Below are 57,671 nucleotides of genomic sequence, written 5' to 3'. Positions count from 1 at the left end.
CAGTTTGAAAAATTTTGGCTAAAAACGACCGAATTACCGCAAACTTGTGCCGATATTGAAGCTTATTGGCGTGATCAGGGTGGTAAAACAGCGGATAAAATTCGCTTAAAAGCAGTTGAATTATTTAAACAAAATTCACCCAAAGGTTTGGAAATTTTGGGGTTAAATAATCAAGATTCAGAACTTGCTTTATGGCTTAGCGAAGTAAGTAAATTGCAGAATAACGTAAACTATTTACAAAATTTTATCGAAAATCAACCGCTTACCGAATACAATAAAGCATTAGTTATGCTTACTTTTCCTAAGTTGTTGAAATCATTAGCCGAAGATATGCCGTCTCCAAATTTTGCACCTTATCAAACTTGGGCGGAAAAATGGCAACTCACAGCGGCTGAGTTACAAGAGTGGAAAACAGCGTTTATCAGCCGCTTTTTTGATAACCAGTCGGCTGACTGGCAACTTTGGCGTGATAATGAGATTCAAACGTTAAAAGCCGATAATCTGACCGAGCGTCGCCTACGTATGGCGTTGTGGAAAAAAGAGCAACTGGAAGTATGGCTTGCGTTATTATCAGATGAGGCTAAACAAAAAGCGGAATGGCGTTACTGGCTAGCAAAAACTGAAAAAGATCCACAAAAACGTGCACAACAATTTACAGACCTTGCAAAAGAACGTGGTTTTTATCCGATGCTAGCCGCTCAACAATTAGCTAAAGTTTATCAGTTTGAACAACCGGCAGTAAAACCGCTAACGGCAGAGCAAATCGCACAATTTACCCCGCAATTTATGCGTATAAAAGAATGGCGTGCGCTTAATCGCTTCGAATCCGCTAAAGGGCTATTGGTTGAATGGTTGAAAGGATTATCATTTGAGGAACAACTTGGATTAAGCGAATATGCCAAACAGCAAGACTGGTATGATTTAGCCGTTGAAGCAACGATTCAGGCAAAGGCATGGGATTATATTGATTTACGCCTGCCGAATGCTTATACGCAATGGTTTGATTTGAATCTTACGGAAAATGGGGTGGCTAAAACTTTTGCAATGGCAATCGCTCGTCAAGAAAGCGCTTGGAGTAGTCAAGCTAAGTCACACGCTAACGCAATGGGGCTAATGCAGATGTTACCGAGTACGGCGGCATTAACAGCGAAAAATATCGGATTGCCGTTTGAGAACGATAAAGATTTGTTTGATCCGCTTAGAAATATTATGTTGGGTACGGCACACTTAAATGAGTTAAATGTGAAGTATCCGAATAACCGTATTTTAATTGCAGCGGCTTATAATGCCGGTGCAAGTCGGGTAGAGAAGTGGTTGGCTCGCAGTAACGGTACGCTGGCGATGGATGAATTTATCGCCTCAATTCCGTTTTATGAAACGAGAGGTTATGTGCAAAACGTGCTGACTTACGACTATTATTATCAAATGTTGCAAGGCACACAAACCAAACAGATGTTTTATAAAGAGGAATGGCAAAAACAGTACTAATAAGCCGGTTATTTTTTGATACCAATAAAACAAGCGGTTAAATCCTTCGGATTTTTTACAAAATCTTCTGAAAATTTAACCGCTTGTTTATATATAAATCAGCGATTAGTTTAATGAAAACTCTTTGCTGGTCGATTCGTATTTAATCCCTGAATGAGACCCTTCCGCACCGTTAAAATAAACGTTTTTAGATTGCGAACAAGCACTGATTGCTAAAATGCTTGCCACTAACAAAATCACTTTTTTCATATTACCTCGAATATTGTAAAAAAGCGGTCATTTCTGACCGCTATCATAAAAAATTAAGCCGTAAAGCCTTCTTTTAAACTTACGGTTAAGTTGAACACTAGATTTTCAGCCGAACCGTCTTTACTGTCTAAACAGTAATAACCTTCACGTTCGAATTGGTATCCTTGTTCCGCTTTCGCATTAACGAGGCTCGGCTCAACGAAACCGTGTTTGATAACCAATGATTCCGGGTTTAATACTGCGTTAATATCGTCTTCCGCTCCCGGATTCGCTACCGTGAATAAGCGGTTGTAAATACGGAATTCTGCCGGTTTGTTATCCTCTGCGGATACCCAGTGAATTACCCCTTTCACTTTGCGACCGTCAGACGGATTTTTACCTAACGTTTCCGGATCGTAACTACAGAAAATGGTAGTGATTTTACCGTTTTCATCTTTTTCTACACGCTCTGCTTTAATCACATAAGCATTACGTAAGCGCACTTCTTTGCCTAATACTAAACGTTTGTACTGTTTATTCGCTTCTTCACGGAAGTCCGCTTCATCGATATAAAGTTCACGAGTAAAGGGTAAATCACGCTCGCCTAATTCCGGACGATTCGGATGATTTGGTGCTTTTAAGATTTCTTTGTCGCCAAAGTTTTCAATCACAACACGAACTGGGTTGATTACCGCCATTGCACGTGGTGCGTTTTCGTTTAAATCTTCACGAATACAGGCTTCAAGTGCAGAGTATTCCACCACATTATCTTGTTTGGTCACACCGATACGGCGGCAGAATTCACGTAATGAAGCAGGGGTATAACCACGACGACGTAAGCCTGAAATAGTCGGCATACGTGGGTCATTCCAACCGTCCACCGTACCGTCTGTCACCAATTTTAATAATTTACGTTTAGACGTGAGAGTGCCTTCTAAATTTAAACGAGAAAATTCGTATTGGTGCGGTAATGGACGCTCAATAGAAATATTTTCAAGTACCCAATCGTATAAACGGCGGTTATCTTGGAATTCAAGCGTACATAACGAGTGAGTAATGCGCTCAATCGCATCCGAAATACAGTGAGTAAAGTCGTACATCGGATAGATGCACCATTTATCACCGGTTTGGTGATGGTGAGCAAATTTGACACGGTAGATTACCGGGTCACGCATTACGATAAATGGCGATGTCATATCAATTTTGGCACGTAAACATGCTTTGCCTTCTTCAAACTCACCATTTTTCATTTTTTCAAATAACGCTAAGTTTTCTTCCACACTACGATCACGGTACGGGCTGTTTTTACCCGGTTCGGTTAATGTGCCACGGTATTCACGCATTTCCTCCGGCGAGAGTTCATCAACATAAGCTAAACCTTTGTTGATTAACTCAATTGCGTAGCCGTAAAGTTGGTCAAAATAGTCGGATGCATAACGTGGTTCACCTTCCCATTTAAAACCTAACCATTCCACGTCTTGTTTGATTGAATCAACGTATTCGACATCTTCTTTTACCGGGTTGGTATCATCAAAACGTAAATTACATTTACCTTGATATTCTTGGGCAATACCAAAGTTTAAACAGATAGATTTTGCGTGACCGATATGTAAATAGCCGTTCGGCTCAGGTGGGAAACGAGTGTAAACGTTATTGTGTTTACCGCTTTTTAAATCTTCATCAATAATATGGGTAATAAAATTCGCACGGGTTTCCGGCGCATTTTCTAAAATTTCTTCTGTCATAATTGTTCTCTGTTGCCTTTAAATAAAAATAACAGAGTATTCTACACCGTATTGCGAATTTCATAAAGCGACAAACGGCGAGAAATAAAAAAGCGGTCGAATTGTTTGCAAAATTTGCAAGAAATTCAGTCTTCTTTAAGATATAATCCTTGATCTATATTTCTTATCGGAGATACTCTATGCCAACCAACCAACCAACCAACCAACCAACCAACCAACCAACCAACCAACCAACCAACCAACCAACCAACCAACCAACCAACCAACAACCTCTATAATATTAACACAAACCGTCTTTCTTAATTATTTAGAACAAGTAAAATCGCTTACGCAGCAAGTTGATCTTGCTGATAATGGACTTTTAGCTTTAACTGACAATATTCAGAAAACAGAACTTATCGTACCTGTTGTTGGTGGATTTAGCGCAGGCAAAAGTACGCTTATTAATTCATTTCTTGGAGAAGATATTCTCCCAACCGCAATTACGCCTGAAACGGCATTAGCCACAGAGCTTCGTTACAACCTAACTAATTATATTGAAGCAATTACATCAAATGATGAAATTGTTACCTACCAAATTTCACAACTCCAAGAGATTAAAGATAACGCTCAACAGTTTAAATTTTTACGTTTATTTCTTAACAATCAAAATTTAGCTGAAATTCAACCGCTTGTATTAGTTGATATGCCAGGGTTTGATGCGCCGATTGCAAATCATCGTAATGCAATTTTGGAATACCTTAACCGAGGCTCGTATTTTATTTTCTTAACTAGTGTAGAAGACGGAACGATTACCCGCACAATGCACCAAGAAATTAAGAATTTACGTCTATTTGGTAAAGGTTTTTCTTTTTGTTTAAGTAAAACTAATTTACGAGCGCTTTCTGATGTACAAAAAGTACAACAGACAATCCAAACGGAGTTAAAAAATTATTATCACTTTGAGCAAGATGTCGTCTTGCTTAATGATAATGGTGGAGAAAATCTTAAGCAGATTCTTACTGCTATTCAGCCTGAAGCACTATTTAAATCGATTTTTATTGATGCACTAAAAGACAACTATTTTAGCAATGACGAAAGTTTACAACTTATCATTTCTGCATTGAAATCAAGTAAAGAAGAGGGCAATGAGGCTATTCAAACATTACAAAACAGTATCCAAAAACTATTAACTAAAAAAGAAAAAGCAATTAAGGAAATTGAAGATCGTTATTCGCAATACGGTATTGATACGATAGCAGATAGAGTAGGGCAATCTGTATTAAATCAACGAGAGCATTTAATTTCTTTAGCGTTAAATAATTCGTCTGAATTTCAACGAGTCCTCAATGATACTGTACAAAATAACTTATTAGCGGAAGTAAAAGGACGAATTCAAGAAGTAAGCAGTGATCTACTCAGTGATTTTCGCTTTGAGCTACAAAGCAATTTCGCAACCGCTTCAATATCAGGTTTTCAATTCGATGAGAGTTTTGTGAATCGTATATCAGGAGGTATAGAAAAACTCCTACAAAATGCCCACTCTGGAACATTCGTGTTATCAGAAAGACCTGATTTTCTAAATGGATTGGGCAATATTTCTAAAGTTCTTACTTCTATTGTGGGGCTTACCACGACGATTGTAGCACCAGTGGCGAAAATTGCTTTAGCATTTTTGCCCGACATTATTGGCTTTTTTACGCAAAGTTCCAAAGAAGAACAGTTATATCGCCAGCAACAAGAGCAACGTTCAGCCGTAGAGAAGCAAATTTTGCTAGATATTGTGCCACAAATTAAAAGCAGAATTCGTCAAGAACTACCACTATTATTTAAACAGAGTATGGCGCAATTAATTCAACAAATTGCTACACAATTTGAAGATCAATTAGCACAAAAACAAACAGAAGTTAAGCAAGCGATCGCAAAAAAAGAAGCAAAAACAGCAGAAATTAATGATCGAATTGCACAACTTAATGAAGTTAAAACTGAATTATCTCATTTAGCAAAATCAGTGTTTTTTGCTTAATGAGCAAATTTTACAGGCGGTCTAATTTTATCATTTTTTTACTAAAATAAGGATTGTAATATGAATCAAAATATTTCCCAACAACTCGTAGAATTTAATAATAAACTTTTAACATTTTTAACTGCGAAAAACCTCAATGAGGTTGTTGAAATTCAAAATAAGAAATCTGAATGCCACATTACAGAAAGTAAAGAGTTACAAGCAAGTTTAGATGAAGTAAATAATATTGATCGCTTATTACGTATCGGGATTATTGGGCGAGTAAAAGCAGGAAAAAGTTCGTTACTTAATGCTCTCGTATTTAATGGCAGAGATGTCTTGCCTAAAGCTGCCACACCAATGACAGCCGCATTAACTCGTATGGAATATAGTGAAAATGTGCGTGCAGAAATCGAATTTTATGATCAGGCAGATTTAGATTTATTAGCTGAAAAGAGTCATAACTACGAAGAAGAGTTTAATAAGATCAAAACAAAACATTTATTAGAATTAAAGCAAGAAAATACAGGCCTAAAAAAATTAAGTCACCTATTAGAAGCTCGTTCACTAAAAGAAATGGAACAATTAGCAAAGAATTTTGCTCGTACTGAAATGGAAAAATCTATTGAATTATCATCTGCATACGATCAGTATCAGCGCATTAAGTCTTCTCAAACTTCATTAGCAGAACTCACACAAAACGAAATTACAGCATCTTCTACGGAAGATTTAATGGGCAAATTACACCAATATGTCGGCTCAGACGGCAAATATATGCCTTTTACTAAATCCGTAAAACTCTATATTCCAGAAGAAGGATTAAAAGGGTTAGAAATTGTCGATACACCTGGGGTAAATGACCCTGTGCAATCACGTGAACAGCGTACAAATGAATTTTTAGCACAATGTGATGTAGTATTAGTTATTTCACCAGCAGGTCAGTTTTTAAGTAGTGAAGATATGGAATTAATGGGGCGTGTAACCGCTAAAAATGGTATCCAAGAAGCTTATATTATTGCTAGTCAAATAGATAGCCAATTATTTGGTAGTGCTAAAGGGAATAATATTAGCCCTAGATCTACTTTAGAGCATATAACACAAATTTTAAATCTGCATACGGAGGGTGTATTCTCTAAGATTAATGCTCCAGAAATGCAAAATATGGTTGAGTTATATCGAAAAAATAGTGTTATTTGTACTTCCAGTGTGGCATTTACAATGTTGCAAACATTCAATAAACAAACTGAATGGGATAATAATACGCAAAAGGTTTGGGAGAACCTGAACCAACATTATCCTGATTTCTTTAGTGATAAAGACACCGCTAAAATTATGTTGGAAGAGTTAAGTAATATTGAAAAAATCAAACAAATTTTAGTAGATGTGCAAAATCGTAAAGAAGAAATACAGATAAAAAAGCAAAAAGATTTAGTAACAGCAACGATTAAAAATTATCAAGAATTTACTACTGCAATTTCTGATTATATTGCAGATAGAATTGATGAAATTAATTTTAGTAATATAGAAAATAAACGCCAAGAATTACATAGTTTTAAAGAGCAGAAAGAAGAATATCATTTTTCTCTTGATGAAAATTATCGACGTGCAATTTTACATTTCGAAGAGTGTGAAGGCTTTTTGGCTGAGACTCTTGATAGAGAAATAAAAGGATTCTCAGAAACTAATAAAATTCGTACGGAAAGTAGTTATGAAACTCGTTATAGAGAAAATAATGGCTTGACAAATTTATGGGGGCTATTTGGGGATAGATATACAAGTTATGAGGTACAGGTAGAAAAAGATGTGATTAATGCCAGTGCTGTTAGAGATTATATTCAAAACCTTCGTAGTAATATTTCAAATAAATTAAAGAAAGCTGCAAGAAACCATAGAACAGAATGGGAAGATACTGTTGTATCTAATATTTTCAGTGGAATTAGAGATGTGAATAGGAACTATCCTAATTGTGAGCGTTTAAAACGTACACAAGTTAATAATACAGTTCAAGCTATATTTCGACAAATTAAAGTAGCTACGTTTACTATAAATGATTCTTTGCCAGAAAGTTTAAATAAATCAGGAACACTAAAAGATAATGATGCAAGACAGTTTAACGAAGATGCATCTTCCTATATGTATAAGAATTTTATACCTTTGATTAATTCTGATATTGAGCAATATACCAGTTCGAATATTGAAAATTTAAAAAATTTCGATTTATCTAATGGTATTTTAAATTCATTAGAAAAACAAATTTCTCAGCTTATCTATGAAATCGAAAATAAAGAGGAATTTATTGAACGTTATAAAAGAATGAATAAAGATTTATCAAATTTAAAAGTGGAGATCCCAAATGCGTAATGAGTTACAAACCATTATAGAACAACTAGAGCAAACTTCTCGTGTTGGTTTTTTATTTGGCAAAGGGAAAGTCGTTCAACAAACCACTTCCCAATTAGCTCAAGTAGATGCATTTATTTCTGCATTAGAAACAGATAAAGAAAGTTTATCCTCTAACCTTTCTAATACAAAAGAGCAATTATCTCAATCGGAATCTAATTTAGAGCAAACACAAGTTAATCTAAAGATAACTGAAAACAAATTTTTAGAGCAAAGTGATACTTTAGAAAGTGTTAGACGTTCATTAAAGAGAAAGGAGAAAGAATTTGATGAACTTGATGATGAGTTATTCGATACACAAGGAGAATTGAATACTACGAAAAAAGACCTAAAAGAAACCCAAAATAAATTTGAATTTCTTCAAGAAGAACATAATGTGTTATCGGAAGAACACGAATATTTGAAAAGCGACTTTAAAAAGTATCGTGAAAATACAATATTACGAGAGCAATTAGTAGGGACACTAATTTCAGCAAAAAATGAAAGTCCTCATTTATTAGCATTTAAGAACATTCTACAAAATGATTTCTTAGCATTTGCAGCAAAGGAATCCTCATTGGAAGATGAAGCAGGGGCTTTGCTCAAATTACAACAGATTGCAAATGAATTAGAAATTGTGAGTGCATTCCCTGAATTTCACTCAGCAAGAACTATTGCAGTTGGTGGTGGTTTTAGTGCGGGTAAATCTGAATTTATCAGCAGTTTTTTCAGTGATAAATTGATGAAATTACCTAGTTCCATTGAACCTACTACAGCAATTCCAACTTATGTAGTGAATAGCAAAGGTAAGAAAAATCAACTTATTGGGGTAAATAAAACTGGAGGAACAGTCAATTTAACAGAAATTGATCCTAATTTATCACATAAACTTAACCACCAATTTATTCAGTCTTTTAAGTTTAAGTTGAAGGATATTATGCCTTATATGTTTTTAACAACTAAATTGGCGTATAAAAATATTTGTTTTGTTGATACACCTGGATATAACCCAAATTCATCAAAAGGTTCACATACTGAAGATGATAGTGTGATTGCAAAGGAATATGTTAAAGATGCTGAAGCACTCATTTGGTTAGTTGGTGCTGATGCTAATGGAACAATTCCTCGTACAGACATTAACTTCTTAAAAGAAGTATTAGGTACTAACAAAAAGCCTGTTTATTTTGTGTTGAATAAAGCGGATTTAAGAGCCGAAAGTGATGTTAAGAAGATTCAGGAAGAATTTGTAAGGGTATTAAAAGATGCCAATATCCGATATGACGGTATTTCGGCTTACAATTCTATTGAAGGCAAAGAATTAACTTTTTATCAAAAGGGGAAAAAATTGGGTGACTTTCTAACTTCATTAGATCGTTCTTCTAATAAGCAAACAGAAATTCTACGTAAATTATATGAAGTGGAAACAAGTTATCAATTTGCGATTAAAAAGGAAATCAAAGAACGAAAAGCACTGGCTGAAGCATTAGATGATATTTCGTTTAATTTAAATATGGCAAACTTTAAGAGAGGAAATCATAAAATCTATGATCAACTTGATGAAATTTCTAGCCGTTTTACTACTAATCTATTAGAAGATCATCTAAATCAGCTCAGTAAACTAATGGATGAGTTTACATTAGTGATTAACAATCTTTTTGGTAAACGTTCTTCAGTAAAACGTCCGAATATTGATATGGATAAAATTGAAATTGAAGCATTTGATTTTGAGTTGGAAGCAGTAGAGGATGAATCAGAAGAAAATAAATCAGAAGAAAATGAATTAAGTGCTGGAGAAAGTGAATTAAATAAAAAAGTAGATCCGCTTTCATCTTTATACAGCAATATTTGGCATTTATTCGGTGGGGTAAAATCATAAAAAAGCGGTCGAATTGTTTGCAAAATTTGCAAGAAATTCGACCGCTTAGATTTTTATAAAATCAGATTATTTTACACGTGAAACGTATTCGCCTGAACGAGTATCAACACGGATTACTTCGCCGATTTGTACGAATAACGGTACGCGAACAACCGCACCGGTGCTTAATGTAGCCGGTTTACCACCGGTACCTGCCGTGTCACCTTTTAAACCCGGATCGGTTTCAACCACTTCTAATTCAACGAAGTTTGGTGGAGTTACAGAAATTGCAGAACCGTTCCATAATGTGATGATACATTCGGCTTGATCAACTAACCATTTGTCGTTGTCGCCTAATGCTTTTTCATCTACAGAGATTTGTTCGAATGTTTCCGGGTGCATAAAGTACCAGAAATCTTCGTCTTTATATGAATAAGTGTAGTTATAATCAACAACATCCGCCGCTTCAACAGAAGTACCTGATTTGAAGTTAATCTCTAATACTTTACCAGAGATTAATTTACGGATTTTAGTACGGGTAAATGCTTGACCTTTACCCGGTTTAACGAATTCGTTTTCAACGATTACACAAGGTTCGCCATCTTGGATGAATTTTAAACCCGGTTTGAAGTCATTAGTGCTGTAGCTAGCCATTGTTTCCTCAATAATTAACAAGAAATTAACAAAATTTAAAAATCCGCTATTGGATTTGTCAAAAAGACCCATATAATACAGCAATTAGCGAAAGATCTCTAAAAGTTTTTACGCTATACTTCAAAAATCTTATTGATAAGGGAAATTCAATGAAAAAAGTTATTACTCTTTCTGCAATCATCGCATTATCTATCGCAACCGTTGCGGAAGCAAAGCGCGGCGGCTCATCTCGTTCGGTAACGGGTAAACCGATTGCGGCACAAAAAACGCAATCTATTCAATCAAATACGCAAAAAGATGCAACATTTGATAACACACAAAATCGTGCGATTCCAAATCAACAGCCGCAAGCAAATGGTGGAAACCGTTTAGCGAGTTTCGCAACCGGTGCGGCGGCAGGTTATGTGCTAAGTGAAATGCTTGCTCCGACAGCAGCTCAAGCACAAACTCAAACACAACAGGCGGCGGCGACTGCTCAGCCGCAAGCGGTTGAAAATGCACAAAATGCTGCAAATACCGTACTGGCTGCAGTAGCGACATTTAAGAGCATTGGTGGTCAAGTTGATCCGTTCTTAGTTGAAAAAACAGACGGCTATCGCCGTTATTGTATTTCCGGCGTGCAGTATTTAATTGCAGCACAAGGTAGTCCGTCTGCACCGGTTGTAATGGTTAATCCGAACGGTTCACCGCTTGCGTGTAAATTAGTACAATAATTTCTTATTTTGCGGAGGGGCGTAGCATTACGCCCTTTTTTGTTTTTCTATTAATTTCAGGGCGTATGCAGTACGCCTCTACGAATTATGCAACCAATCCTAATTGAATCTTCCAAACCCCAATGGCTTATTGAATTGTCACAGGCTTTCAATGATCCTATCACTTTGTTAGAACATCTTGAGCTTAATCCGAAAGAGTTTGAAACGGCAATAACAGCACGTAAATTGTTCGCATTACGTGTGCCTCGTCCGTTTGTGGAAAGAATGCAAAAGGGCGATAAAAATGACCCGCTTTTTTTACAGGCAATGTCTGCGGCGGAAGAGTTTGTACAGGTAGAAGGCTTTGTGAAAGATCCATTGGAAGAGCAGCACAGCCCTGCACCGAATATTTTGCATAAGTATCATAACCGTCTGTTATTTATGATTAAAAATAGCTGTGCAATTAATTGCCGTTACTGCTTCCGTCGTCATTTTCCTTATGATGAAGTAAAAAGCGGTAAGGCGGTTTGGCAACAAGGACTGGACTACATCGCTGCACATACGGAATTAGAAGAGGTGATTTTCTCCGGTGGCGATCCGTTAATGGCAAAAGACAGCGAATTAGATTGGTTGATTTCCGCTTTAGAACAGCTTCCGCATATTAAAACCTTACGCATTCATACCCGTTTACCGGTGGTCATTCCAAGTCGTATCACCGAGCAATTATGTGACCGATTATCAAAATCTCGTTTAAAAGTGGTAATGGTGACTCATATCAATCACCCTAACGAAGTGGATGAGGTTTTAGTCGAAAGGTTGAATAAGTTACGCCAAGCAAATGTTGTGTTACTCAATCAATCCGTTTTACTCAAAGGAGTAAACGATAATGCGCAAACATTGAAAGCATTAAGCGATAAATTATTTGATAGCGGTGTATTGCCGTATTATTTACATTTGTTGGATAGAGTGGAGGGCGCAAGCCATTTCTTTATTGAAGATCGACAAGCGGCGGAAATTTATAAAGAATTGCAACGCATTAGTTCGGGTTATTTAGTACCGAAATTGGCAAGAGAAATCGCCAAAGAACCGAATAAAACATTGATGGGATAGGGTAGATCAACAAGCGGTTAAATTTTGCTGATTTTTTGCAAATTTTGACCGCTTATATGCAAAAGGGCGAATAATTTATTCGCCCTTTTTCGTTAGTTTCGATTAGAAATTCGCATTACGTGGTGCACGTGGGAACGGAATTACTTCACGGATATTTTGTAAACCGGTTACATAAACGATTAAACGTTCAAAACCTAAGCCGAAGCCAGAGTGTGGAACTGTACCGTATTTACGTAAATCACGATACCACCAGTAATCTTCCGGATTTAAGCCCATTTCAACCATACGAGCGTCTAATACGTCTAAACGTTCTTCACGTTGTGAACCACCGATAATTTCACCGATTCCCGGTGCTAATACATCCATTGCAGCTACAGTTTTACCGTCATCGTTTAAACGCATATAGAATGCTTTAATGTCTTTCGGATAGTTTTTCACAACCACCGGCGATTTGAAGTATTCTTCCGCTAAGAAACGTTCGTGTTCAGAAGAAAGATCGATACCCCACGAAACCGGGAATTCGAATTCTTTACCTGATTTTAATAGGATTTCAATCGCATCTGTGTAATCAACTTGCGCAAACGGTGCAGCGATAAAGTTTTCTAAGCGAGTAATCACATCTTTATCAATGTGTTTTGCGAAGAATTGCATATCGTCTTTACGCTCTTCAAGTACCGATTTAAACACATATTTCAGCATATCTTCCGCTAATTTGGCATTGTCCGCTAAAGTTGCGAATGCAAATTCCGGCTCAACCATCCAGAACTCCGCTAAGTGGCGAGTGGTATTTGAGTTTTCCGCACGGAATGTCGGGCCGAACGTATATACTTTGCTTAATGCACAAGCGTAAGTTTCACCGTTTAACTGACCTGATACGGTTAAGAAAGACTCTTTACCGAAGAAGTCTTGGCTGAAATCGACTTTACCTTCCTCGGTGCGCGGTAAGTTTTCTAAATCTAATGTTGAAACACGGAACATTTCGCCCGCACCTTCCGTATCCGATGCCGTAATAAGCGGAGTTGCTACCCAGTAGAAACCTTGCTCGTTAAAGAAACGGTGAATCGCTTGCGCTAAGCAGTGGCGAACGCGCGCAACCGCACCGATTAAGTTGGTACGAGGGCGTAAATGCGCCACTTCACGTAAATATTCGATAGAGTGACGTTTTGCCGCCATCGGATAAGTATCCGGATCTTCAACCCAACCCACCACTTCCACCTGTGTTGCGTGTAATTCGACCGCTTGACCTTCTGCCGGAGATTCAACCACTTTACCGGTGACGATAACTGAACAACCAGCGGTTAAACGTAAAACTTCATCGTTATAATTTGCTAAATCGTTATTAATGATCGCTTGGATCGGATCAAAACAAGAACCGTCATAAACGGCTAAAAATGATAAACCTGCTTTTGAGTCACGGCGGGTACGTACCCAACCGCGTACCGCAACTTCTTCGCCTACCGCTACTTTGCCCGATAGGATTTCCGAAACTGTTGGAAATTTAGACATTGAATACCTCAATCTTTATGGTAAGTTTTATAGAATATAATCGTTCGGTATTTTACAAGAATAAGTAAGGAAATAAAGGAAATTGTCGATTTTTTTGGATATTTACGCCGGATTATACTATTTGCTTTAGATTGAGAAAAAAAATGCGGGGAAAATATTGCAAATCCTTGATGAATCTTTATCCTTAGCAAAAATTTATTATTTCCTTAAAATATGTTCACTCATTCTAAAACTTTAACCTTTAGATTCCATCGGTTTTTACATAGAAAAATTCACCAAACACATCAGATTTCTCGAAAAAGCATTGAATTTGCTTGTTTGCTTATCGGAGCCGCTTTGGTGGCATTCTTTTCGCTAGGTTTTGCCAAATTAGCCGAATTCGGTTTACATTTGAATGCACAATGGACGGCTAAATATCCGTTAGCCGTTTGGTTTGTCATGCCGTTGGGAATGGCTGCATTAGCTTGGTTTACTACGAAATATACGCCTTATGTAGCGGGAAGCGGTATTCCGCAAGTGATAGCCTCAATGAGCCTGCCGCACGGTGCGCTGAAAAGTAAATTAGTCGCATTTTGGCAAACGCTTTGGAAAATTCCGCTTACTTTTTTAGCCATGGTATGCGGGGCTTCCGTCGGACGGGAAGGTCCTTCCGTACAAGTCGGTGCGGCGGTAATGTTGGCTTGGGGCAATTTCTGTCATAAACACGGCTATGCCTTTAAAGGTTTAAGTGCAAACGAGCTTATGGCGGCAGGAGCCGGCGGTGGATTAGCGGCAGCCTTTAACGCCCCGCTTGCCGGTGTGATTTTTGCCATTGAAGAATTAGGACGAGGCGTATTATTGCGTTGGGGCAGACGAGTTGTTCTCGGTGTGTTAGCCTCCGGATTTATTTTAATTGCGATTGAAGGAAATAATCCGTATTTTCCCCAGTATCAAGGTGCGTCTTCTGTCCCTAAAATGATCTTATGGGTTGCATTATGCGGCGTGGTGTGCGGAATACTGGGCGGCGTATTCGCCCGTTTATTAGCGAAAGGTGTTGCCGGTATTTCTCCACCTAAAATCAGAAGTTGGGTTCGTCGTCATCCGATCTATATTGCATTCATCTTAGGACTTATTCTTGCGACATTAGGGCATTATACGCAAGGTCAAACTTATGGAACGGGTTATGATGTTGTTGCAAGAGCATTAAAAGGAGAGGAAATTACCCCGCAAGCTGTCGGAATTGCTAAACTTTTTGCAACGGTAACAACTTACTGGACCGGAATTGCCGGCGGTATATTTACCCCGTCACTGACTATCGGGGCAGGAATTGGTAGCGAGATATGGTTTTTTAGCGGGGGTTTAGTCGATCAAAGATTATTGGTATTACTGTGTATGGCGGCGTTTCTTGCCGGTGCGACGCAATCACCGATAAGTGCCAGTGTAGTCGTGATGGAAATGACCGGAAGCCAGCCGGTACTTTTTTGGGTACTTATTGCAAGTTTAATTTCCTCCATTGTTTCTCGTTATTTTTGTCCAAAACCGTTTTATCATTTGGCTGCCGGACGTTTCAGACAACGAATCCACGAAGAAGCAAAACGAGAGGATAGCCTTTTGAAAAAGAAAAATGAGGAAATAAAATAAAAAAGATCATTTTTTATTAAAATATTATGAACTTTTTAAAAATCGCTTAGTCATATATAACGCTAACTGACAGAATTTAAGCAGTTTTTTTCATTTCCTTAGGTAAGACCTCCCCCGGCATCGCTTTCTTGGTGTCGGGTTTTTTTATGTCCGCAATTCCCTTAATTTGTAAAATTTCCTGCAAATTTAACCGCTTAGCTATGCTACAATATAACTAATTTTTCCTAAATTTAAGCGATCAATGAATAAGAATCTTACTTTTTTCTTTTATGATTACGAAAGTTTCGGTGTGAGTCCGGCGTTAGATCGTCCGGCGCAGTTTGCCGGTATTCGTACCGATAGCGATTTTAACGTTATTGGTGAGCCGGTGATGTTTTATTGTAAGCAAACACCGGATTATTTACCCTCGCCCGAAGCGGTGATGGTAACCGGTATTACTCCGCAACAGTGTAACGCTGAAGGTGTGCCGGAACCGGAATTTGCCGCACGAATCCACGCTGAATTTAGCCAACCGAATACCTGTATTTTAGGCTATAACAATATTCGTTATGATGACGAAATGACCCGTTATACCTTTTTCCGCAATTTTTTTGATCCGTATGAATATAGTTGGAAAAACGGTAATTCACGTTGGGATCTATTGGACCTTGTACGAGCTTGTTACGCCTTGCGTCCGAACGGAATTGAATGGATAACTGATGAAAACGGTGTGCCGAATTTCAAATTAGAGAATCTCACCAAAGCGAACGGCATTGCTCATGAAAATGCGCATGATGCAATGGCGGACGTTTATGCCACGATTGCGATGGCGAAATTAATTAAGCAAAAACAGCCGAAACTTTTCCAATTTTTCTTTGAGAATCGTGGTAAGAAGGAAATTGAGAAAATGATCGATACCGGTGAAATGACCCCGTTGGTACACGTTTCCGGTATGTTCGGTAATGCACGAGGCAATACCGCATGGATCGCACCGATAGCATGGCATCCGACCAATCAAAATCAAGTATTATGTTGCGATCTATCCGGCGATGTCAGTGCCTTACTGACAGATTCGGTGGAAGAATTGCGTACTCGTTTATACACTAAAAAAGAAGAGTTAGCTGAAAGTGTTGCACCCGTGCCGCTAAAAGGGGTGCATATCAATCGTTGTCCGATTATTGCACCGGCAAAAGTGTTGTTGCCTGAAAATGCGGCTCGCTTAGGCATTGATCGTGAGCGTTGTTTGGAAAATCTCAAATTACTGAAAGCGAATAAAAGTTTAGTGCGTGAGAAAGTGACCGAAATTTTTATGGAAGAACGGCGCTTTGAACCTTCTGCGAATGTGGAAACGACTCTGTATGACGGCTTTTTCTCACCGGCAGATAAAAATAATATGGCGATTTTGCGTACGTTACCGCCGCAAGAATTGGCGCATCACGGCTTACAATTCGCCGATGAACGAGTAGAAGCTTTGTTATTTCATTATCGAGCCAGACATTATCCCGAAACATTGAGCCGAGCGGAACAGATTAAATGGCAGAAATATTGTCATCAGCAGATAGATGCCAAATCGGCACAATTTGCCGAAGCGATTGATAGCTTATTCCAAATTCATCACGATAATCCGGAAAAGGTAAAATTATTGGAAAATTTGACCGCTTACGCTGCACAAATTGCGGAATTTCAGGTAGTTAAACACACCGCTAATGCGCAAAGCGAGCAGCTAGTTTCAGCCTTAAACCAAGTGGCGGAACAGGGTATGGATAAAGCGGCGAAGTTGGAAATGCTAAAGGCATTAATTAAATAAGTGGGAGAAAACGGCTATGCAACAACCTTTAGAACATCATCCGTTTGAACCTGTGCTACCGACCTCTGCAACCGTAGTGATGATGGGGACTTTTCCGCCGACAGGCGAAAAACGCTGTATGGAATTTCATTACCCGAATTTCCAAAACGATATGTGGCGTATTATGGGCGCGGTTTTCTATGATGATACCGACCATTTCCGTGTCGGAGATGAAAAACGTTTTGATCCGATAAAAATCGAAGCGTTTTTACGAGAAAAGGGCATTGCGTTGTGTTCATCGGCACAAACGGCAATTCGCTTAAAGGGTAACGCTTCGGATAAGGATCTAAAAATCGTTGATCCGGTAGATATGCCGCAATTATTAAAAACGTTACCCCAGGTAAAATGGATTTTTACCACCGGCGGTTTGGCAACAGATACGTTACTCGGTTTATTAAATGAAAAAATTAAAGCACCGAAAACGAATGAATGGATTCACTATCCGTACTGTGCCGAACGTGAACTTTTCCTTTACCGCTTGCCTTCTACCTCTCGGGCTTATCCATTGAGTTTAGCTAAGAAAATTGAGGCGTATCGACAATTTTTCATTCAAGCAGGATTACTTTAACGCATGAAATATGATTTACATTCACACAGCACCGCATCGGACGGTATGCTTAGCCCGACCGAATTGGTTCAGCGTGCGTTAGAGCAACAAATCGAAATGCTTGCCTTAACCGATCACGATACGGTAGCGGGGATTCGAGAAGCAAAACACGCAGCACAAGGGCAACCGATTCGCTTTATCGCAGGCGTAGAAATTTCTATTGTTTGGGAAGAAAAATGTATTCATCTTGCCGCTTTAAATGTGGATGAAACGCATCCTGCATTAGTGGCATTGTTAGATAAGCAAGCGTTACTTCGTGAGCAAAGAGCGGTCGAAATCGGCGAGAAACTTGCAAAAGCCGGTATTCCAAATGCTTACGAAGGGGCAAAAGCGTTAGCAAGCGGAGAGGTTACTCGTGCGCATTACGGGCGTTTTTTACACGAAAACGGTCATGTACGAAATATAGAACACGCCTTTAAAAAATATCTCGGAGGCGGTAAACCGGCTTACGTCAAGCCGATGTGGTGTAGTTTGGAAGAGGCGATTGAAGTCACACATCAGGCAGGCGGCGTGATTTGCATTGCTCATCCGTTGCGTTATAAATTAACCGGACGTTGGATTCGCCGCTTAATCGCTGACTTTAAATTAGCCAGCGGTGATGGTATTGAGGTCGCCGGTTGCGGGCAAACACCGGATCAACGCCAACTGATCGCACGTTGGGCAAAAGAGTTTGATTTATATGCTTCGGTCGGTTCGGATTTCCATTACCCGACCGGTTGGATAGAGCTTGGCAGAGGGCTAACACTGCCGGCAGATTGTAAGCCGATTTGGGATTTGTTTTAGGAAAAGGGCGTTTTAAACGCCCTTTGCTTTATCTGAATTATTTCACTTTAAATTGGTTAAATTCAGCCATTACTTTGCCTAATTCAGCCACTCGTTGTTCGATTTTAGTCATATCCGGTTTTTCTGCCGTAATTGCAATACGCATTAAGCCCAGTGAACGTTCAAATTTACCATAGTGAGTTAAACTCATCTCACGTATCGGTTTTTCATATTTTGCCCAATTTTTACCGAAATGACGTGCCGCCATTCTGATTTGCTTAATCTCTTTGGTCTGTACCGCACTTTGTAAATTTTGATAAAGCGGTGTCATTTGTTTAACGAAAGTTTGCTGTTTAGCCGCATAGTCCACCGGGTTTTGTGCTTTTTCAAAACGATATAGATGCTTAGCGACATTTTCCAAGTTGGCTACATCCGTAGTGTTAATCGCTTGGTTTAAAGCGTTCGTTACGTTTTTGCCCGCTTCCGAATGATGTCCCTCAAATTGATCAAATGCTTGCTGTAAAGCGGTCAAATTTTGCTGAGATTTTGCAACTTCGCCTTTTTTAAGTTCTGCCATTGCTTCGGAAAGCTGCACAAATAGCGGGCTAACATCCGTTTTGGCTAACGCTACCGAACTCGCAAACAGTAAAGGGATGATGGTTAATTTTTTCAATGACATTTGCTATTCCTTAGAGTAAATCAAATAAGGCTTTGCCAAGATAGTCGTTTTCATCTTTTACACCGGCAAAGCAAGCAAATAAGCCGCTACCGATATGGGTAATATATTCGTTCATTTTGTCGATATTACCCAAAGCGTTTTGTACTTTGATAAATTGCTCGGGGCTTTGTTGGAACGAAATAAACAGTAAGCCCGAATCAAATTGCCCTTTATCATCAATACCGCTGGCATAAGAGAACGAACGTCTGAGCATTTTTACCCCCGTTTTATGGGCAAGGTGCGTATGCGAGATTTCCGGCATAACAGGATTGCCTTTGTCGTCTTTTTTCGTCAGATCGAATTTTTCAAATTCATGTTTATAGCCGAGTGCCGCACCCGAATCACGATAACGACCGAAGGTTTCTTCCTGTGATTTTAAATGGGTACGATCCCAGGTTTCTAAGAACATTTTAATACGACGTACAGCCAAATAAGAACCGCCTTTTAACCAGCCGTCTTGTACCCAAACGACATTATCCTGATCTTTTAAACTCTCGGCATTTGCGGTACCGTCTTTAAATGCAAATAAGTTACGCGGCGTTTCATTATTTAAAAACGAATTAAAACCCATTTGCGACCATTTCATTTTGACTACACCGCGAGCCGCACGCACTAAATTACGTACCGCATGGAATGCAACTTGAGGATCATCGGCACAGGCTTGAATACAAATATCACCGCCGCTAAATTCGTCTTGTAATTGGTCACGAGGGAAGTGCGGCAGATCTTGTAATTCGGTAGGCTTATGTTTTTCAATACCTAATTTTTTAAAGAACGAAGCACTTACACCGAAAGTGATAGTGAGGTCTTGCGGATCCAAACTATCCGCTTCACCAGTATCCGCCGGCGGAACATAAGCGTTACGGCTATATGGTTTTACATTTTCGCCTTGTGTTAAATTATTGCTATAAGTAGTCCAAGTTTGGAAAATTTCTTTTACCTTTGCAATATCAGCAGTATCTAAATCCAAGACGAGAAAATAGATATGTTTTTGCGCAGGGGTAACAATACCGGCTTGGTGTTTACCATAAAAAGGATATTGGTTATGTGCTTGTGCAGTGAGTTGTCGTGATTCTAAAGTAAAAGCAGGAGCTGATAATAAACCGGCTCCTACCAATGCGGTATTTTTTAGAAAATCACGGCGAGAATGGATTTCTGCCATAATTTATTCCTACCTTATTTCTCTAAGAGAACGCCTAATTGCGCCAACGGCTCGCCCAGTTGGTTTACTGCCTCGGCTAATGCTTTAACATCGTTTTTTGACAATTTGTTATAAGCTACGTAATCGTAACCGTTTTTCGCTTTATTGTGTTTTGCCAGTAAGCTATTGACCGCAGCAAAGCGAGCGGCGATTTCCTCCGAAAGTTTCGCATCGGTTTTGTCTAATTGCGGTTTAAAGATTTCATAGATTTTTTCCGCCCCTTCAATATTCGCTTTGAAATCGTAAAGGTCGGTTTTAGAGAAAATTTCCTCTTCACCGGTTACTTTAGTGGTGGATACTTCATTTAATAAATCTACCGCACCGGTGATCATTAATTCGGGAGTAACTTCTGCCGTCGGAATTTTAGCGCGTAATTCTTTAACGTCTTTTAGCAGTTGTTCCGCAGTCGCTTTTGTACCTTTAGTGGTATTTTTCTCCCATAAAACTTTTTCGAGTTTATGGAAACCGGACCAATCTTTTTCCGTTTTACCTTCTTCGGTTAAATCGGCAAGCCGTGCGTCAATACGAGGATCCAAATCGCCAAAACTCTCGGCAATCGGTTCTGAACGTTCAAAATACATTCGTGCAAGCGGGTAAATTTGTTTCGCTTTTTGCACATCACCTTTATTCAAATAATCAACAAATTTTTCTGTGTCTGTGACTAATCGATCGATTTGTTCAACCACAAATTGTTTATAAGTTTCGGTTTCTTTACTTAAGTCTAATGCGAAAGATTGACTTGTCAGCAATAAACCGGAAAACAACACAGCTAATTTTGTTAAACGCATAAAAATTTCCTCTATCTAAGAACAGTACATTTACTATATTCTTATTAATAATCATTATCAAATTAACGATAATAATTTTGTGATCTGATTCACATTTTAATTTGTAAATTTTTTTAGAAAACAGACCGCTTGCTTATGTTAAAATCCTATCCAAAATTTCTTGGATAGGATGTTATATGAGCAAGCAAGGCAAACCTTTTATTTTACACAGCCCGTTTAAACCGTCTGGCGATCAGCCGTCCGCGATTGCCAAATTGACCGAAGGGCTAAACGATGGGTTGGCGCATCAAACTTTACTTGGGGTAACCGGTTCGGGTAAAACCTTCACCATCGCGAATGTGATTGCTCAACTTAATCGCCCGGCGATGTTGCTTGCGCCGAATAAAACGCTTGCCGCCCAGCTATACGCTGAGATGAAAGCCTTCTTCCCTGAAAATGCGGTGGAGTACTTCGTGTCTTACTATGATTATTACCAACCGGAAGCCTATGTGCCGAGTAGCGATACCTTTATCGAAAAAGACGCGTCGATTAACGAACAAATCGAGCAAATGCGACTGTCGGCAACCAAATCATTCCTTGAACGTCGAGACACCATCGTAGTTGCCTCGGTTTCTGCCATTTACGGCTTGGGGGACGTGGACGCCTATATGCAAATGATGTTGCATTTGCAAGTTGGGGCGATTATCGACCAACGAGAGATTCTCGCTCGCCTTGCCGAATTGCAATATACCCGCAACGATCAAGCATTTCAGCGTTCGACTTTCCGTGTGCGTGGCGAAGTGATTGATATTTTCCCTGCCGAATCGGATGAAATAGCGTTACGGGTTGAACTGTTTGATGACGAAATCGAAAGCCTTTCGTTGTTTGATCCGCTTACCGGACATAGTTTGGGCAAAGTACCTCGCTATACCATTTATCCGAAAACCCACTACGTTACCCCTCGTGAACGCATTTTGAATGCGATTGAAGAAATCAAACAAGAGTTGGTGGAACGCCGTGAGTATTTCATCAAAGAAAATAAATTGCTGGAAGAACAACGCATTACCCAACGCACGCAATTCGATATTGAAATGATGAATGAGCTGGGCTATTGCTCGGGTATCGAAAACTATTCACGCTATTTGTCGGGCAGAAAAGAGGGCGAACCACCTCCGACATTATTCGACTATATGCCGGCGGACGGTTTGCTGATTATTGATGAAAGCCACGTTACCGTACCGCAAATCGGCGGTATGTATCGAGGCGACCGAGCCAGAAAAGAAACGCTGGTGCAATACGGATTCCGCTTGCCTTCAGCATTGGATAACCGCCCGTTACGTTTTGAAGAATTTGAACGTCTTGCGCCACAGACAATTTATGTTTCGGCAACACCGGGTAATTATGAATTAGAAAAATCGAATGGTGATGTGGTGGATCAAGTGGTTCGTCCAACGGGATTATTAGACCCGATCATCGAAGTTCGTCCAGTCGCTACGCAGGTTGATGACGTACTATCCGAAATTCACAAACGAGTAGCGGTAGATGAACGTGTGCTAATTACTACGCTAACCAAAAAAATGGCGGAAGATTTAACCGATTACCTCGATGAACACGGCGTGCGTGTGCGTTATCTGCATAGCGATATTGATACGGTTGAACGGGTAGAAATTATTCACGACTTGCGTATGGGAATGTTTGACGTATTGGTCGGCATCAACTTATTGCGTGAGGGTTTGGATATGCCGGAAGTATCGCTGGTGGCGATTTTAGATGCGGATAAAGAAGGCTTTTTACGTTCCGAACGTTCATTAATTCAGACCATCGGACGTGCAGCTCGAAACCTGAACGGTAAAGCAATTCTTTACGGCGACCGCATTACCAACTCAATGCAAAAAGCGATTACCGAAACCGAACGCCGCCGAGAGAAACAGCAAAAATACAATGAAGAACACGGCATTATCCCACAAGCGCTCAACAAAAAAGTGGGCGAATTGCTCGACATCGGACAAACCGACAGGCCGAAACGAGGCAAACAAGCGGTTAAAATCGAAGAAAAATCTGCAAATACCTACAAACCAAAATCCCGCAAAGAGCTGGAAAAAGAACTCAAACAACTCGAACAACAAATGCGAGATTTTGCTAAGGATTTAGAGTTCGAAAAAGCGGCTGCGGTAAGGGATAAGATTGGGCAGTTGAAGGCGGTGTTGTTGGATGTGTAGCAAAAGGGGCATAAGCCCCTTTTTATTTAAAATATGTGACAAAAATTTTAGTAATCCCTATCATATCAAGTAAAAAAGATATTTCTAATCCTACTAGAATAAATGGAGCAATGTATGGAATTAATTCATTAAATAAGATGTTAAGCCTAAAATATAGTCGCTTTATACCAGTTATATTAAAATACTCTACTAGATAAAGTTGCGCTTTTTTGTAGTCAGAACGACTATGATTTTCACAATTTTTAATGATTTCATCATATTTATTAGAGTATTTTTCTAAGGATATATTATCTTTATTTGGCTCTGCTCTAATATCTCGAATAATACTTTTTATATCAATACCACATTTATCTAGTTCTTTTGCTCTCACATCATATTTAGCTGTGCTAATTATTGTTGAATATACAAGAACTGATACGGCTAAAAATATTTGGACTACAGATAAGGTCTGCTCTGAAAAAACAGAGTTTTTTAAAATCATCTGTAATAATGGGATCAAAATTAATCCTAATGAGAATAGAGTAGTGGTCAAGAAAGAGATTTTACTGACTAAGGCTATTCTTAATGATGCATTAAACCTACATACAGAAGTTACTTTTGCACCAGTCAAAAAACGTTTCACGGGATCATTACAGTCCCCTTCTTTATCGATAGGATCTAAAGACCACAACCAACGCCATTTTTCTTTTATACAACTACAACATTCCATAAATAAAATACTCTGTAATTTATAAATTTCTTTGGACATTCTATTATATAACTACAAATTATGCCAATTTTCCTAGTGGATCGTGTCTCCTGAGTAGAATGTTTTTGATTTAAAATATACTGAGAACATTATTAAGAGCAGATTTTATCTTACAGATGTTCCCCTCTCTCTGATTTTCGCAAAGTCGTTACTTTGCTCAAATCTGTCTCTCTCCCGCAAGGGGGAGAGAGTTGTTTATGACAAGCGGTTAAATTTCTTGAAAACTTCGCAAATTGCAAAAAATCAAGCGAACTTGACCGCTTGTATATGACCTAAAGTTTAGACGGATTATGCTAGGAAATGTTGTTGCATATTACACTCTCGCCCCTTGTGGGAGAGAGACAGCTTGTTGAAGCGTGTAGCGAAACAAGCAGAGAGAGGAATATATCCCCAAAAGTCAGTTTAATTTACGATATTATCTTAAATTAAACTGACTTTTCTTTTTTTATGCGGTTTCTTTGTAAAATTTGCGAGAAATCAGACCGCTTGCTTGTGTTAGAATAAACAGACATTTGAAGAGGAGAATCGTATGGATCTTGCCTATTTAGCTGAATTGCCGAGAGAAGAATTTGTTGAGCGTAGAAATCGTGTGTTTGAGCAAATGCAGGATAATTCTGCGTTGGTGGTGTTTACTGAAACCGAGAAACGCCGTAATAGCGATTGCGATTATTTGTTCCGTCCGGATAGTTATTTCTGGTATTTAACCGGTTTTGCCGAGCCGAAATCGGCATTGTTGCTGATTAAAAAAGACAGTAAAAATGAGAGTGTGATTTTTTTGCGTAAAAAAGATCCGCTAATGGAAACGTGGAATGGTCGCCGTTTGGGTATTGAAAAAGCCCCTGAAGCTTTGAACGTAGATTTAGCGTTTGATATTGAAGATATTTCTTGTGTTTTTGCAGAAAAAACGCAAAATCTGACCGCTTGTTATTATGCCAAAGGCTTACAGGAATGGGGCGATAGTGTGGTGGCGGAGCAGTTTGCTGACGTGATTGACTGGCAGCCGATGTTGTCGGAAATGCGGTTGATTAAATCAACGGCAGAAATTGCGTTGATTCAGCAAGCCTGCCATATTTCAGGTTTGGCACATATTCGTGCGATGAAGCAAACTCGTCCAAATCGTTATGAATTGGAAATTGAGGGCGAAATTCAGCACGAATTTACCCGCTTTGGGGCGAGATTCCCTGCTTATAATTCGATTGTGGCAAGCGGTGAAAATGCCTGTATTTTGCACTACAACGAAAATGATCAGGTATTAAAAGACGGTGATTTATTGCTGATTGACGCAGGGGCGGAATTTGCTCATTATGCGGGCGATATTACCCGTACTTTCCCAATTAACGGTAAATTCTCTGAACCTCAGCGAGAAATTTATCAGCTCGTGTTGGACGCAATGAAAGAAGCAGCTAAATGGCTTATTCCGCAAAGTTCGATCAAAATTGCTAATGAAAAGGCAGTACAAGTGCTAACCGAAGGTTTAGTCCGCTTAGGTATTTTAAAAGGCGAAGTCGAGCAGTTAATCGTTGAAAAAGCCTATCATCAATTTTATATGCACGGTTTGGGGCATTGGTTGGGGTTAGATGTTCATGATGTCGGCAATTATGGCACGGAGCGAGATCGACCGCTTGAAATCGGTATGGTGCTAACGCTTGAACCAGGGTTATACATTTCAAGTGATGCGGATGTGCCGGAGCAATACAAAGGCATTGGCGTGCGAATTGAGGATAATTTATTGATTACTGAATATGGCAATAAAAATCTGACAAGCGGCTGCCCGAAAGAAATTGCTGATATTGAAGCAATTATGAATGTTCAATAGATAGGAAAGATTCAATAACCACAGAACGCACGGAATACACTGGAAGTTTGTTTTGTATGACGTGAAAACTGTGGTTTTTTAACCTAAAAGCTATACATAAAAATAACCACGAACTACATAGCGTTCACAGAATAAATTTTCCGTGTATTCAGTGTAGTCCGTGGTTTTATTAAATAGTGATTAAAGCACTTTTACGATTGCTTCGCAAAGTGCATCAATGTTTTGGTCGGTGATACCTGCAACATTGATACGGCCGGAACGTACCGCATAGATTGCGAACTCTTCACGTAAGCGATCCACTTGCTCTGGGGTTAAACCGCTAAATGAGAACATACCATTTTGTTGTGCAATGAAATCGAAATCTTGTTTTGCGCCTTTCTCTTTTAATAATTGCACCATACGGTTACGCATATCTTTAATACGATCACGCATTTCATCTAATTCAGCTACCCATTCCGCACGTAACGCTTCATCACCTAATACACGAGCAACCGCATTTGCACCATGTGATGCCGGGTTAGAGTAGAGCACGCGAATAATCGACTTAATCTGTGTGAATGCTTTATTCGCCACATCCGCATTTTCTGCCACTAAGGTAAATGCACCGACACGCTCGTTATATAAACCGAAGTTTTTTGAATATGAGCTTGCGATTAATAATTCTTTGTGGTTTTTCACAAACGCACGTAAGCCGTATGCGTCTTGATCTAAACCGTTGCCGAAGCCTTGGTAAGCAAAATCAAATAATGGTAACCAGCCTTTTTCCGCAGAAAGTTTCGCTAATGCGTCCCATTGTTCAGGAGTTGGGTCGATACCGGTCGGGTTATGACAGCAACCGTGTAATAACACCACATCGCCGGCTTCCGCTTGGCTTAAATCGGCAAGTAAATTATCCCAATCTAAACCGTGCGTATCTTTATTGTAATAGCGATAGCCTTTCACATTTAAACCGACCGCTTCTGCAATTGCATTGTGATTTGGCCAAGTTGGGTTTGAAATCCAGATATTTTTTGCTGACGTTTGGCGTTTGATAAATTCCGCTGCAATACGTAACGCGCCCGTACCACCTAAACTTTGTGCGGTTTTTGCACGACCTGATGCGATAATTTCCGCCCCTTTACCGAATAAAAGCTCTTGTGTATAAGCGTTAAATGCTTGTACACCGTCAATCGTAAGGTAGTTTTTATTCGTTTCTTGTTCTAACAATAACGCTTCGGCTTTTTTAACCGCTTTTACGATAGGCGTTTTACCTTCCGCATTCATATAAACACCGATACCGAGATTGATTTTCCCCGCACGTTGTTCCGCTTTAAACGCTTCACCTAGACCTAAGATTGGATCTGCCGGAGCAGCCTGAATATGGTTGAACATTGACATGTGTCGTCCTCTAAAAAGTTGTGTTTGAAATTAGAAATACTTATACAATCCATTAGCTATTTTAGCAATAGAAAAGCGGTCTGTTTTCCTAAATTTTTTGCAAATTTTGGAAGAAAACAGACCGCTTGCACTTATTTGAGTTTATTAATTGCCCAATCTAACCCTGAATGGAAATCGTCGGTTAAATACGGACGAAGTTGTTCGAGCAGACGGATTAGTTCATTTTTATCTGGATGAGTAAGGTTGATATGTCCGACTTTACGACCGGCACGCACTTCTTTACCATACCAATGTAATTGTGAGAACGGTACTTCCAGCCACGCGTTATTGTGTTCGATACCAATCAGATTCACCATCACGCTAGGTGCAATTTGTTTGAGTTGCGGTGTCGGCAAGTCAAGCAATGCGCGTAAATGCAATTCAAACTGGCTGATTGAGCAACCTAATTGCGTCCAGTGTCCGCTGTTATGTACACGAGGAGCGAGTTCATTAATTAATAACGTATCGCCCACCACAAAACATTCCATTGCCATTACGCCGATATAGTCTAAGTCTTGCATAATAGTGCCGAGCATTTGTTCCGCTTGAGCTTGGTAAGTTTGCTGATTCGGCAAATTCACATCACAAACGGAGTAACGCAAGATACCGTTTTGTTGTAAGTTATGGCTAATCGGATAGAAACGGGTAGAACCGTCACGGAAACGGGCGCCGACAATTGAAATCTCGCCGTCAAACGGGATAAATTTTTCCGCAATCACTTCACCGAAAAGATCCGGCGTGATTTGGTCAATGCTGTCTTGCGTCACAATCCATTGACCTCTGCCGTCATAACCGCCGGTACGGCGTTTTACCACCACTTTTTCACCGACATTGCTGAATACGCTTTGCCATTGTTCGGCGGATTCCAATAATTGCCACGGTGAGGTAGAAAGCTGAAGTTTGTCTAACAGTGATTTTTGCGTGAAACGATCTGCGGTTGTGCCGAATACGTTTAAATTGACAAAATTTTTATGATTACCGAGTAATTGGGTGAGTGGCGTTTCTGTCCAACGCTCGATTTCTGCGGTAATGATACTGCTTTCTTCAAGGTCAAAAACCGGTGCATCAAAAGCAAGCGGTTTTACTTCAATATCAAGCGGTGCGCCGGCATAGCGTAACATTCTGCCGAGCTGACCGTTACCAAGCACATAAATTGGAGGATAAATAGCACTTTTTTGCATTTTTATGATTCCGTTTGCAGCAAGTTCGAGGGCTGATTTGCAATTTTTTCGGCAAATTTGACCGCTTGTTTGGCAAGCAAACCTCGAACTAATTTGGGTATTTATTGGATTGTTTAAAAATATTCGGCGAGCGGCTTACTCAAGTTTTGGTTTAACAGGACTAACAATTTGATACGTGCTTTTTGACCGCTTAAACCGGTGGTGAAAATCACGTTTTGTTGTTTAAGTTGCTTACCGCCGCCTAAATAGTCGTACACATCTTGAGTAACGCCGTTAAACGCACGAGAAACTAATACAACAGGAATATCAGCACGTAATAACGCATCTAAACCGGCTAAACAACTCGGCGGCAAATTACCTGCGCCGAGTGCTTCAATCACAACACCGTCACAACCGTGGTGAGCTAATTGTTCGAGTAAGAAGCTGTCCATTCCGGCGTAACTTTTAACAAGCTGCACGTTAGTACGGGTAACAGCCTGTATCGGGAAACGTTCGTATTCGGTTAATTGTTGGAAATATAGCACGCGGTTTTTCGCAATTAATCCGCAAGGACCGAAGGTCGGTGTTTGGAATGTCGCTACATTGGTCGTATGCGTTTTAGTCACAAATTTAGCGTTATGAATCTCATCATTCATCACCACTAATACGCCTTTGCCTTGGCTTTCCTGACAAAGTGCAACCAAAATCGCACTTTGTAAGTTGATTAATCCGTCCGAGCCTAATTCGTTACTTGAACGCATTGCACCTGTAATTGCAACCGGTACATTTACATTCAGCGCTAGGTCAAGGAAATAAGCGGTTTCTTCTAACGTATCCGTACCGTGGGTAATCACAATACCGTCATAATGTTCTTCATTTACCGCTTTTTCAATGCGTGTTTTTAATAGTAACCAATGCTGTAAAGTAATATGCGGTGAAGGCACATTCAGTACAGATTCTTGACTGAGCTGAGCAGGGTGGTTTAAACGTTCTAATGCGGCAAGTAGCGGATTTTTCTCAGAAGGCGAAACTTTACCGTCTTCACCTTCACTCATTGAAATCGTACCGCCTGTATGTAGGATTAAAAGTTTCTTTGTCATGAAAAATAGATTAATTACGTGGATCTGGATTATCTAAGACAGATTGCGTTTGTTCATTGCGGAATGCGTGTAATTTTTTCGCTAATTCAGGATCAAAAGCCGCTAATATTTGTGCGGCTAATAAACCGGCATTCGCCGCACCGGCAGGACCAATCGCAAGCGTACCGACCGGAATACCTTTCGGCATTTGCACGATAGAGTATAAACTATCTACGCCGCTTAGCATCGAACTTTTTACCGGCACGCCTAACACAGGCACAATCGTTTTTGCCGCAATCATACCCGGTAAATGTGCTGCACCGCCCGCACCTGCGATAATCACTTTATAGCCGTTTTGTTCGGCACTTTCCGCAAATGAGAAAAGTTTATCCGGTGTACGATGCGCCGAAACCACCTCCACGTGATAAGCAAGATTAAACTGATCTAAAATTTGTGTTGCTTCCGACATAGTTGCCCAGTCGCTTTTTGAACCCATTACAATAGCAATTTCTGGTTTTTCAGACATATTAATTCCTTTTGAAACTAGAAGAGATATATATGAAGTATAACATAATAGGCAAACGTTTGCTTATGAATTTATGCAACTAAATCAGGGTGAATAATGTAAAGAATTATTGGCAAAGTACAATTTAAAACTATCAACCTAAAGTCTAAATGTGTTACCATATGCGACCATTTTTAAAATTTATGTGTTTGCAATCAGAATCGGAGACAGAATATATATGACGAGCAGTGCGAATAAACGTTCAGTGATGACCCTTTTTTCAGATAAAAATGATATTTATAGCCACCAAGTGCGTATCGTATTAGCAGAAAAGGGCGTTCCTTATGAAATCGAAAATATTAGTCCCGATACGATTTCTGAAGATTTAGTGGAAGTAAATCCGTACGGTAATGTACCGACATTAGTCGATCGCGATTTAGTGTTATTTAACTCGCGTATCATTATGGAATATCTTGACGAACGATTTCCTCATCCGCCGTTAATGCCGGTCTATCCGGTATTACGTGGAAAATGTCGTTTAACCATGCATCGTATCGAACAAGATTGGTACTCATTAATTGATATTGCGAACAAAGATCCCGAGTCTAAAGAAGCGAAAAAAGCATTACTGGAATTACGTGATGAAATGTTAGCGTTAGGTCCGGTATTTGCTGCAACCCCTTATTTTATGAGCGAAGAGTTTAGCTTGGTTGATTGTTACGTTGCGCCGTTATTATGGAAAATGCACAGTTTAGGTATTGAATTTACCGGTGCCGGTAGTAAAGCGATTAAAACTTATATGACTCGCGTCTTCCAACGTGAGAGCTTTGTTCAATCTATTGGTGGTTCCGCACCAAAACATTTAATGGATGATAAAGACTAATGAAACCCTTGCGCCCTTATCTTTACCACGCGTACTACAACTGGATTTTAGATAATGATAATACGCCTTATTTATTAGTGAATGCCGAGTATCCCGATGTTGATGTGCCGGTAGAATTCGTTCGAGACGGTAAGATCATCTTAAACATTGCGCCTCGTTCAATCGGACAATATGTCATTAATGATGAGTCAATCAGCTTTAATGCTCGCTTCCAAGGAATGTTACGTGATATTTATATTCCTTTCGGTGCGACGGAAGCGATTTATGCTCAAGAAACCGGTGATGGGATTATGTTCCAAGACGAGCCTTACTATAGCGAACAAGCATATAATGAAAGGGTTAATCAGCAAACTGAAAAAGAAGACGATAAGCCAAAAGCCAAGAAAAAACCGACGCATTTAAAATTAGTAAAATAACGTATAACCTGATAAATAAGCGGTCGGATTTCTTAAATAATTTACGAAATTCCTTAAAGCATAAAAAATGCCACTATCAATTAATAGTGGCATTTTTGTTTGGTTTTATGCTGTTTGTATTACCGGAATTTGTGAGCGTGTAACGCCCGCCATATCGGTCAGTTCATCCATACGGTTGATAGTAATATACTTGCCTTGTACCGTAATCATACCGCTTTTTTGGAAACGACCTAATAAACGGCTAATGGTTTCAATGGTTAAACCGAGATAATTGCCAATATCGCCACGAGTCATAGTTAATCGGAATTCACGGGCGGAAAAACCTCGAGCCGCATAACGCTGAGATAAATTATGCAAAAATGCCGCTAATTTTTCTTCCGCACTCATTTTTGAAAGTAATAAAATCATTTCCTGATCACTTTTAATTTCATTACTCATTAAACGCATAATTTGATGACGGATTTTAGGCATCTTTCCGGCAAGGTCATCTAAAATATCGAATGGAATTTCACAAATCATGGAGGTTTCGAGTGCTTGTGCAAAACCGACATGTTTCATATTCATAATCGCATCAAAGCCGACCAAATCACCGGGAAGATGAAATGCGGTAATCTGTTCTTCACCGCTTTCACTAATCGTGTAGCTTTTAATTGTACCTGAACGAATTGCATAAATAGAACGAAGCTCGTCACCGGATTGAAAAATAATTTGGGATTTTTGCACAGGTTTTTTGCGTTCGATAATATTATCAAGCTGAGTTAATTCATGTTCGCTTAATGTAAAAGGTAAGCAAAGTTGGCTAATGCTGCAGTTCTGGCAATGGATAGTGCAAGCCGTTCGGCTTGTATGTTTAGCGTCAGATACAATTTTCATAAGGGCTACCGTCTTTTAAAATAGGTAAAAGTTTGATTTCAAGCAAATTTTACCATCATTTATTAGGATAATAAAGCCGGTAATCGGTTTATTTAACCTTAAAAAGTTATTTTCAATCTTATGCCGATATGCTCCAAATTAAAAAATATTTCAAACCTTGGAATGTTTTTTCAAAAATGAGATCTAGCTCAAGTTTTCCGTGAAAAGAATATGCTAGTATCATCAAACAAAGAAATGATTAGGCATACAAGAAGGAGTCTATTTATGTATAAACATATTTTAGTTGCGGTTGATCTCTCTGAAGAAAGTCTTGTTTTACTCCGTAAAGGCGCAGATTTAGCCGAGAAATGCGGAGCAAAACTTTCATTAATCCACGTAGATGTTAATTTTTCCGATCTTTATACGGGGTTAATTGATATTAATATGTCTTCAGTACAAGACAGTGTACTTGAGGAAACGACAAAAGCATTAGACGAGCTATCTGCTAAAGTGAATTATCCGGTTTCCGAACGTCTTAACGGTACCGGTGATTTCAGCCAAGTATTGGAAGATGCGGTTGAAAAACACAAAATTGACTTATTGATTACTGGGCACCATCAAGATTTTTGGAGTAAGTTTATGTCATCTACTCGCCAAGTAATGAATAATGTCACTGTTGATATGTTAGTTGTACCGTTAGCTGATGAATAATTGTAATGCTGACAACAATTTACATAAAAGCAGATAAATAACGTTAAACTCAACCGCTTAAAAGTTCTCTAGCTTTTCAAGCGGTTGTTTTTTAATAAATATAATAAGTTTTTCATTAAAAAAGCGGTTGTCAATTAGCAAAGGAATGAAAAACGTGTAGAATAATGATATTTATCACCAGCTATTTTGCTTTATACATTATTTTTTAGAGTGTTATTAAATGAAAACGACTTCAGAAATTAGACAATCATTCTTGGATTTCTTCCATAGTAAAGGACATACTGTTGTACCAAGTAGCTCTTTGGTGCCGGAAAACGACCCGACTTTATTATTTACTAATGCGGGTATGAATCAATTTAAAGATGTTTTTCTCGGCTTAGAAAAACGTCCTTATACTCGAGCAACTACCGCGCAACGTTGTGTGCGTGCCGGCGGTAAACACAATGACTTAGAAAACGTAGGTTATACCGCACGCCATCACACATTCTTTGAAATGATGGGTAACTTCAGTTTCGGCGACTATTTCAAACAAGATGCAATTCAATTCGGTTGGGAATACTTAACTTCTCCGCAATGGCTTGGTCTTCCGAAAGAAAAATTATATGTAACCGTTTATGAAACGGATGATGAAGCTTATGATATTTGGAACAAAATCGTAGGCGTACCGACGGATCATATTATTCGTATCGGCGATAACAAAGGTGCTCCGTATGCTTCGGATAATTTCTGGGCAATGGGTGATACCGGTCCGTGCGGTCCTTGCACCGAAATCTTTTATGACCACGGCGATACCTTTTGGGGCGGTTTACCGGGCAGTCCGGAAGAAGACGGTGACCGTTATATTGAAGTATGGAATATCGTATTTATGCAGTTTAACCGTCAAGCAGATGGTACGATGGAAAAATTACCGAAACCGTCTGTAGATACGGGTATGGGTTTAGAGCGTATGACAGCAGTAATGCAACACGTAAACTCAAACTACGAAACGGATATTTTCCAAACTTTAATTAAAGAAGTAGCGGGCTTATTAAACGTAACCGACTTAGACAATAAATCATTACGTGTAGTGGCAGACCATATTCGCGCTTGTTCATACTTAATTGCGGATGGCGTTGTTCCGTCAAATGAAGGTCGCGGTTATGTATTGCGTCGTATTATTCGCCGTGCAGTACGTCACGGTAACTTGTTAGGTGCAAAAGAAGCGTTCTTTTATAAATTAGTACCTACACTTGCAGCCGTAATGGGACATGCCGGTGAGATTTTAACCCAAAAACAAGCGCATATTCAGAAAACACTAAAAGCGGAAGAAGAGCAGTTTGCTCGTACGCTTGAACGTGGCCTAGCCTTATTAGAAGATGCATTAACTAAAGTTGAGAATAATACACTTTCAGGTGAAGTGGCATTTAAACTTTATGATACTTACGGCTTCCCATTAGATTTAACCGCCGACGTATGCCGTGAACGTGAAATCACGATTGATGAAGCCGGTTTTGAAGCGGAAATGACCGCACAACGAGAGCGTGCAAAAGCAAGTAGTAATTTCGGTACCGACTATAACAATGTCATTAAAGTAGAAGGTCAAACCAACTTTATCGGTTACGAGAATTTAGACGCCCAAGCAACGGTTGTCGGTTTATTTAGTAATGGTAAAGCGGTTGAAACAATTCAATCGGGTGAGTCCGCGGTTATTATTCTTGATCAAACGCCGTTCTATGCGGAAATGGGCGGGCAAGTAGGAGATAGCGGTTTAATTTCAACCGAAATTTGCAATTTCACGGTAAACGATACGCAAAAATATGGACAAGTATTCGGACATATCGGGCAATTAACATCAGGTAGTTTATCAATCGGTGATAAAGTTACTGCAAGTGTTGAGCGTAGTCGTCGTGTAGCTATTACGGCAAACCACAGTGCGACCCACTTATTACATTCCGCATTAAGAGAAGTGTTAGGTGATCATGTGGCACAAAAAGGTTCATTGGTTTCCGAAAATATTCTGCGTTTTGACTTTTCGCAACCGGAAGCGATTAGTAAGTCTCAATTAGAAGAGATAGAACGTATTGTAAACCGTAAAATTCGTGAAAATATCCGAGTAACGATTGAAACTATGGATATCGAATCGGCGAAGAAAAAAGGTGCAATGGCGTTATTCGGTGAAAAATACGGTGATGTTGTTCGAGTGGTCGGCATGACGGAATTTTCTATTGAACTTTGCGGCGGTACTCATGTTGAAAGAACCGGTGACATTGGATTGTTCAAACTAGTTTCTGAAGGTGCGGTTGCAGCAGGTATTCGCCGTGTTGAAGCGGTAACCGGAGAAACTGCAATCGAGTGGTTACATGGTCAGCAAAAAGTATTACAGCAAAGTGCGGAATTATTAAAAGCGGACGGCAATTCGTTAGTGGAAAAAATTCAACAATTGCAAGATAAAGCGAAACGTACGGAAAAAGAGTTGCAGCAACTTAAAGACAAACTTGCCGCACAAGCAGGTTCCGAGTTAGTGAAACAAGCTCGCAATATTAACGGTGTTAATGTTGTGGTACAAAAACTTGAAAATGTAGAAGTAAAATCGCTACGTACAATGGTTGATGATTTAAAAAATCAATTAGGAAGTGCAATTGTTGCGTTTGGTACGGTAACGGATGATAAAGTCAATTTAATCGTCGGTGTAACGAAAGATTTATCAAGTAAAGTGAATGCCGGTGAATTAGTCGGCGCAATGGCGCAACAAGTCGGAGGTAAAGGCGGCGGTCGAGCAGATATGGCTATGGCAGGCGGTTCAGAACCTCAAAATTTAGATGCGGCACTCACATTTGCGCAAGAATGGATTCAAGCAAAACTTTAATTAAATAATTAGGCAAGGTTGATGGATTGACCTTGCCATCACTCCTAAATGTTTTAGGACTTTTGACTCGGGAGGCTACATGCTTATACTCACTCGCAAAATTGGGGAAAGTTTACTAATAGGAGATAATGTTGAGATTACCGTTCTCAGCGTTCGAGGTAATCAAGTTAAATTAGGTGTAAATGCGCCTAAAGAAGTTTCTGTTCATAGAGAAGAAATTTATCAAAGAATCAAGGCGTTAGCGGATGATGTCGCTAATGAAACGCAGCAATAAATATTTTATCACTAACAGAGTAAGGACGAATCTATGAGTAAACTCACTTGTTTTAAAGCCTATGACATTCGCGGTCAATTAGGTACAGAATTAAATACGGATATTGCATACCGTATTGGGCGTGCTTTTGGGCAATACCTCAAACCGAAAAGTATTGTTGTCGGTGGCGATGTTCGTTTAACCAGTAACGAATTAAAAAGTGCGGTAACTAACGGCTTATTAGATTCGGGCGTAAATGTTATTGATTTAGGTCTTACCGGTACCGAAGAAGTTTATTTTGCGACTTCGTTCCTTAAAACTGACGGTGGTATCCAAGTAACGGCAAGCCATAATCCGATGGATTATAACGGCATGAAATTAGTAAGAGAAGGTTCTCGTCCGATTAGTGCCGATACCGGTTTAGCCGATATTCAACGCTTAGCCGAAGAAAACAATTTCCCCCCTGTAACGCAAAGAGGTAGTTATACACAAAAAAGCGTACAAGGCGAATATGTAGAACATCTGCTTTCTTATATCGACTTAGATAAATTGACACCGAAAAAATTAGTGATTAATTCAGGTAATGGTGCGGCAGGTCATATTATTGATGCGATTGAAGCACAGTTTAAAGCGCGTAACGTACCGGTAGAGTTTGTTAAAGTACATAATAATCCGGACGGCAATTTCCCTAACGGTATTCCTAATCCGATTCTTCATGAAAACCGTGAAGACTCAATCAAAGCCGTATTAGAGAACAAAGCAGATGCAGGTATTGCATTTGACGGCGATTTCGACCGTTGCTTCTTCTTTGATGAAAAAGGTGGATTTATTGAAGGCTACTATGTAGTCGGTTTACTATCGCAAGCATTCTTAGTGAAAAATAAAGGTGCTAAGATTATTTATGACCCGCGTTTAATTTGGAATACCGAAGAATTAGTGGCTGAAGCGGGTGGCGAAGCGGTTATGTCAAAATCAGGTCACTCGTTTATTAAAGAAAAAATGCGTGCCGTAGATGCAATTTATGGTGGTGAAATGTCTGCTCACCATTACTTCCGTGATTTCTTCTATTGTGATAGCGGTATGATTCCATGGTTATTGACTTTAGAGTTACTATGTACAACAGGTAAGCCGTTAAGCGAATTAGTCGGTGCACGTTTAGCTAAATTCCCATCACCGGGAGAAATTAACAGTAAATTAGTCGATGCGAAGGCGGCAATCGAACGAGTAAAAGAAGCGTACAAAGACGGTAAAGTTGAAACATTAGACGGTATTAGCGTTGAGTTTGACAATTGGCGTTTCAATTTGCGTAGTTCAAACACTGAACCGGTAGTGCGTTTAAATTTAGAAACTCGTGGCGATAAGAAATTAATGCAAGAAAAAACCGATGAAATCCTTGCATTGCTTCGCCAGTAATGAGTAAAATTTAGCTGGAATTAGACCGCTTGCATTAAGCGGTCTTTATTATGAAATACGATATCGTATTGATTTTATCGGTGTTATACACCTTATAAGGATTATGTAATGAAAGTAATTATTCCCGTAGCCGGTTTAGGTACTCGTATGCTTCCTGCAACCAAGGCAATTCCAAAAGAAATGCTGACGATTGCGGATAAACCGCTTATCCAATACATTGTGAATGAATGTGTCGCAGCAGGTATCAAAGAAATCGTATTGGTTACTCATTCTTCAAAAAATGCTATTGAAAACCATTTCGATACTTCTTTTGAACTTGAAACAATGTTAGAAAAACGTGTTAAACGCCAATTATTAGAAGAAGTACGTTCAATTGTACCTAAAGATGTTACGCTAATGCACGTGCGCCAAGGTCAAGCTAAAGGTTTAGGTCATGCGGTTTTATGCGGTCGAGCAGTAGTGGGGAATGAACCTTTTGCGGTGGTATTACCGGATGTGATCCTAGCGGATTTTTCAGCAAATCAAAAAACGGAAAATCTTGCTGCGATGATCAAACGTTTTAATGAAACTAAACACAGCCAAATTATGGTTGCACCGGTACCGAGAGAAGATGTCAGCAGCTATGGCGTAGCAGATTGTGCCGGTGTTGAAATTCCGGCAGGTGAAACGGCTAAAATCGTAAAAATGGTTGAAAAGCCGAGTGTAGAAGATGCACCGTCTAACTTAGCTGTAGTTGGTCGTTACGTATTTTCCGCCGGTATTTGGGATTTATTAGAAAAAACACCGGTTGGGGTAGGTGATGAAATTCAATTAACCGATGCTATTGATATGCTAATCGAACAAGAAACGGTAGAAGCATTCCATATGACCGGACGTACTTTCGACTGTGGTGATAAATTAGGCTATATGCAGGCGTTTACCGAATACAGTTTACGTCATGATAAATTCGGTAATGAGTTTAAAGATTTTATTAAAAAATTAGCTAAAACATTATAATCGAAGCAAAGATAACTAAGGACGCAAATGCGTCCTTAGTTTTTCGATAATTTTTCTTCCAGATCCTCAATTGCTTTTAAGCATTTCATCTTACGATATTCGGTTTCTTCGACTTGCTGTTGCCACATTATTTTTTCGTTCTCATTAGCAGCATAGCTTTTTTCTAATAACCAACTAATTTTTTCATTTAATGCTCTTAATGCCTTACGATATTCATTTAATCGACGAGCAGATGGGAGGGCATGGATATTTTTAGAAAATGAAAAAGACGGTACAAATACTTCTTTAGAGGATGAATCCGATTTTTTAAGAATTAAAACCGCTTGATTTAAACTATCGAACTGTCGAAGTAGCTTAGTTGCATAAAAATCGGCATAATCTTCATTTGTCTGTTGAGCAAGTAATTGTGCCGTATCTGTAATTTCTTGCACAAAATCGCTAACTTTTTGTTGTTTTTTGGAAAAGATATTTCCTTTTACGATAACTTCTTTTTCGGTAAAAGGGGAAAATATCTCTAATTTTTGCTGAATAAGTTGAGAGAAATTTGAGAACATAATCAGTACTATAGTATTTTTTCTATATTATAGAATGGTTTATCATGCTTGTAATGGATTATTTATGCTTAAAAAAACAACTGGAAATTTACTTTTTTCTAGAAATGTGATTTTTGTCACAAAAAAAATGCATTGTGAAAAAAGTTAATAAATATCAAGAATTTATAATAAAGTCTTTATAATTCAATAGATTACAAATTTATTAAAAATGGAGTAGATAACCATTTTTCTAATAAATTTTATTTTTTTAAATCAAGAATTAAACTAACTTATTGTTTTTATTGTGATTTTTTGTTTATTTTAAATGAAATGCTTACCTATTGACAGGGATAAATGATTTTGCCATTATGCACTCGCAATCAGCATTTACTTAAACTTTTATAAAGTAAATGTCAGTTTTGGAAAATTACTCTTACACCTTATCGAGAGTAATTTTAAATAAACTTAAAATTAAAAATTAAGGTGAACATTATGAAAAAAACTCTAGTTGCATTAGCAGTAACAGCATTCGCGGCATCAGCTTCAGCTGTAACAGTATATGACGCAGAAGGTACGAAAGTACAAGTTGATGGACGTTTAGACATCATTTTAGATCAAGCTAAAAAAGAAGTTAAAACAGGTAACGTCAAAGTTGGCAACCGTGCACATACATATCTACGTGATACTGGCGGCTCTCGTTTCGGTGTTCGTGTAAACCATGAGTTAAATGATGGTTTCTATGCATTAGGTCGTTTAGAAATGCGTTTCAAAGAAACTGAAAAAGACTCTGATGGTCAAGTTGTTCGTGGTAACGGTTTCGGTGATGTCTATGTTAAACGTGCATACGTAGGTTTAGGTAAAAAAGAGTTAGGTGAATTAACTTTCGGTCGCCAATTAACTCTTGCTGATGACTACGGTCAAACAGACGATTACGAATATGGTATCGTACCTTCATATATCGCAACAGATGGTACTGGCGTAGTTCGTTATGACTATAAAGGTATTGAAGGTTTACAAATCGGTGCAAACTACAATTTTGCAGAAAAACGTAATGCAGCTGGTGAAGTATTAGTAGATGAACTTAAAAACGCTTACGGTGTAGGTGCGGTATATGAAACCGCATTAGCTAATGGTCACGTTTTCAATATTGAAGGTGGTTATGGTCGTTCAACTTACGTCACTGGTGAAAATTATAACCATCACCAAGATGGTTATGAATTAGCATTAGGTTATACTATTGGTGATTTCAAATTAGTAGGTGACTTTGGTTATGGCTATGAAAAAGAAGGTTCAGAGCGTACAAAAGCATTTTATGTAGCTCCAGGCTTCCAATACCAAGTAATTCCTGCTTCACGTATCTATGGTAACTATTTATATGAACGTGCAGAAACAACAGAAGATAAAGAAGATACCGCAAAAGCTAAAAAACACGGTTTCTTATTAGGTGTAGATTACAAATTACATAAACACGTTGTGGCTTATGTAGAAGGTAAATACGTTCAAACTAAGAACTATAAAGCAGAAGGTCAAGGATATAACTACGTAAGTAAAACAACTGATAAAGCTATCGGTGTAGGTATGCGTGTATTCTGGTAATTTATTACAATGCTTTAATAAATAAGCTTTAAAAAGACCCCAATAGTGAAAACTGTTGGGGTTTTGTTTTCTAGATACAGGTAAATAACACGAAAATTTATTCAGTGTAATCCGTGGTTATTTCTAATAAAGAGAGAATAACAATTACAACCTAAAACTTTCATAACCAACTTATTATTTAACATAACATACATTATGCGAATTAAAATGATATAACATATTGATTTATAAAGGTTACTTGTTTTCACTTACAAGTTCGATTGTTGAGTTTTCATCAAAATATAGGTTAGATTAAATTTGCGTTATATATATAACAAATAATTTAATCTTTATAAGTTTAAATCAAAATATGAAATAAATACTTATCAAAAACATGAAACATATGATAAACTTTATCATATCATTGAAAATATAAAGGTAGGTATTATGTATAACTCACTAAACAAAACTCTGCGTTCTAGTGCTATCCCGTCTTTATTATGCGACTTTTATAAAACTTCACATCGCATGCAATATCCTGAAAATACTCAAATTATTTATAGTACATTTACGCCTCGTAGTAATAAACACGCACCTTACTTAACTCGTGTTGTTTCATTTGGCTTTCAAGCATTTATTATCAAATATTTAATCCATTATTTTAATGATAATTTTTTTAATCGTTCGGAATCCGACGTTGTATCAGAATATTCACAATTTATTGCACAAACGCTACAAATGGTCGATAAAGGCGAACATATCGCTCAATTACATCGATTAGGCTATTTACCTATTCGTATCAAAGCTATTCCGGAAGGACAATCGGTTGCTGCTAAAGTACCGATGATGACAATTGAAAATACACATCCGGATTTCTTTTGGCTGACCAATTATTTGGAAACATTGATCAATGTTTGCTTATGGCAACCGATAACGTCCGCCTCAATTGCATTTGCTTATCGCTCTGCTCTCATTCGATTTGCAGAAAAAACTTGCGATAATTATGATCATATTCTCTTCCAATCTCATGACTTTTCAATGCGAGGAATGAGTTCTTTAGAGTCGGCAGAAATGTCCGGAGCAGGCCATTTAACCTGTTTTTTAGGTACCGATACGATTCCGGCTATTTCATTTATAGAAGGCTACTACGGTTCACAGCAACTGATAGGCACGTCTATCCCCGCTTCCGAACATTCGGTTATGAGTGCACATGGTGTTGATGAGTTACCTACGTTTCGTTATTTAATGCGAAAATTTCCGGACAGTATGTTATCGATAGTGGCTGATACGACCGATTTTTGGCATAACATCAGCGTTAATTTACCGTTACTAAAAGATGAAATTATGGCTCGTCCTACTCATGCCCGTGTCGTTATTCGTCCGGATAGCGGTGATTTTTTTGCAATTATTTGCGGAAATTCGACCGCTTGCCATGAACATGAACGTAAAGGTCTGATTGAGTGCTTATGGGATATCTTTGGTGGGACAGTGAATGCTAAAGGCTATAAAGTATTAGATCCGCACATCGGTGCAATTTATGGTGATGGTGTGACTTATGATAAAATGCTATCTATTTTAGCAGGTCTTGAACGAAAAGGTTTCGCTTCCAGTAATATTGTCTTCGGTGTCGGAGCACAAACCTATCAACGTAATACCCGAGATACACTCGGTTTTGCAATAAAAGCGACTTCAATTACGATTAATGGGGCTGAAAAAGCGATTTTTAAAAATCCGAAAACGGATGACGGTTTGAAGAAATCTCAAAAAGGTCGAGTGAAAGTGATTTCATCCGAACATTATCTTGACGAATTAACTTCACAAGATGATTTTTCTGATGATTTACTGGAGTTGATTTTTGAGGATGGAAAATTAGTGAAACACATTAGTTTTGATCAAATTAGAGCGAATATTAATATGCAACTATAAGACCACGGAATACTCAGATGGTGTCCGAGTATTCCGTAGTGACTCAAATCACGCAAATTATTTCGTTAAATCAAGCTGATATACCGCAAAGCCGATTTCGTCCGTACCGACCAATGTCATTGGGTATTGTGCTTTTTCTTTAATAAACGCCGCCGCTTTTTCAGACGGAGAGGTTTCAAAACGCACATCTAATTTAACTTTGGCATTAATCGGTGCGATACGCCAGTTTTTATCGGCAGTCGGTACTACATGACCTTTTGCTTTACTTTCTGCCGAAATATAATTTGAAAGCACTTGACGATTTTCATCCGGAGAGGCAAACACTATATGCTTATCGCCGGTACCCGGGAATTTTGCTCCGTATGCACGATAGTTATTGGTTGCGATCAAAAACTCTTGTTTCGGTTCAACCGGCTTACCTTTGAAAGTTAAGTTAATAACACGGTGCGAGTTTTCATTAATTAGTTTGCATTCGCCATCGTAACGAGCCGACTGCGTAATATCAAATTGGTACTCTACTCCATCGATCACATCAAAGTTATAAGTGCGGAAACCTTGCCAATCTAATAGACTTTGCGGTTGTGTACTAGCCGGATCAATTTGTTTAAACATACCCGCACTACATTCCAACCATTCTTTCAACTCTGCTCCGGTAACTTTCACTACCACAAGCGTATTCGGATAGAGGTATAAATCCGCCGCATTACGGAACGTTAATTGACCTTTGTCCACTTCGGTAAAACCGCTTGGATCATTTTTACGGTCGCCCGCTTTAAACGGTGCACCGGCACTTAGAATCGGTAAGCCGGCAAGTTCCGGTAAGCCTTTAACAACAACGTTTTCAACATAGGCTTTTTGTGCTTGATTTACAATTTGAATTGTCGGATCGTCCTGTACTAAAGCTAAATAGCTGTACATATTATCGGTCGCTTTACCAATCGGTTGTGATACGAATTTACGTGTTGCTTCATGGGTTTCTTTAAGTAATGCCGCAATTTCCGGATGGTTTTCCACGGTTGCTTTTTTCGCTTCGGCATTATAAATCGGACGAAGTGCCGCCTTACCGTCTATTACCGCCCATTTTCCGTTTTGTTCGGCTAAACTCAAATCAACCACACTGATATTATTGCCCCAATAACCTGCCATGCTTTCAGGAACGCCTTTCATCGTACCTTTGACAATATCGGCATTCGGCGATTTTTCAAATTCTTTATTTGGGAATAGACGATGTGAATGGCCGAAGATGACCGCATCAATACCTTTTACATCAGCTAAATAGAACGCCGAGTTTTCCGCACCTTCTTTATATGGCTCGTCAGACGGGCCTGTGTGTGCTAATGCAATAATGACGTCTGCGCCTTTTTCTTTCACAATCGGTACATATTTTTCAGCGGTTTTCACAATATCACGCGCTTCGACTTTACCTTCCAAATTGGCTTTATCCCACACCATTACTTGCGGCGGAACAAAACCGATATAACCGATTTTTAATGTTTGTGACTTACCGTTCGCATCAACAATCGTTTTTTCTTGAATAAAATAAGGTTGGAAGAAAGGTTCATCAGTACCCGGTTTTACGATATTGGCATTAATGATAGGGTGATTAGCTTGTTTAATGACATTACCTAAATAGGTTAATCCATAGTTAAATTCATGATTACCGATCGTACCCACTTCATATTTCATCGCATTTAACGCAGCAATTGCCGGATCGGCTTTACCTTGTTTAGCACCTACGGCAGCCTGATAATCTGCGATAGGATTACCCTGAATTAGGTCGCCGTTATCGACTAATACGCTATTTTTTACTTCTTTACGCGCTTGTTCAATTAAGCTTGCCGTACGAGTGAAACCGAATTTTTCGGTCGGTGCATCTTTGTAGTAATCAAAATCGGTTAAAAAGCCGTGAATATCGGTGGTTGCGATAACACGTAAATCCGCTTGATTAGTTGCTTTTGCAAAAGCCAATTTATTTGTTCCAAGTACAAGCATCGCACTTGCACCTAGTTGAATAAAACGTCGTCTGTTTAACATAGTTATTCTCCTAAGTTATCAATATATAAAAGTTACAAATTATTTTAGAAAAATAACCGCTTGTACTCTAGTGCTTTTTCCTTGTTTGATGACCTTTTCCAAATTAAAAGACGGTAATCTGCACAAATTAGAATGGAAATTAGGACAAGGCCTAAAATTTGAGCAATTTTTAAGGATATTTTTGGAATAGGAATTTATTTTAGTGAATGAAACGTGTATGCTTATAAAGATGTACGCATATTTTGCGTCACAAGTTTATCAATCCTTTCATAAACAAAGAAATAAAGGTGTTTGACATGTCTAAAAACTTAATCCTTATCCTTAACTGCGGTAGCTCTTCTTTAAAATTTGCTGTTTTAGACCCTAAAACGGGTGATGAAAAATTATCTGGTTTAGCGGAAGCATTTAATTTAGAAGATGCTCGTATTAAATGGAAATTACACGGCGAAAAAGGCAATGCAGATTTAGGTGCGGGTGCAGCGCATAGCGAAGCATTAACTTTCATTGCAAATGAATTATTATCAGAGGAATTAAAATCCAGCATTGGTGCTATCGGTCACCGTATCGTTCACGGTGGTGAACAATTTACTTCATCCGTAGTCATTAATGATGATGTGGTTAAAGGCATCGAACACGCAATTCAATTCGCACCTCTTCACAACCCGGCCCACTTAATCGGTATTAAAGAAGCATTCCGTATTTTCCCTGAATTAAAAGAGAAAAATGTTGCGGTATTCGATACGGCTTTCCATCAAACAATGCCGGAAGAAGCATTCTTATACGCACTTCCGTACAAACTCTATAAAGAACACGGTATTCGTCGTTACGGTGCTCACGGTACCAGCCATTTATTCATTACTACACAAGTGGCCGAATTAGCGGGCAAACCGGTAGATCAAACCAATGCGATTATCTGTCACTTAGGTAACGGTGGTTCGGTATCTGTTGTGCGTAACGGTAAATGTATCGATACATCAATGGGTTTAACTCCGTTAGAAGGTTTAGTGATGGGTACTCGTTCAGGTGACATTGACCCTGCAATCGTTTTCTACCTATACAAAAACTTAGGTATGTCAATGGAGCAAATCGAAGAAACCTTAGTGAAAAAATCAGGTCTTTTAGGTTTAACCGAAGTAACCAGCGACTGCCGTTATGCAGAAGATAACTATGACGATGCGTCAAAACCTGAAGCAAAACGTGCATTAGACGTATATAGCTACCGTTTAGCAAAATACATCGGTGCATATATGGCAATCTTAGGTGATACTCACTTAGACGCTATCGCATTTACCGGCGGTATCGGTGAAAACTCAGGTCATGTTCGCGAATTAGCGTTAAATCACTTAAAATTATTCGGTGTTAAATTAGATGTAGAACGTAACTTAGCAGCACGTTTCGGTAAATCCGGCGTTATCACTGCGGACGACTCAACATTCAAAGCGGTCGTAATTCCGACTAACGAAGAATTAGTGATTGCACAAGATACGGCTAAATTAGCATTATAATTTCCAAGGGCAGACATTCTGCCCTTTTACTATTTCACATAAACGGAATTTAAATATGTCTAGAACTATTATCTTAATCCCAACCACCACAGGTGTCGGTTTAACCAGCGTAAGCCTCGGTTTAGTACATGCATTAGAACAAAAAGGTTCTAAAGTCGGTTTTTTAAAACCGATTGCACAACCTATTAGCGGCGAAGATACGTTAGACCGCTCTACTTCGATTATTCGTTCTGCACAGACCACAGAAGTCGGCGAGCCATTTATGTTAAGCGAAGCGGAAGCATTAATCGGTCAAAACCAAGCGGACGTTTTATTAGAGAAAGTGGTTGAACGCCATCAACAACTGAGCAAAAACAATGAAATCGTTGTTGTGGAAGGTTTAATTCCTACCCGTAAAAATTCATACGCAAACAGTGTAAACTATGATATCGCTCAAGCATTAGATGCTGAAATTATCTTAGTTGCTGCACCAGGTTCAGATAAGCCGACCCAGTTAAAAGAACGTGTGGAAGCGGCCGCTTCCGAGTTCGGCGGTCGCCACAATCCTAATTTATTAGGTGTAATTATCAATAAATTTAATGCACCGGTTGATGAATCCGGTCGTACTCGCCCGGACTTAACCGAAATCTTCGATTCATTCCAACACAGCACACAAAATATTGCCGAAGTGGAAGCGTTATTTGCAAAAAGTCCGATTAAATTACTCGCTTGTGTTGAATGGAAATCCGATTTAATTGCAACACGTGCTATTGATTTAGCCAAACATTTACGTGCGGCTATCATCAATGAAGGTGAATTACAAACTCGACGTATCCGCGGAGTAACATTCTGCGCACGTAGTCTTCCGCATATGGTTGATCATTTCAAAGCAGGTAGTTTATTAGTAACTTCCGCAGACCGTCCGGAAGTATTAGTTGCAGCCTCTTTAGCAGTAATGAACGGTGTTGAAATCGGTGCAATCCTATTAACCGGCGGTTATAAAATTGAAACCCCGATTGCAAAACTTTGCCAACAAGCATTTGAATCCGGTGTACCAGTATTCCGTGTAGAGGGCAATACATGGCAAACTGCGCTTAGTTTACAAAGCTTCAGTTTAGAAGTGCCTGCTGACGATAAAGAACGTATCACTTCAATTAAAGAATACGTGGCAAGTCAATTTAATCACGGCTTCATTGATGAAATTTCTAAAGCGGCAACTCGTGCGCGTCGTTTATCGCCGGCTGCATTCCGTTATCAATTAACCGAATATGCGCGTCAAGCGAAAAAACGTATCGTATTACCGGAAGGTGACGAACCTCGTACCGTTAAAGCGGCGGCATTATGTGCTGAACGCGGTATTGCAGAATGTGTACTTTTAGCAAATCCGACAGACGTTCAACGTGTAGCGGAATCTCAAGGTGTAGTTTTAGGTAAAGGTATCACAATTATCAATCCTGAAGAAGTACGTGAAAACTATGTTGCTCGTTTAGTTGAGTTACGTAAAAACAAAGGTATGACGGAAGTGGTTGCGCGTGAGCAATTAACGGATACGGTAGTACTTGGTACGATGATGTTAGAAGCGGGTGAAGTGGACGGTTTAGTATCAGGTGCGGTTCACACTACGGCAAATACAATTCGTCCTCCGATGCAAATCATCAAAACTGCACCGGGTAGCTCAATTGTTTCTTCAATCTTCTTCATGTTATTACCGGATCAAGTACTTGTGTACGGGGACTGTGCGGTAAATCCGGATCCGACAGCTGAACAATTAGCTGAAATTGCGATCCAATCCGCAGAATCAGCAAAAGCATTCGGTATTGACCCACGTGTTGCGATGATTTCTTACTCAACCGGTACATCGGGTTCCGGTGCAGATGTAGAGAAAGTAAAAGAAGCAACTCGTATTGCACAAGAAAAACGTCCTGATTTAATCATTGACGGTCCGTTACAATATGATGCGGCGGTAATGGAAGATGTTGCGCGTTCTAAAGCACCTAACTCTCCGGTAGCGGGTAAAGCAACCGTATTCGTATTCCCTGACTTAAATACCGGTAATACTACATATAAAGCGGTACAACGTTCTGCTGATTTAGTGTCTATCGGTCCTATGCTTCAAGGTATGCGTAAACCGGTTAATGACCTTTCTCGCGGTGCATTAGTTGATGATATCGTCTATACAATCGCATTAACGGCAATTCAAGCGACTCAATGTTAATACATTAACCTGATACCGAATAAAATGCCCTCAAATGAGGGCATTTTTTATACTAATAAGCGGCCGTATTTGCCATTATTTTTGCAATAAAAAAGCCCTGTAAATTTTTTAACTACAGGGCTTTTTTTATTATGCTTCTTCTTTTGTAAGGTCTTTGACTTCTGTTTCAGCCGTAATTTTTTTTACCGCTTCGATACCTTTTTGACAATTTTGTTTTGTTGCATATCCTTCACCGCCGGTTGCGATTGTTTGGTGGTTACCGGATTTTAAACGCCAGCGAAATTCGCTTTTTGCATCTTTATAAATTTCAAAATACATATAATTTTCCTTATCTGAAAATCCCAAACTTATGTTTGGTATGAATAGCTTACTGATTCTGATATAAATTGCAATTTATTCGGTGAATAATTACCGCTTATTTACGTATCTTTTAATGTTTGCTAGAGATTACTGCCCTACGCTCTCTAAAATACGATCTGCAAATTTACCGATACTTATTCCGAAATTATTGGATTTATTCCAGTCCATTAAAGTACGGAAATTATTTGAGACGAGGAAAATACGCCCGACTTCTTTATCAGGACGAACCAACCATAATTTATTACCGTTTAACGCACTTAATTTTGCGGTTTCTCTTGCCGTTGGATAAGCGAGGTAAACCCCCCAAGATTGCCATTCACCAAGCGTTTTAGCCTTATTTGCTTCAATACCCGAGAAAGAAATATCAATCGGACTGGATAGTTTTACCTCAACTCCCCAAGGAATCTCATCGTCCCAACCTACGGTTGAAAGATAAGAGGCAATGGAGGCAAACGCATCCGCTTCCGTATTCCAAATATCTTTTTTACCGTCGCCGTTACCGTCTGCCGCATAATTTAAATAAGCGGTAGGCATAAATTGGGTCTGCCCCATTGCACCTGCCCATGAACCTAGCATTTCATAGCGATTGATAGTGCCTTCATCTAGCATTTTCATCGCATTGACAAACTCTTGCGTAAAGAGCTTTTCGCGACGTCCGTCAAAAGCTAGCGTGGCTAATACGGATAACACATCAAAATCGCCTTGGTAACGCCCAAAGCTACTTTCCATGCCCCACAAAGCTAAAATGTATTCTTTCTGTACATTATATTTCTTACTTGCATTAGTAAGTTGCGTATTAAACTCATACCAATATTCAGCGGCTAAATTCACTTTATTTTGGGTAAGCACCTTACTTAAATAATTAGTAACGCCATTAGGATTCGGAGGTGGCGGCGGCGTATTAGGATCTCGTTTACGAGAGGCTTGCGCCTGATCTAATTGAATTGATCTTGCATTATACTGAATAAATTTCTGAGCATTTAATACATTATCCGAAACACCTGCGCCCGCTGCCTTTTGCTTCAGAAAATGTACGTAGTCATTAAAATTATTTACTGTGCGCGCTTTAGTATATTGAGCATCCATCGGAAGCTCCGGATACGTACTATTTTTAGTTGAACATCCGGCAAGCAATAACGCAAACATTGCCGAAATCGTTAAAAATCGTAATTTCATAGCATTTATATCGTAAAGCGATCTTAAAATAGACCGCTTGTAAATTAAAGATTAACCATTCTATTTGGACGAATGACATTATCGGTTGTAATTTCCGCTACACCGAGAAATTGCATATTATTCGAAAATAAACGAACTTGTCCGTAAACTTGCGCATTGTTTTCAAATTTCACTCTTTGACCGAAACCGACCGCTTTGGTCTGTTCTGCGGTTAGATTGATTTTTGGTAGGCTTTCTACTGCTGTATCTAACGGTAAAAGATGTTGGTCTAGCACTTCAAGCGGTTGATTTTCACTTAAATTTTGTAAATCTTCATAGCTCATCATCGCCTCAACAGGATAATTTGCAACCGCCAAACGACGTAAAACCGTCACGTGCGCACCGCATCCCAATACTTCACCCAAATCATCCACCAAAGTACGGATATAAGTACCTTTAGAGCAATGTACCTCTAACGTAAGATAAGGTGCGATATATTCGATAAAGCGTAACTCAAAAATCGTAATCGGACGAGCCTCTCGTTCCACAGTGATACCCTGACGAGCATATTCATAAAGCGGTTTGCCGTTATGTTTTAATGCGGAAAACATAGTCGGAACTTGCAAAATATCGCCGCGAAATTGTTCCAATGCTGCAAGAATTTCCGTTTCACTTACATTCACCGCACGGCTTTCAACCACTTGTCCTTCGGCATCCGAAGTATCGGTACGTTCGCCTAATTTTGCGGTAACTTGATAACGCTTATCCGAATCAAGTAAAAATTGAGAAAATTTAGTCGCTTCACCCAAGCAAATCGGTAACATTCCGGTCGCAAGCGGATCTAATGCACCGGTATGCCCCGCTTTATTTGCTTGAAACAAGCGTTTGACCTTTTGCAGAATATCATTTGACGACATTCCTTGCGGTTTATCTAATAAAAATACGCCGTGAACGTCACGGCCTTTTTTACGAGGTCTAGACACTATTCGTCCTCTTTATGTTTAGCTTCATCGTTTTTAATCACATTCGATACCAAGTTAGACATACGCATACCTTCTACCAAGGATTGATCGTAAATAAAACGAAGCTCCGGCACGATACGTAAACGCATTGCCTTACCGACTAAAGAACGAATATACGGGCTTGCTTTTTCTAAACCTTTCATACCCTGCTCAATAACACTTTGGTCGTTATCAAATAGGAAAGTCACAAAGATTTTTGCATAAGCTAAATCACGGCTCACTTCCACATCCGATACCGTTACCATACCGATACGAGGGTCTTTTACCTCACGTTGTAAAATCACAGCGATCTCTTTTTGTAGTTCTTGCGCTACACGATCACTGCGCTTAAATTCTCTGCTCATATTTTCTCCGAAACACAACGAGGCACCACTAGAGCACCTCAAAATTTTGTTAGGATTATACCCTAATTTGTGATTATTAGCGATTAAGCCAAAAGCAAGCGGTCAGTTTCTACTAAATTTTTGCAAATTTATGCAGAAATCTGACCGCTTTCAATAACGAAACGAAATTAGATGCTACGTTTCACTTCAACCACTTCGAATACCTCGATTTGGTCGCCGACTTTCACATCGTTGTAGTTCTTAACGCCGATACCACATTCCATACCGTTACGCACTTCCGAAACGTCGTCTTTGAAACGGCGGAGCGATTCTAACTCGCCTTCGAAGATTACTACGTTGTCACGTAATACGCGGATTGGGTTGTTACGTTTCACCACACCTTCGGTTACCATACAACCTGCGATTGCACCGAATTTCGGATGACGGAATACGTCACGAACTTCTGCCAAGCCGATGATTTCTTGTTTGAATTCAGGCTGTAGCATACCGCTCATTGCCGCTTTGATTTCGTTGAGTAATTCGTAGATGATTGAGTAGTAACGTAAGTCGATATTTTCCGCTTCGATGACACGACGAGCCGATGCGTCCGCACGAACATTGAAACCAACCATAATCGCATTTGAAGCAGCAGCTAAGGTTGCATCCGTTTCGGTGATACCACCTACGCCGGAACCTACTACTTTCACTTTTACTTCGTCGGTTGAAAGTTCTGCTAACGCTTGGCAAATCGCTTCTACCGAACCTTGTACGTCCGCTTTCACGATAACATTAAGCTCTGCAACGTCACCTGCCGTCATATTGCTAAACATATTTTCAAGTTTCGCTTTTTGCTGACGAGCAAGTTTCACTTCACGGAATTTACCTTGACGGAATAACGCGACTTCACGTGCTTTTTTCTCGTCACGTACAACGGTTGCTTCATCACCGGCCGCCGGTACGCCTGAAAGACCTAACACCTCAACAGGGATAGAAGGACCGGCAGAATCCACTTCTTTACCGTTTTCATCACGCATTGCACGTACACGACCGTATTCAAAGCCGCAAAGTATGATATCGCCTTTGTTTAAAGTACCTGATTGAACCAAAATGGTTGCAACCGGACCACGACCTTTATCAAGGTAAGATTCGATTACGACACCGCTTGCCATACCGTCTTTAACCGCAGTAAGTTCCAATACTTCAGATTGAAGCAAAATCGCCTCTAACAAATCATCAATACCTAAACCTTTTTTCGCTGAAACCGGTACGAATTGCACATCACCACCGAATTTTTCAGAAACTACTTCGTGTTGTAGTAATTCTTGCTCTACACGATCAGGATTTGCTTCCGGTTTATCAATTTTGTTTACCGCAACTACAATCGGTGCGCCGGCTGCGCGTGCGTGTTGAATCGCTTCGATAGTTTGAGGCATTACACCGTCATCCGCCGCCACAACAAGAACTACGATATCCGTTGCTTTCGCACCACGTGCACGCATAGAAGTAAACGCTGCGTGTCCCGGTGTATCTAAGAAGGTAATCATTTTACCGTCATCGGTTTCAACGTGATAAGCACCGATATGCTGGGTAATACCGCCTGCTTCGCCTGCCGCTACTTTCGCTTTACGGATATAGTCAAGTAATGAGGTTTTACCGTGGTCTACGTGACCCATAATGGTGACTACCGGCGCACGTGTTACTTTTTCCGCATTAACGTCACGATCTTCCATTACCGCATCTTCTAACTCATTTTCATTGCGTAGAATAACTTTATGACCCATTTCTTCCGCAACAAGTTGTGCGGTTTCTTGGTCGATTACTTGGTTGATCGTAACCATTTCACCCATTTTCATCATCGTTTTGATGATTTCGGTTACTTTTACCGCCATTTTATTAGCAAGTTCAGCAACAGTGATGGTTTCACCGATAACAACGTCAGCTTTGTTCACTTGAACCGGCTTGGTGAAGGCTTGCTGTAATGCAGAACCTTTCTTCGCATTTTTACCCTTACCTTTCACATCTTTTTGATTACGGCGATCCGCACTGCGTTCGTTTTTATCGTCTTCACGTCCACCTTTTTTCGCTTTCGCTACGCCGGTTTTACCACGACCGCGGTTACCCTCGCTTCGACGATCATTATCACGATCCGCTTCAAGCGCATAAGTTGAGGTAAATCGATCTTCTTCAAATTCGTCTTTGTTTTCAGATGCGTCTTCACGAGCCATTTCCGCTAAACGACGTGCATTTTCCGCCGCTCGTTTAGCTTCCATTTCCGCTTTTTGACGCGCTAATTCTTCTTGTTTACGGCGAAGTTCGGCTTCTTCTTTTTTCTTCGCTTCTTTTTCAGGATCAACCGCTTTTTCTTGTTTTGGTTGTTCTACTTTTGGCGCAGCCGCTTTCGGTTTACTGTTTGGCATAACCGGAACTGCCGGAGCCGCTTTCTTAGCCGCTTCAACTTTTGCTTCTTCTTCGGCTTTAGTTTTTGCAGCCGCTCTTTCTAACGCTTCTTTTTCAGCTTGCGCTTTAGCTTCCGCTTCCTGTTTTGCTTTTAATGCCGCTTCTTCTTGCGCTTTTTTGACCGCTTCCGTGTCAATTTTACGTGATTTACGTACTTCAACTTGCACTTTACCATCTGCTACCGTGGTTTTAGTACGACGTTGTAAGCTTAATTTTTTTGGTGCTTCAGTTTTATTATCACTCATTGTTTTTTCTCCCCACAACGATTAACTAAACCAACAGATTTGACGTGCAGCCATAATTAACTCGCTTGCTTTGTCTGCCGATAATTCTTCAATATCCGAAAGGTCGTCCGTTGCTTGTTCCGCTAATTCTTCAAGCGTTGTGATGCCTTTTTCAGCCAGTTTAAATGCGATATGACGATCTAAACCTTCTAAATTTAATAAACGGTCTTCAATATGCGCTTGTTTTAACGCTTCTTCTTCCGCTAACGCTTTTGCGGTGATTGCGTTTTTCGCACGCGTTTGTAGCTCTTCCGCAAGATTTTCATCTTCAATACCATCGATTGCAGTTAATTCGCTAACCGGAATAAATGCGATTTCTTCTAAGCTAGAGAAACCTTCATCGACTAATAACTGAGCAAATTCTTCATCAATTTCTAACGCAGAAACAAATAAGTTAATTACTTTATTGTCTTCCGCTTGATGTTTTTTATCTAAGTCTTCGGTAGTCATTACATTTAACGTCCAACCGGTTAATTGGGTTGCTAAACGCACGTTTTGACCGTTACGACCGATTGCTTGCGCTAAGTTTTTACTTTCAACCGCAATATCCATCGCATGTTTATCTTCATCAACAACAATTGCGCTGACTTCCGCCGGTGCCATCGCATTAATGACGAATTGTGCCGGATTATCGTCCCAAAGTACGATATCTACACGCTCACCGCCCAATTCATTGCTAATAGCTTGCACACGTGCGCCACGCATACCAACACAAGCGCCTACAGGATCGATACGTTTATCATGTGATTTCACCGCAATTTTCGCACGAGAACCCGGATCACGTGATGCGCCTTTAATTTCGATAACATCTTCACCGATTTCTGGTACTTCCAGTTTAAATAATTCTTCTAACATTACCGGTTTTGCACGTGTTACGAAAAGTTGCGGGCCTTTTGATTCAGGTTTAATCGCATATAATACGCCGCGAACACGGTCACCCGGGCGGAAGTTCTCGCGTGGAAGCATATCTTCACGTACGATTACCGCTTCAGCTTGATTACCTAGATCTAAGATAATTTGTTCACGGTTTACTTTTTTAACTGTTGCCGCAATGATGTTATTTAATTGTGAGCGGAATTGGTCGATAACTTTATTACGTTCCGCTTCACGAATTTTGGTACTGATCACTTGGCGTGCCGTTTGCATCGTAATACGGTCGAATGGAATCGAATCCACTTCATCTTCTACGATATCGCCTAATTGTACGCTTGGATTTTCGTATTGCGCCGCTTCTAAGCTGATCTCACGTGTCATGTTATGTACTTGTTCAACCACAATCCAGCGGCGGAAAGTTTGGAAATCACCGGTTTTACGGTCGATTACCACACGTACGTCAATATCCATTTCTTTTTTCTTTTTAGTTGAAATGGCTAGTGCCGTTTCAAGCGCTTCAAAAATTGCCTCTTTTGGCAATAGTTTTTCATTAGATACCGCTTCTGCGGCTAATAAAATCTCTTTACTCATTTTTGGGATTAACCTTCTAAAAATTAAAAACCGGAACTAAATTTGCTTTTTGAATATTACCGAATGCGAATTGACGAGTTTCGTTATCCACCGTAAGCGTAATTAAGTCGCCTTCCACACTCTCTAATTTACCTTGCCATTTACGGCGATCGAACATCGGAATACGTAAGTGAATCATGACTTCTTGTCCGATAAAACGTTGGTAATGTTCAAGCGTAAAGAGCGGGCGATCTAAACCCGGTGATGAAACTTCTAAGTTGTATTTATCCGCAATCGGATCTTCAACATCGAGAATCGCACTCACTTGACGGCTTACATCACTACAATCATCAATAGTTACGCCGCCTTCTTTATCAATATATAGGCGTACCGTTAAAAAACGCCCTGCTCGCTGACACTCAATCCCGACTAATTCACAGCCCATAGATTCAATGGTATCGGAAACGAGTTCTTCTAATTTTTGTTCTAAAGTTGCCAAGGAATATCCTCCTAACAGATATAAAAAAAGAGCCTTAACCAGCTCTTTTGATACGATTATGATCTACCGGCCACAAAAAAACCCCAGACGGAAAACCGTGGGGCTTTAAGCGGTTTGTTTTATACCATATTTTGCAAATTTATGTTCGTTATCGAAAATTAACAAAGGCTATATAAAACAAAACTCACAGTTTTAAACAAAACTGTGAGCCTTAAAACTGGTTGCGGGGGCCGGATTTGAACCAACGACCTTCGGGTTATGAGCCCGACGAGCTACCAAGCTGCTCCACCCCGCGTCTGATGTGGTTTATTATAGAGATTTCCAAAACCAATGCAAGCACTTTTTTCGAATTTATTTTCGTTTGGTGAACAAAACAACAAATTACTGCGCTATCCAAACCAAAAAATCGCTCACGGTGTGGAATGAACCGAAAATTAGGATAATGTCGGTTTTATTCGCTTTGGCGAATAATGATTCAGCAGCTTCGGGAACAGTTTGGTAATAACAAGCGGTCGAATTTGGCAAAACGTTTGCCAGTTTTTGATAGACCGCTTCCCCTGATTGTCCTCGATATCCTGCTAAACCGGCACAATGCCATTCGTCAATGACATCGGCTAAAGGCTCTACGATGCCGCTTAAATCTTTATCAACCAATGCACTAAATACCGCATAAACCTTTTGATTTGGCTGTTTTAGTGACATTAGACGTTCCGCCAAATATTTTGCCGCATGCGGATTGTGCCCGACATCAATAATCACTTGAGCAAGCGGTCGTTTTCCGGAAAAATTTGCAAAATCTTGTTCGGTTAGCGTTTGGAAACGTGCGGTCATTTGTGCTTCTTGCAATGCGGCTCTAACCACTTGTTCATTAATTTCAAACGGAAGTTGAGCCAAAACGGCTAAAGCGGTACCTGCATTTGGAATCGGAATTTGCGGCATCGGTAAATCTTGCCAATCAATAAATTCCGATTGCCAGTGGAAGCGGTTATTTTCTACGGAATATTTCCAATTTACATTGCGTCTAACCACTTGGCAATTAAGTGCTTTCGCTTGCTGTAAAATGCTTTTCGGGCAATCCGGCTCACCGATAATTACTGGAATATTTTCACGGAATATACCTGCTTTCTCTCGCCCGATATCTTCTCGGTTATCACCAAGAAACTCAACGTGATCAATATCAATAGATGTGATGACAGCTAAATGCGGATCAACAATATTGGTTGCATCTAAACGTCCGCCAAGCCCAACCTCTAAAATCACGATATCTAAATTTACCTCTTTAAAAAGCTGTAATGCAGAAAGCGTGCTAAATTCAAAATAGGTTAAAGAAGCGGTCTTTTTTTGTTGGATTTTTGCAAATGATTGAACGTGAGCTTCATCATTGAGTAATTCTCCTTGGATTCTTACTCGCTCATTGTAACGAATCAGATGAGGTGATGAATAGACACCGACACGATAGCCGGCTTTTAATAAAGCCACTTCAAGTAAACGACAAGTTGAACCTTTACCGTTAGTACCGGCAACAGTAATGACATAGGGAGCCGGTTGAAGTAAGTCTAATTCTTGTGCTACGCCTTTAATACGTTCTAAGCCCATATCAATCGGCTTAAAATGCGATTTTTCTAAGTAATCTAACCACGTAGTAAGGCTGTCATTAATCGTTGGAGCTGTTAAAGTATTCATATATCTTTCTCAAAAAGAAAGCCACGTATAACGTGGCTTAGTCAATATTAAATAAAATTACGCTTCTTCAACAATAAGTTCCGCTGCTTTAAACGGCGTTGGTTTATTGGTCATTTTCGCACATAAACGCGCAAGCGTATCACGCATATCTTTACGTTGTACAATCATATCAATCGCACCGTGTTCTAATAGGAACTCTGCACGTTGGAAGCCTTCCGGTAATTT

The 57,671-nt window shown here is 39.5% G+C and carries 47 protein-coding genes and 1 tRNA gene (2 of these 48 running past the window's edge); 23 read left to right on the top strand and 25 right to left on the bottom strand.

Going from position 1 to position 57,671, the window contains the following annotated elements; all coding sequences use genetic code 11:
• Positions 1-1,488: the 3' portion of a transglycosylase SLT domain-containing protein gene (locus tag NYR63_RS03505; RefSeq protein ID WP_279458212.1), read on the top strand. The gene continues 648 nt to the left of window position 1, outside the view; the window shows 1,488 of its 2,136 coding nt (coding positions 649-2,136); the start codon falls outside the window, past its left edge; its stop codon occupies positions 1,486-1,488.
• Between the two features lie 105 nt (positions 1,489-1,593).
• Here the strand turns inward: NYR63_RS03505 and NYR63_RS03500 are convergent, their stop codons facing one another.
• A complete protein-coding gene (locus tag NYR63_RS03500) occupies positions 1,594-1,737 on the bottom strand; it encodes a hypothetical protein (RefSeq protein WP_279458211.1) in 144 nt (47 codons plus the stop codon).
• 53 nt (positions 1,738-1,790) lie between these two features.
• Complete coding sequence (gene glnS / locus NYR63_RS03495; protein ID WP_279458210.1) at positions 1,791-3,461, bottom strand: glutamine--tRNA ligase; 1,671 nt, start codon at positions 3,459-3,461, stop codon at positions 1,791-1,793.
• A 142-nt stretch (positions 3,462-3,603) separates the two neighbouring features.
• Between glnS and NYR63_RS03490 the strand changes: the two genes are divergently transcribed.
• From NYR63_RS03490 to NYR63_RS03480, 3 genes are read left to right on the top strand one after another with little or no spacing between them, the layout of a single operon-like run.
• Positions 3,604-5,466, top strand: a complete 1,863-nt coding sequence (locus tag NYR63_RS03490; protein ID WP_347710367.1) for a dynamin family protein — start codon at positions 3,604-3,606, stop codon at positions 5,464-5,466.
• A 60-nt stretch (positions 5,467-5,526) separates the two neighbouring features.
• The gene (locus NYR63_RS03485) at positions 5,527-7,806 is read left to right on the top strand and encodes a dynamin family protein (protein ID WP_279458209.1); all 2,280 of its coding nucleotides are present in this window, start codon (positions 5,527-5,529) and stop codon (positions 7,804-7,806) included.
• On the top strand, positions 7,799-9,700 hold the full coding sequence (locus NYR63_RS03480) for a dynamin family protein (protein WP_279458208.1): 1,902 nt from the start codon (positions 7,799-7,801) through the stop codon (positions 9,698-9,700). The genes NYR63_RS03485 and NYR63_RS03480 overlap by 8 nt, the downstream gene beginning before the upstream one ends.
• Before the next feature lie 66 nt (positions 9,701-9,766).
• On the opposite strand, the gene efp is transcribed toward NYR63_RS03480, so the two are convergent.
• Complete coding sequence (efp, locus tag NYR63_RS03475; RefSeq protein ID WP_005600860.1) at positions 9,767-10,333, bottom strand: elongation factor P; 567 nt, start codon at positions 10,331-10,333, stop codon at positions 9,767-9,769.
• Positions 10,334-10,482: 149 nt separating this feature from the next.
• On the opposite strand from efp, the gene NYR63_RS03470 reads away from it, so the two are divergent.
• Together NYR63_RS03470 and epmB are read left to right on the top strand one after the other, a co-directional pair.
• Positions 10,483-11,046, top strand: a complete 564-nt coding sequence (locus NYR63_RS03470; RefSeq protein ID WP_279458207.1) for a hypothetical protein — start codon at positions 10,483-10,485, stop codon at positions 11,044-11,046.
• An 87-nt stretch (positions 11,047-11,133) separates the two neighbouring features.
• The gene (gene epmB / locus NYR63_RS03465; protein ID WP_279458206.1) at positions 11,134-12,135 is read left to right on the top strand and encodes an EF-P beta-lysylation protein EpmB; all 1,002 of its coding nucleotides are present in this window, start codon (positions 11,134-11,136) and stop codon (positions 12,133-12,135) included.
• Between the two features lie 102 nt (positions 12,136-12,237).
• On the opposite strand, the gene asnS is transcribed toward epmB, so the two are convergent.
• Positions 12,238-13,641, bottom strand: a complete 1,404-nt coding sequence (asnS, locus tag NYR63_RS03460; RefSeq protein WP_279458205.1) for an asparagine--tRNA ligase — start codon at positions 13,639-13,641, stop codon at positions 12,238-12,240.
• 213 nt (positions 13,642-13,854) lie between these two features.
• On the opposite strand from asnS, the gene NYR63_RS03455 reads away from it, so the two are divergent.
• The 4 genes from NYR63_RS03455 to NYR63_RS03440 all read left to right on the top strand — a co-directional run bounded on the left by NYR63_RS03455 (position 13,855) and on the right by NYR63_RS03440 (position 18,476).
• Positions 13,855-15,261: a chloride channel protein gene (locus NYR63_RS03455; RefSeq protein WP_279458204.1), complete on the top strand. Its 1,407-nt coding sequence runs from the start codon at positions 13,855-13,857 to the stop codon at positions 15,259-15,261.
• A 241-nt stretch (positions 15,262-15,502) separates the two neighbouring features.
• Positions 15,503-17,047 carry an exodeoxyribonuclease I gene (gene sbcB / locus NYR63_RS03450; RefSeq protein WP_279458203.1) on the top strand — a complete coding sequence of 515 codons (1,545 nt, stop codon included), beginning with the start codon at positions 15,503-15,505 and terminating at the stop codon, positions 17,045-17,047.
• A gap of 16 nt (positions 17,048-17,063) precedes the next feature.
• Complete coding sequence (locus tag NYR63_RS03445) at positions 17,064-17,654, top strand: DNA glycosylase (protein ID WP_279443601.1); 591 nt, start codon at positions 17,064-17,066, stop codon at positions 17,652-17,654.
• Between the two features lie 3 nt (positions 17,655-17,657).
• A complete protein-coding gene (locus tag NYR63_RS03440; protein WP_279458201.1) occupies positions 17,658-18,476 on the top strand; it encodes a PHP domain-containing protein in 819 nt (272 codons plus the stop codon).
• A 37-nt stretch (positions 18,477-18,513) separates the two neighbouring features.
• On the opposite strand, the gene NYR63_RS03435 is transcribed toward NYR63_RS03440, so the two are convergent.
• Genes NYR63_RS03435 through efeO form a run of 3 tightly spaced genes read right to left on the bottom strand, consistent with a single transcriptional unit; the run spans position 18,514 to position 21,162 of the window.
• Positions 18,514-19,134, bottom strand: a complete 621-nt coding sequence (locus NYR63_RS03435; protein ID WP_279458200.1) for a Fe2+/Pb2+ permease — start codon at positions 19,132-19,134, stop codon at positions 18,514-18,516.
• A 10-nt stretch (positions 19,135-19,144) separates the two neighbouring features.
• Positions 19,145-20,335, bottom strand: a complete 1,191-nt coding sequence (gene efeB, locus NYR63_RS03430) for an iron uptake transporter deferrochelatase/peroxidase subunit (RefSeq protein ID WP_279458199.1) — start codon at positions 20,333-20,335, stop codon at positions 19,145-19,147.
• 14 nt (positions 20,336-20,349) lie between these two features.
• Positions 20,350-21,162, bottom strand: a complete 813-nt coding sequence (efeO, locus tag NYR63_RS03425) for an iron uptake system protein EfeO (protein ID WP_279458198.1) — start codon at positions 21,160-21,162, stop codon at positions 20,350-20,352.
• Between the two features lie 176 nt (positions 21,163-21,338).
• On the opposite strand from efeO, the gene uvrB reads away from it, so the two are divergent.
• Positions 21,339-23,360, top strand: coding sequence for an excinuclease ABC subunit UvrB (gene uvrB, locus NYR63_RS03420; protein ID WP_279458197.1), 2,022 nt, complete (start codon positions 21,339-21,341; stop codon positions 23,358-23,360).
• Between the two features lie 22 nt (positions 23,361-23,382).
• Here uvrB and NYR63_RS03415 read toward each other — a convergent pair whose 3' ends face one another.
• A complete protein-coding gene (locus tag NYR63_RS03415) occupies positions 23,383-24,108 on the bottom strand; it encodes an SLATT domain-containing protein (protein ID WP_275217848.1) in 726 nt (241 codons plus the stop codon).
• Positions 24,109-24,637: 529 nt separating this feature from the next.
• Here NYR63_RS03415 and pepP point away from each other — a divergent pair.
• Positions 24,638-25,924, top strand: a complete 1,287-nt coding sequence (gene pepP / locus NYR63_RS03410; RefSeq protein WP_279458196.1) for a Xaa-Pro aminopeptidase — start codon at positions 24,638-24,640, stop codon at positions 25,922-25,924.
• A 180-nt stretch (positions 25,925-26,104) separates the two neighbouring features.
• On the opposite strand, the gene NYR63_RS03405 is transcribed toward pepP, so the two are convergent.
• The 4 genes from NYR63_RS03405 to purE all read right to left on the bottom strand — a co-directional run bounded on the left by NYR63_RS03405 (position 26,105) and on the right by purE (position 30,105).
• Positions 26,105-27,301 (bottom strand): amino acid aminotransferase, encoded by a 1,197-nt coding sequence (locus NYR63_RS03405; RefSeq protein WP_279458195.1) that lies wholly within the window; start codon positions 27,299-27,301, stop codon positions 26,105-26,107.
• Positions 27,302-27,432: 131 nt separating this feature from the next.
• Positions 27,433-28,521, bottom strand: coding sequence for a 5-(carboxyamino)imidazole ribonucleotide synthase (gene purK, locus NYR63_RS03400; protein WP_279458194.1), 1,089 nt, complete (start codon positions 28,519-28,521; stop codon positions 27,433-27,435).
• A gap of 113 nt (positions 28,522-28,634) precedes the next feature.
• Positions 28,635-29,600, bottom strand: a complete 966-nt coding sequence (locus NYR63_RS03395) for an asparaginase (RefSeq protein WP_279458193.1) — start codon at positions 29,598-29,600, stop codon at positions 28,635-28,637.
• A 10-nt stretch (positions 29,601-29,610) separates the two neighbouring features.
• Positions 29,611-30,105, bottom strand: coding sequence for a 5-(carboxyamino)imidazole ribonucleotide mutase (gene purE, locus NYR63_RS03390; RefSeq protein WP_279458192.1), 495 nt, complete (start codon positions 30,103-30,105; stop codon positions 29,611-29,613).
• 217 nt (positions 30,106-30,322) lie between these two features.
• Here purE and sspA point away from each other — a divergent pair, with 217 nt between their 5' ends.
• Both sspA and NYR63_RS03380 read left to right on the top strand, forming a co-directional pair.
• Positions 30,323-30,967, top strand: coding sequence for a stringent starvation protein SspA (gene sspA, locus NYR63_RS03385; protein WP_279458191.1), 645 nt, complete (start codon positions 30,323-30,325; stop codon positions 30,965-30,967).
• Positions 30,967-31,383 (top strand): ClpXP protease specificity-enhancing factor, encoded by a 417-nt coding sequence (locus NYR63_RS03380; protein WP_279458190.1) that lies wholly within the window; start codon positions 30,967-30,969, stop codon positions 31,381-31,383. Before sspA ends, NYR63_RS03380 begins: the two co-directional genes overlap by 1 nt.
• A 105-nt stretch (positions 31,384-31,488) precedes the next feature.
• Here the strand turns inward: NYR63_RS03380 and NYR63_RS03375 are convergent, their stop codons facing one another.
• Positions 31,489-32,256, bottom strand: coding sequence for an FNR family transcription factor (locus tag NYR63_RS03375; RefSeq protein WP_279458189.1), 768 nt, complete (start codon positions 32,254-32,256; stop codon positions 31,489-31,491).
• 264 nt (positions 32,257-32,520) lie between these two features.
• Between NYR63_RS03375 and NYR63_RS03370 the strand changes: the two genes are divergently transcribed.
• The 5 genes from NYR63_RS03370 (at position 32,521) to galU (ending at position 38,453) form a co-directional block, all read left to right on the top strand.
• The gene (locus NYR63_RS03370) at positions 32,521-32,946 is read left to right on the top strand and encodes a universal stress protein (RefSeq protein WP_115586925.1); all 426 of its coding nucleotides are present in this window, start codon (positions 32,521-32,523) and stop codon (positions 32,944-32,946) included.
• Positions 32,947-33,166: 220 nt separating this feature from the next.
• On the top strand, positions 33,167-35,791 hold the full coding sequence (gene alaS / locus NYR63_RS03365) for an alanine--tRNA ligase (RefSeq protein WP_279458188.1): 2,625 nt from the start codon (positions 33,167-33,169) through the stop codon (positions 35,789-35,791).
• A 79-nt stretch (positions 35,792-35,870) separates the two neighbouring features.
• Entirely contained in the window at positions 35,871-36,065 is a 195-nt protein-coding gene (gene csrA, locus NYR63_RS03360) for a carbon storage regulator CsrA (RefSeq protein ID WP_039709062.1), read from the top strand.
• Between the two features lie 33 nt (positions 36,066-36,098).
• Positions 36,099-37,457, top strand: a complete 1,359-nt coding sequence (locus NYR63_RS03355; protein ID WP_279458187.1) for a phosphomannomutase CpsG — start codon at positions 36,099-36,101, stop codon at positions 37,455-37,457.
• Between the two features lie 108 nt (positions 37,458-37,565).
• Entirely contained in the window at positions 37,566-38,453 is an 888-nt protein-coding gene (gene galU / locus NYR63_RS03350) for a UTP--glucose-1-phosphate uridylyltransferase GalU (protein ID WP_279458186.1), read from the top strand.
• A gap of 35 nt (positions 38,454-38,488) precedes the next feature.
• Here the strand turns inward: galU and priC are convergent, their stop codons facing one another.
• Positions 38,489-39,007, bottom strand: a complete 519-nt coding sequence (priC, locus tag NYR63_RS03345) for a primosomal replication protein PriC (RefSeq protein WP_279458185.1) — start codon at positions 39,005-39,007, stop codon at positions 38,489-38,491.
• A gap of 471 nt (positions 39,008-39,478) precedes the next feature.
• Between priC and NYR63_RS03340 the strand changes: the two genes are divergently transcribed.
• Positions 39,479-40,582 carry a porin gene (locus NYR63_RS03340; RefSeq protein ID WP_279458184.1) on the top strand — a complete coding sequence of 368 codons (1,104 nt, stop codon included), beginning with the start codon at positions 39,479-39,481 and terminating at the stop codon, positions 40,580-40,582.
• 426 nt (positions 40,583-41,008) lie between these two features.
• Positions 41,009-42,487, top strand: coding sequence for a nicotinate phosphoribosyltransferase (locus NYR63_RS03335; protein ID WP_279458183.1), 1,479 nt, complete (start codon positions 41,009-41,011; stop codon positions 42,485-42,487).
• Between the two features lie 57 nt (positions 42,488-42,544).
• On the opposite strand, the gene cpdB is transcribed toward NYR63_RS03335, so the two are convergent.
• Positions 42,545-44,521: a 2',3'-cyclic-nucleotide 2'-phosphodiesterase gene (gene cpdB / locus NYR63_RS03330; protein WP_279458182.1), complete on the bottom strand. Its 1,977-nt coding sequence runs from the start codon at positions 44,519-44,521 to the stop codon at positions 42,545-42,547.
• A gap of 296 nt (positions 44,522-44,817) precedes the next feature.
• Between cpdB and NYR63_RS03325 the strand changes: the two genes are divergently transcribed.
• Both NYR63_RS03325 and pta read left to right on the top strand, forming a co-directional pair.
• Positions 44,818-46,026 (top strand): acetate kinase, encoded by a 1,209-nt coding sequence (locus NYR63_RS03325; RefSeq protein ID WP_279458181.1) that lies wholly within the window; start codon positions 44,818-44,820, stop codon positions 46,024-46,026.
• A 55-nt stretch (positions 46,027-46,081) separates the two neighbouring features.
• Positions 46,082-48,220 carry a phosphate acetyltransferase gene (pta, locus tag NYR63_RS03320; RefSeq protein ID WP_279458180.1) on the top strand — a complete coding sequence of 713 codons (2,139 nt, stop codon included), beginning with the start codon at positions 46,082-46,084 and terminating at the stop codon, positions 48,218-48,220.
• 129 nt (positions 48,221-48,349) lie between these two features.
• Here the strand turns inward: pta and NYR63_RS03315 are convergent, their stop codons facing one another.
• The 10 genes from NYR63_RS03315 to accD form a co-directional block, all read right to left on the bottom strand.
• Positions 48,350-48,538, bottom strand: coding sequence for a YegP family protein (locus NYR63_RS03315; RefSeq protein ID WP_279458179.1), 189 nt, complete (start codon positions 48,536-48,538; stop codon positions 48,350-48,352).
• 129 nt (positions 48,539-48,667) lie between these two features.
• Positions 48,668-49,756 (bottom strand): lytic murein transglycosylase, encoded by a 1,089-nt coding sequence (locus tag NYR63_RS03310; protein WP_279458178.1) that lies wholly within the window; start codon positions 49,754-49,756, stop codon positions 48,668-48,670.
• Between the two features lie 44 nt (positions 49,757-49,800).
• The gene (truB, locus tag NYR63_RS03305; RefSeq protein ID WP_279458177.1) at positions 49,801-50,718 is read right to left on the bottom strand and encodes a tRNA pseudouridine(55) synthase TruB; all 918 of its coding nucleotides are present in this window, start codon (positions 50,716-50,718) and stop codon (positions 49,801-49,803) included.
• Positions 50,718-51,101, bottom strand: coding sequence for a 30S ribosome-binding factor RbfA (gene rbfA, locus NYR63_RS03300; protein ID WP_279458176.1), 384 nt, complete (start codon positions 51,099-51,101; stop codon positions 50,718-50,720). The genes truB and rbfA overlap by 1 nt, the downstream gene beginning before the upstream one ends.
• 167 nt (positions 51,102-51,268) lie before the next feature.
• Positions 51,269-53,782 (bottom strand): translation initiation factor IF-2, encoded by a 2,514-nt coding sequence (gene infB, locus NYR63_RS03295; RefSeq protein WP_279458175.1) that lies wholly within the window; start codon positions 53,780-53,782, stop codon positions 51,269-51,271.
• Positions 53,783-53,803: 21 nt separating this feature from the next.
• Complete coding sequence (gene nusA, locus NYR63_RS03290) at positions 53,804-55,285, bottom strand: transcription termination factor NusA (RefSeq protein WP_279458174.1); 1,482 nt, start codon at positions 55,283-55,285, stop codon at positions 53,804-53,806.
• Between the two features lie 16 nt (positions 55,286-55,301).
• Entirely contained in the window at positions 55,302-55,763 is a 462-nt protein-coding gene (gene rimP, locus NYR63_RS03285; protein ID WP_279458173.1) for a ribosome maturation factor RimP, read from the bottom strand.
• A 218-nt stretch (positions 55,764-55,981) separates the two neighbouring features.
• A tRNA-Met gene (locus NYR63_RS03280) sits at positions 55,982-56,058 on the bottom strand.
• Between the two features lie 86 nt (positions 56,059-56,144).
• A complete protein-coding gene (folC, locus tag NYR63_RS03275; RefSeq protein ID WP_279458172.1) occupies positions 56,145-57,446 on the bottom strand; it encodes a bifunctional tetrahydrofolate synthase/dihydrofolate synthase in 1,302 nt (433 codons plus the stop codon).
• A gap of 57 nt (positions 57,447-57,503) precedes the next feature.
• Positions 57,504-57,671, bottom strand: the 3' portion of a protein-coding gene (gene accD / locus NYR63_RS03270; RefSeq protein ID WP_279458171.1) for an acetyl-CoA carboxylase, carboxyltransferase subunit beta. It continues 726 nt past the right edge of the window; 168 of the gene's 894 nt are visible here — the last part of the coding sequence; its start codon lies off the right edge, out of view; it ends in the stop codon at positions 57,504-57,506.

It is taken from the genome of Actinobacillus genomosp. 1 (assembly GCF_029774175.1).
Lineage (GTDB): Bacteria > Pseudomonadota > Gammaproteobacteria > Enterobacterales > Pasteurellaceae > Actinobacillus.
Note: the sequence above shows the minus strand (reverse complement) of the source record. Positions and strands in the feature narration are given on the sequence as shown.

Bases quoted from the DNA above. Each gene is read 5' to 3' on its own strand.
- NYR63_RS03500 (WP_279458211.1), bottom strand. From the start codon at position 1,737: ATGAAAAAAGTGATTTTGTTAGTGGCAAGCATTTTAGCAATCAGTGCT.
- glnS (WP_279458210.1), bottom strand. From the start codon at position 3,461: ATGACAGAAGAAATTTTAGAAAATGCGCCGGAAACCCGTGCGAATTTT.
- NYR63_RS03485 (WP_279458209.1), top strand. From the start codon at position 5,527: ATGAATCAAAATATTTCCCAACAACTCGTAGAATTTAATAATAAACTT.
- NYR63_RS03480 (WP_279458208.1), top strand. From the start codon at position 7,799: ATGCGTAATGAGTTACAAACCATTATAGAACAACTAGAGCAAACTTCT.
- efp (WP_005600860.1), bottom strand. From the start codon at position 10,333: ATGGCTAGCTACAGCACTAATGACTTCAAACCGGGTTTAAAATTCATC.
- NYR63_RS03470 (WP_279458207.1), top strand. From the start codon at position 10,483: ATGAAAAAAGTTATTACTCTTTCTGCAATCATCGCATTATCTATCGCA.
- epmB (WP_279458206.1), top strand. From the start codon at position 11,134: ATGCAACCAATCCTAATTGAATCTTCCAAACCCCAATGGCTTATTGAA.
- asnS (WP_279458205.1), bottom strand. From the start codon at position 13,641: ATGTCTAAATTTCCAACAGTTTCGGAAATCCTATCGGGCAAAGTAGCG.
- NYR63_RS03455 (WP_279458204.1), top strand. From the start codon at position 13,855: ATGTTCACTCATTCTAAAACTTTAACCTTTAGATTCCATCGGTTTTTA.
- sbcB (WP_279458203.1), top strand. From the start codon at position 15,503: ATGAATAAGAATCTTACTTTTTTCTTTTATGATTACGAAAGTTTCGGT.
- NYR63_RS03445 (WP_279443601.1), top strand. From the start codon at position 17,064: ATGCAACAACCTTTAGAACATCATCCGTTTGAACCTGTGCTACCGACC.
- NYR63_RS03440 (WP_279458201.1), top strand. From the start codon at position 17,658: ATGAAATATGATTTACATTCACACAGCACCGCATCGGACGGTATGCTT.
- NYR63_RS03435 (WP_279458200.1), bottom strand. From the start codon at position 19,134: ATGTCATTGAAAAAATTAACCATCATCCCTTTACTGTTTGCGAGTTCG.
- efeB (WP_279458199.1), bottom strand. From the start codon at position 20,335: ATGGCAGAAATCCATTCTCGCCGTGATTTTCTAAAAAATACCGCATTG.
- efeO (WP_279458198.1), bottom strand. From the start codon at position 21,162: ATGCGTTTAACAAAATTAGCTGTGTTGTTTTCCGGTTTATTGCTGACA.
- uvrB (WP_279458197.1), top strand. From the start codon at position 21,339: ATGAGCAAGCAAGGCAAACCTTTTATTTTACACAGCCCGTTTAAACCG.
- NYR63_RS03415 (WP_275217848.1), bottom strand. From the start codon at position 24,108: ATGTCCAAAGAAATTTATAAATTACAGAGTATTTTATTTATGGAATGT.
- pepP (WP_279458196.1), top strand. From the start codon at position 24,638: ATGGATCTTGCCTATTTAGCTGAATTGCCGAGAGAAGAATTTGTTGAG.
- NYR63_RS03405 (WP_279458195.1), bottom strand. From the start codon at position 27,301: ATGTCAATGTTCAACCATATTCAGGCTGCTCCGGCAGATCCAATCTTA.
- purK (WP_279458194.1), bottom strand. From the start codon at position 28,521: ATGCAAAAAAGTGCTATTTATCCTCCAATTTATGTGCTTGGTAACGGT.
- NYR63_RS03395 (WP_279458193.1), bottom strand. From the start codon at position 29,600: ATGACAAAGAAACTTTTAATCCTACATACAGGCGGTACGATTTCAATG.
- purE (WP_279458192.1), bottom strand. From the start codon at position 30,105: ATGTCTGAAAAACCAGAAATTGCTATTGTAATGGGTTCAAAAAGCGAC.
- sspA (WP_279458191.1), top strand. From the start codon at position 30,323: ATGACGAGCAGTGCGAATAAACGTTCAGTGATGACCCTTTTTTCAGAT.
- NYR63_RS03380 (WP_279458190.1), top strand. From the start codon at position 30,967: ATGAAACCCTTGCGCCCTTATCTTTACCACGCGTACTACAACTGGATT.
- NYR63_RS03375 (WP_279458189.1), bottom strand. From the start codon at position 32,256: ATGAAAATTGTATCTGACGCTAAACATACAAGCCGAACGGCTTGCACT.
- NYR63_RS03370 (WP_115586925.1), top strand. From the start codon at position 32,521: ATGTATAAACATATTTTAGTTGCGGTTGATCTCTCTGAAGAAAGTCTT.
- alaS (WP_279458188.1), top strand. From the start codon at position 33,167: ATGAAAACGACTTCAGAAATTAGACAATCATTCTTGGATTTCTTCCAT.
- csrA (WP_039709062.1), top strand. From the start codon at position 35,871: ATGCTTATACTCACTCGCAAAATTGGGGAAAGTTTACTAATAGGAGAT.
- NYR63_RS03355 (WP_279458187.1), top strand. From the start codon at position 36,099: ATGAGTAAACTCACTTGTTTTAAAGCCTATGACATTCGCGGTCAATTA.
- galU (WP_279458186.1), top strand. From the start codon at position 37,566: ATGAAAGTAATTATTCCCGTAGCCGGTTTAGGTACTCGTATGCTTCCT.
- priC (WP_279458185.1), bottom strand. From the start codon at position 39,007: ATGTTCTCAAATTTCTCTCAACTTATTCAGCAAAAATTAGAGATATTT.
- NYR63_RS03340 (WP_279458184.1), top strand. From the start codon at position 39,479: ATGAAAAAAACTCTAGTTGCATTAGCAGTAACAGCATTCGCGGCATCA.
- NYR63_RS03335 (WP_279458183.1), top strand. From the start codon at position 41,009: ATGTATAACTCACTAAACAAAACTCTGCGTTCTAGTGCTATCCCGTCT.
- cpdB (WP_279458182.1), bottom strand. From the start codon at position 44,521: ATGTTAAACAGACGACGTTTTATTCAACTAGGTGCAAGTGCGATGCTT.
- NYR63_RS03325 (WP_279458181.1), top strand. From the start codon at position 44,818: ATGTCTAAAAACTTAATCCTTATCCTTAACTGCGGTAGCTCTTCTTTA.
- pta (WP_279458180.1), top strand. From the start codon at position 46,082: ATGTCTAGAACTATTATCTTAATCCCAACCACCACAGGTGTCGGTTTA.
- NYR63_RS03315 (WP_279458179.1), bottom strand. From the start codon at position 48,538: ATGTATTTTGAAATTTATAAAGATGCAAAAAGCGAATTTCGCTGGCGT.
- NYR63_RS03310 (WP_279458178.1), bottom strand. From the start codon at position 49,756: ATGAAATTACGATTTTTAACGATTTCGGCAATGTTTGCGTTATTGCTT.
- rbfA (WP_279458176.1), bottom strand. From the start codon at position 51,101: ATGAGCAGAGAATTTAAGCGCAGTGATCGTGTAGCGCAAGAACTACAA.
- infB (WP_279458175.1), bottom strand. From the start codon at position 53,782: ATGAGTGATAATAAAACTGAAGCACCAAAAAAATTAAGCTTACAACGT.
- nusA (WP_279458174.1), bottom strand. From the start codon at position 55,285: ATGAGTAAAGAGATTTTATTAGCCGCAGAAGCGGTATCTAATGAAAAA.
- folC (WP_279458172.1), bottom strand. From the start codon at position 57,446: ATGAATACTTTAACAGCTCCAACGATTAATGACAGCCTTACTACGTGG.